A 57,671-nucleotide genomic window follows, 5' to 3' on the forward strand; every position below is an offset into this window, starting at 1 on the left:
ACTCCTGATGCTGAATGCGTTTACGCTGCCAGCGGGCGATTTTCGGCGGCGCGCTGTCCCATTCGCGCAGCGACCAGGACGCCGCTTCACGGGCAATTGCTTCCAGTTGAGCTGCCAGATGTTCCGCCAGCCAGGCCACTTGTGGCAGTTGTTGCCGTTCGACCGCGTGATGAAGCGCGGTCAGGTTGTCCCCAGCCTCAGCCAGACACGCCTGTAACGTCGTCGCGCGAGTCTGAAAAAGATGCCGGTCGAAACGGGCGCTTAGCGTGCCAAACTGCGCCACCGGGGCACAACGCTGGCGCAGCATGGCGAGCTGACCTTCCAGTTTTTCCAGCAGCAGGGTAGTTTTCACGATAAGACCTCAATGAAAATGATAATTGTTATGCTAAAGTAGCCACTCTGTAAGCTGACAACACTTAATATGCAACGAATCATTTTAATCATCATTGGCTGGCTGGCGGTAGTGCTGGGTACGCTGGGCGTGGTATTACCGGTATTACCGACGACGCCGTTTATCCTGCTGGCTGCCTGGTGTTTTGCTCGTTCTTCCCCGCGCTTTCATGCCTGGTTGCTGTACCGCTCATGGTTTGGTAGCTATTTACGCTTCTGGCAGAAATATCATGCAATGCCACGCGGTGCAAAGCCCAGAGCGATTTTACTGATCCTCGTAACCTTTGCGATTTCGTTGTGGTTTGTACATATGATGTGGGTACGCATCCTGCTATTGATCATCCTCGGTTGTTTGTTGATTTTTATGTGGCGAATCCCGGTGATTGATGAAAAGCAATAAAAACGGCGAAGCACAACAATCGCTGTTGCAATTATCGCCCACAGCCAGTACATTCTGGCGTTTTCGAGCACAGGCGCAGGCGGTCAAAGGTTAAACAAAAGTTACTTTTGATACGTTTAAAACGCGCCGTGAGTACCACCGTAACAAGCAGGCATACACTTATGACCGCGACTGCACAGCAGCTTGAGTATCTCAAAAATAGCATCAAAAGCATTCAGGACTACCCAAAACCCGGCATTCTGTTCCGTGATGTCACCAGCTTACTGGAAGACCCGAAAGCTTACGCTCTCAGCATCGACCTGCTGGTTGAGCGTTACAAAAATGCGGGTATTACCAAAGTTGTGGGCACCGAAGCACGTGGCTTCTTGTTTGGTGCTCCGGTAGCATTGGGCCTGGGCGTAGGTTTTGTACCGGTACGTAAACCGGGCAAATTGCCGCGCGAAACCATCAGTGAAACTTACGAACTGGAATATGGCACCGATAAACTGGAAATCCATGTTGATGCCATTAAACCAGGCGACAAAGTGTTGGTCGTAGACGATTTGCTGGCAACTGGCGGCACCATTGAGGCGACCGTGAAGCTGATCCGTCGTCTGGGTGGCGAAGTCACCGACGCTGCGTTCATCATTAATCTGTTCGATCTCGGCGGTGAACAGCGTCTCGAAAATCAAGGCATCACCTGTTATAGCCTTGTCCCGTTCCCGGGCCACTAATTTTTGCCAGCCCGCGTCGTGGGCAGTACAAGATGTACATTCAGCCTCGCCGTTCTGACGGGGCTGTGTTAGCATTACCCCTTCGTGAATCCACCTTCCAGCGTTTCAGAGCCTGCCAATGAGTTATCAGGTCTTAGCCCGAAAATGGCGCCCACAAACCTTTGCTGACGTCGTCGGCCAGGAACATGTGCTGACCGCACTGGCGAACGGCTTGTCGTTAGGGCGTATTCATCATGCTTATCTTTTTTCCGGCACCCGTGGCGTCGGAAAAACCTCTATCGCCCGACTGCTGGCGAAGGGGCTAAACTGCGAAACCGGCATTACCGCAACGCCGTGCGGCGTATGCGATAACTGCCGTGAAATCGAGCAGGGGCGCTTTGTCGATCTGATTGAGATCGACGCCGCCTCGCGCACCAAAGTCGAAGATACCCGCGACCTGCTGGATAACGTCCAGTACGCGCCAGCGCGTGGTCGTTTTAAAGTTTATCTGATCGACGAAGTGCATATGCTGTCGCGCCACAGCTTTAACGCACTGCTAAAAACCCTTGAAGAGCCACCGGAGCACGTCAAGTTCCTGCTGGCAACGACCGATCCGCAGAAATTGCCGGTGACGATTTTGTCACGCTGTCTGCAATTTCATCTCAAGGCGCTGGATGTCGAGCAAATTCGCCATCAGCTTGAGCACATCCTCAACGAAGAACATATCGCTCACGAGCCGCGGGCGTTGCAATTGCTGGCGCGCGCCGCTGAAGGCAGCTTGCGAGATGCCTTAAGTCTGACCGACCAGGCGATTGCCAGCGGTGACGGTCAGGTTTCAACCCAGGCGGTCAGTGCGATGCTGGGTACGCTTGACGACGATCAGGCGCTGTCGTTGGTTGAAGCGATGGTTGGGGCCAACGGCGAGCGTGTAATGACGCTGATTAACGATGCCGCAGCCCGTGGTATCGAGTGGGAAGCGTTGCTGGTGGAAATGCTCGGCCTGCTGCACCGCATTGCGATGGTCCAGCTTTCGCCTGCCGCGCTGGGTAACGACATGGCGGCCATCGAACTGCGGATGCGTGAACTGGCGCGCACCATACCGCCGACGGATATTCAGCTTTACTATCAGACGCTGTTGATTGGTCGCAAAGAATTACCGTATGCGCCGGACCGCCGCATGGGCGTTGAGATGACGTTGCTGCGCGCGCTGGCATTCCATCCGCGTATGCCGCTACCCGAACCGGAAGCGCCGCGCCAGTCCTTTGCGCCCGTCGCGCCAACGGCGGTAATGACGTCATCGCAAGTGCCGCCGCAGCCGCAATCAGCGCCGCAGCAGGTACCGACCGTACCGCTCTCAGAAACCACCAGCCAGGTGCTGGCGGCGCGTCAGCAACTGCAGCGCGCACAGGGAGCGACCAAAGCAAAAAAGAGTGAACCGGCAGCCGCTACCCGCGCGCGGCCGGTGAATAACGCTGCGCTGGAAAGACTGGCTTCGGTCACCGATCGCGTTCAGGCGCGTCCGGTGCCATCGGCACTGGAAAAAGCGCCAGTCAAAAAAGAAGCGTATCGCTGGAAGGCTACCACCCCGGTGATGCAGCAAAAAGAAGTGGTCGCCACACCGAAGGCGCTGAAAAAGGCGCTGGAGCATGAAAAAACGCCGGAACTGGCGGCAAAGCTGGCGGCAGAAGCCATTGAACGCGATCCGTGGGCCGCTCAGGTGAGCCAACTTTCGCTACCAAAACTGGTCGAACAGGTGGCATTAAATGCCTGGAAAGAGGAGAACGGCAACGCGGTATGTCTGCATTTGCGTTCCTCCCAGCGGCATCTGAATAACAACGGTGCACAGCAAAAACTGGCTGAAGCGTTGAGCACATTAAAGGGTTCAACGGTTGAACTGACTATCGTTGAAGATGATAATCCCGCGGTGCGCACGCCGCTGGAGTGGCGTCAGGCGATATACGAAGAAAAACTTGCGCAGGCGCGCGAGTCCATTATTGCGGATAATAATATTCAGACCCTGCGTCGATTCTTCGATGCGGAGCTGGATGAAGAAAGTATCCGCCCCATTTGATCGTAAGCACAGCTTATGATCGTCATCCTTAACGTGATTGAGAGAGAAACCTATGTTTGGTAAAGGCGGTCTGGGCAACCTGATGAAGCAGGCCCAGCAGATGCAAGAAAAAATGCAGCAGATGCAGGAAGAAATCGCGAAGCTGGAAGTGACCGGTGAATCCGGCGCAGGTCTGGTGAAAGTGACCATCAACGGCGCGCACAACTGCCGTCGTGTTGAGATCGATCCAAGCTTGCTGGAAGATGACAAAGAGATGTTGGAAGATCTGGTAGCTGCGGCATTCAACGACGCAGCACGTCGCATCGAAGAAACTCAGAAAGAAAAAATGGCCTCTGTTTCCTCCGGAATGCAGTTGCCACCAGGCTTTAAGATGCCGTTCTGATGCAAACCAGCCCGCTGTTAACACAGCTTATGGAAGCACTGCGCTGTCTGCCGGGCGTTGGCCCGAAGTCGGCGCAGCGTATGGCGTTCACGCTGCTTCAGCGCGATCGTAGCGGCGGGATGCGTCTGGCGCAGGCGCTCACCCGGGCGATGTCGGAAATCGGTCACTGCGCCGATTGTCGCACCTTTACCGAACAGGACGTGTGTAACATCTGTTCAAATCCGCGTCGTCAGGAAAATGGCCAAATCTGCGTGGTGGAGAGTCCGGCGGACATCTACGCCATTGAGCAGACCGGGCAGTTTTCAGGCCGCTATTTTGTGTTGATGGGGCACTTGTCACCGCTGGATGGCATTGGCCCGGATGATATCGGTCTCGATCGCCTGGAACAGCGTCTGGCAGAGGAAAAAATCACTGAAGTGATCCTCGCAACTAACCCGACGGTCGAAGGTGAAGCTACTGCTAACTATATTGCCGAGCTTTGCGCGCAATATGACGTTGAAGCCAGTCGAATTGCGCATGGCGTACCGGTTGGCGGCGAACTGGAAATGGTTGATGGCACCACGCTGTCACACTCCCTTGCCGGACGCCATAAGATTCGTTTTTAAGCAAACGAGAGCAGGATCACCTGCTCTCGCTTGAAATTATTCCCCCTTGTCCCCATCTCTCCCTCATCCCGTTTTTAACCTTAAAAATGGCATTATTGAGGTAGACCTACATGAAAGGACAAGAAACTCGTGGTTTTCAGTCAGAAGTGAAGCAGCTTCTGCATCTGATGATCCATTCTCTCTATTCCAATAAAGAAATTTTCCTGCGTGAGCTTATCTCTAACGCCTCCGATGCGGCGGACAAGTTGCGTTTCCGTGCGCTCTCTAATCCGGATCTGTACGAAGGTGATGGCGAACTGCGCGTTCGTGTCTCTTTCGATAAAGACAAGCGCACGCTGACCATCTCTGATAACGGCGTGGGGATGACCCGTGATGAAGTGATCGATCATCTGGGTACTATCGCTAAATCCGGCACCAAATCATTCCTCGAATCGCTGGGTTCCGACCAGGCAAAAGATAGCCAGTTGATCGGCCAGTTTGGTGTTGGTTTCTACTCTGCGTTTATCGTTGCCGATAAAGTGACCGTGCGCACCCGTGCGGCAGGCGAAAAACCAGAAAACGGCGTGTTCTGGGAATCTGCGGGCGAAGGTGAATACACCGTTGCCGACATCACCAAAGAAGATCGCGGTACTGAAATCACCCTGCATCTGCGTGAAGGTGAAGATGAGTTCCTTGATGACTGGCGCGTACGCTCCATTATCAGCAAATACTCTGACCATATCGCGCTGCCGGTAGAGATCGAAAAACGCGAAGAGAAAGACGGCGAAACCGTTATTTCCTGGGAGAAAATCAACAAAGCGCAGGCGCTGTGGACGCGTAACAAGTCGGAAATCACTGACGAAGAGTACAAAGAGTTCTACAAACATATCGCCCACGACTTTAACGATCCGCTGACCTGGAGCCACAACCGAGTCGAAGGTAAGCAGGAGTACACCAGCCTGCTGTACATCCCGTCGCAGGCACCGTGGGATATGTGGAACCGCGATCACAAACATGGCCTGAAACTGTACGTACAACGCGTGTTCATCATGGACGACGCAGAACAGTTTATGCCGAACTATCTGCGCTTCGTGCGTGGTCTGATTGACTCCAGCGATCTGCCGCTGAACGTTTCCCGTGAAATCCTTCAGGACAGCACGGTAACGCGTAACCTGCGCAATGCGCTGACCAAACGCGTTCTGCAAATGCTGGAAAAACTGGCGAAAGACGATGCGGAAAAATACCAGACCTTCTGGCAGCAGTTTGGCCTGGTGCTGAAAGAAGGTCCGGCAGAAGATTTCGCCAACCAGGAAGCGATTGCAAAACTGCTGCGTTTTGCTTCTACCCATACCGACTCTTCTGCGCAGACCGTGTCTCTGGAAGACTATGTTTCCCGCATGAAAGAAGGGCAGGAGAAAATCTACTACATCACCGCAGACAGCTATGCGGCAGCGAAAAGCAGCCCGCATCTGGAATTGCTGCGTAAGAAAGGCATCGAAGTCCTGCTGCTTTCCGACCGCATCGATGAGTGGATGATGAACTATCTGACAGAGTTCGACGGTAAACCGTTCCAGTCTGTGTCTAAAGTTGATGAGTCGCTGGAAAAATTGGCTGACGAAGTCGATGAAAGCACGAAAGAAGCAGAAAAAGCGTTGACGCCGTTTATCGATCGTGTGAAAGCCCTGCTGGGCGATCGTGTGAAAGATGTGCGTCTGACTCACCGTCTGACCGATACGCCAGCGATCGTTTCGACCGACGCCGACGAAATGAGCACCCAGATGGCGAAACTGTTCGCCGCGGCGGGTCAGAAAGTGCCGGAGGTGAAATATATCTTCGAACTGAACCCGGATCACGTGCTGGTGAAACGTGCGGCAGATACTGAAGATGACGCGAAGTTCAGCGAATGGGTAGAACTGCTGCTGGATCAGGCGCTGCTGGCAGAACGCGGTACGCTGGAAGATCCGAACCTGTTTATTCGTCGTATGAACCAGCTTCTGGTTTCCTGATGTAATACCGGATGTAACGCGATTGCGTTTCTCCGGCCTGAACGTTGAATACGATGCCGGATGACCTTAACGTCATCCGGCATTTTTTATCACCTTTCCTTAAATTATCCCCCCCTTAACCGTTTCAGCCCAAGGTGCCTTTCTTGAGGCAATCGCCTGTTGGTGGTATCGTTTATCGCTTTTTCAAAAAATTCGACACATTTTAAGGGGATTTTCGCAATGCGTATCATTCTGCTTGGCGCTCCGGGCGCGGGGAAAGGGACTCAGGCTCAGTTCATCATGGAGAAATATGGTATTCCGCAAATCTCCACTGGCGATATGCTGCGTGCCGCGGTCAAATCTGGCTCCGAGCTGGGTAAACAAGCAAAAGACATTATGGACGCTGGCAAACTGGTCACCGACGAACTGGTGATCGCGCTGGTTAAAGAGCGCATTGCTCAGGAAGACTGCCGTAACGGTTTCCTGTTGGACGGCTTCCCGCGTACCATTCCGCAGGCAGATGCGATGAAAGAAGCGGGTATCAATGTTGATTACGTTCTGGAATTTGACGTACCGGACGAACTGATCGTTGATCGTATCGTAGGTCGCCGCGTTCACGCGCCGTCTGGCCGTGTTTATCACGTTAAATTCAATCCGCCGAAAGTAGAAGGCAAAGACGACGTTACCGGTGAAGAGCTGACCACCCGTAAAGACGATCAGGAAGAAACCGTGCGTAAACGTCTGGTTGAATACCATCAGATGACTGCACCGCTGATCGGCTACTACTCCAAAGAAGCAGAAGCGGGCAACACCAAATACGCGAAAGTTGACGGCACCAAACCGGTTGCTGAAGTTCGCGCGGCTCTGGAAAAAATCCTCGGCTAATCTAAGTCACCATTGATTTGCACTCTGCCTGATAAGGCGTTCACGCCGCATCAGGCATGGTACATGTCAGCAGATCTACTTTCGGGCAGGTCTGCTTATCCTCCTCAGGCAATACCTCTCACAGCAATTAGTTCTTATTCCTCACTTTTCCGCTACAATTATCAACAAGTTGAATCGATAAGAGGCGGTAATGCGTCAGACAAAAACCGGTATCCTGCTGGCAAACCTGGGGACACCCGATGCCCCCACTCCTGAAGCGGTAAAACGTTACCTGAAACAATTTTTAAGCGACAAACGCGTAGTTGATACCTCACGGCTGTTGTGGTGGCCATTGCTGCGCGGCGTGATATTACCGCTGCGTTCGCCGCGCGTGGCGAAACTGTACGCTTCTGTCTGGATGGAAGGAGGCTCGCCGCTAATGGTTTACAGCCGTCAGCAACAGCAGGCGCTGGCACAACGCTTACCGGAAATACCGGTGGCACTGGGAATGAGCTATGGTTCGCCATCACTGGAAAGCGCGGTGGATGAACTGCTGGCGGAGCATGTCGATCATATCGTGGTGCTGCCGCTCTACCCGCAATACTCCTGTTCTACGGTCGGCGCGGTATGGGATGAACTGGCGCGCATTCTGGCGCGTAAACGCAGTATTCCGGGCATTTCGTTTATTCGCGATTATGCCGACGACCCCTCTTATATTAATGCTTTAGCGAATAGCGTTCGTGCATCATTCGCGCAACATGGCGAGCCGGATCTGCTATTGCTCTCCTATCACGGCATTCCGCAGCGTTATGCGGATGAAGGTGATGACTACCCGCAACGTTGCCGGACAACGACCCGTGAACTGGCTTCAGCACTGGGAATGGCACCGGAAAAAGTGATGATGACCTTTCAGTCACGCTTTGGTCGCGAACCCTGGCTAATGCCTTATACCGATGAAACGCTGAAAATGCTCGGAGAAAAAGGTGTAGGTCATATTCAGGTGATGTGTCCGGGCTTTGCTGCGGATTGTCTGGAGACGCTGGAAGAGATTGCTGAGCAAAACCGTGAAGTCTTCCTCGGTGCGGGCGGTAAAAAATATGAATATATTCCGGCGCTTAATGCTACACCGGAACATATCGAAATGATGGCTAATCTGGTTGCAACCTATTGCTAAAGAATCGAGCGCCGTCGCGTAGAGCATCGTCGGCGGTTTTCATCATCCGTGAATAATGCAAAAAGGCGTGCAGCGTACCGGAGTAGAGTTTGAACTCACAAGGTTGCTGGTGTGCCGCTAACGTCTGGTAAAGCAGGCGACTGTCATCCAGCAGCGGATCAAACTCTGCACCCGCGATAAAGCAGGGCGGCATATCGCGAGTGAGATCATTATTAAACAGGCAGTAATATGGCGACTCGCGGTCTGCTTTGTTACCTAAATAGGCCTCTTCATACATCAGCAAATCCTGTTGCGTTAAACCATCCCAGTCACCGCCCAACAGGCGGCGAGTTACGGAATCTCGTAATCCGTAAAGCCCATACCACAGCAAAACACCAACAACTTTACCGCAATCAATCTGCTTATCTCGTAGCCATAAAGCACTGGCGAGCGCCAGCATCGCGCCCGCGGAATCACCGGCAAAACCTATGCGTGACATATTGATTTGATAATCGCTTGCCTGTCGGTGGAAGTGACAACAGGACGCCACGATTTCCTCTATTGCTTGCGGAAAACGCGCTTCTGGTGAAAGGGTGTAATTGATACCAACCACCGTACACTGAGTGTAGTTCGCCAGCAGCCGCATAATGCGATCGTGGGTATCGAGATTGCCGAGAATAAAACCGCCGCCATGCAGATAAAACAGCGTCGCGGTGCTGTCTGCGTCCGGCGAGTAGAGCCGTGTTTCCACCTGGCCATAAGGCGTAGGGACTGCGTAAGCTCTGGTTGCCATTTCTGGAGCGTCAGCATTCCAGAATCGACGCTCAAGTGTGTAATGCTGCCGTTGCTCAGTAATCGTTCCCGCTGCGGGCCAGGGCGGTAAATCGGGCTGGAGAGTATTAACAACGGCCTTCATTTCAGGAGAAATAAGTTCCAGCACGGATAATTTGTTTTCCGTCTTCATTAAAAAACTCCTTTCAAATAACGCCATTGTAAGGAACCACTGCCATGAAAATGCGATCTCACCTGCTGATATTGAAACTGCCTGCGTCTCGCGCGTTCAGGCATGATTGTGTTAACATTCGCCGCTCAGTTAACCACCCGTAAAAACAACCATGAAATTTCCCGGTAAACGTAAATCCAAACATTACTTCCCTGTAAACGCACGCGATCCGCTGTTGCAGCAAATCCAACCAGAAAACGAAACCAGCGCCGCCTGGGTGGTGGGTATCGACCAGACGCTGGTGGATATTGAAGCGAAAGTGGATGATGAGTTCATTGAGCGTTATGGATTAAGCGCCGGGCATTCACTGGTGATTGAAGATGATGTTGCCGAAGTACTTTATCAGGAACTGAAACAGAACAACCTGATAACCCATCAGTTCGCGGGTGGCACCATTGGTAACACCATGCACAATTACTCCGTGCTGGCGGATGACCGTTCGGTGCTGCTGGGCGTAATGTGCAGCAATATTGAAATTGGCAGCTACGCCTACCGTTACTTGTGTAACACCTCCAGTCGAACCGATCTTAACTATCTGCAAGGGGTGGACGGCCCGATTGGTCGTTGCTTTACGCTGATTGGTGAGTCTGGCGAACGTACCTTTGCTATCAGCCCGGGTCATATGAACCAGCTACGTGCGGAAAGTATTCCGGAAGATGTCATTGCCGGAGCGTCGGCGCTGGTATTAACGTCCTATCTGGTGCGCTGCAAGCCGGGTGAACCGATGCCGGAAGCGACCATGAAAGCCATTGAATATGCCAAAAAATACAACGTGCCGGTGGTGCTGACGCTGGGAACCAAATTTGTTATTGCGGAGAACCCACAGTGGTGGCAGGCGTTCCTCAAAGAACACGTTTCTATTCTGGCGATGAACGAAGAGGAAGCGGAAGCGTTGACCGGAGAGAGCGATCCGCTGCTGGCATCTGATAAGGCACTGGACTGGGTAGATCTGGTGCTGTGCACCGCGGGGCCAATTGGTTTATATATGGCGGGCTTTACTGAAGATGAAGCGAAACGCAAAACCCAGCATCCGCTATTGCCGGGGGCCATACCCGAATTTAACCAGTATGAGTTTAGCCGCGCCATGCGGCACAAAGATTGCCAGAATCCGTTGCGTGTCTATTCGCACATTGCACCATATATGGGCGGGCCGGAAAAAATCATGAACACCAACGGAGCCGGAGATGGGGCGCTGGCAGCGTTGTTGCATGACATTACCGCCAATAGTTATCACCGCACCAACGTGCCAAATTCCAGTAAGCATAAATTCACCTGGTTAACCTATTCGTCGTTAGCGCAGGTGTGTAAATACGCTAACCGCGTCAGTTATCAGGTTTTGAACCAGCATTCACCACGCTTAACACGCGGGCTGCCGGAGCGTGAAGACAGTCTGGAAGAGTCTTACTGGGATCGTTAAACCAGCGAACTGATGACTGTCGGATGCGGCGTAAACGCCTTATCCAACCTACGGAAGATGGCACGCGTAGGCCGGATAAGATGCGTTAGCATCGCATCCGGCAATGATGTCAATATATTACCCCGTCACCACCTCACCAGCCGGTGGCGCTTCCAGCAGTTCCAGCATAGTACGGGCAATTTCGCGTTCACCCATCACAACCTGATTTGCTCCACGTTCGGAGATATACGCCACCTCATCGTCATAATGGGCACGGGCGATAATCTCAATATCCGGGTTTTGGGTGCGAGCAGAGGCCACAATCTCACCGGCTTCGTAACCGTTGGGAATGGTCAGAATCAGCCATTTCGCGCATTTCAGATGCGCCAGGTGCATTATCTCTTCGTTAGCAGCGTTGCCTAATACTGCGCGAACCCCGCGTTCACGCAACTCATCAACACGGGTTCGTGATGTTTCAATCACCACTAACGGAATATCAGACGCGAGCAATTTTTCTCCCAGCAGGCTGCCCACGCGACCATAGCCCACCAGTATCGCGTGGTTGCAAATATCCACCGGGATCTGTTTCTCTTCTTCGATAGCCTCTTCCAGCGTCTGCTCTTCCAGTGTTTCGGTCTTCGCCAGATATTTCTCCAGCAGCGCGAACAGCACCGGGTTGAGCATAATCGACAGGATCGCGCCTGCCAGCACCAGGTTTTGCCCTGCCTGCGGCAGCAGATTCAGCGCCATCCCCAGACCTGCCAGGATAAAGGCGAACTCACCAATCTGCGCCAGGCTGGCGGCAATGGTTAACGCTGTACGCTGGGAGTGACCAAACAGACGAACCAGGAAAAGCGCTGCCACTGATTTACCAAACAGAATAATCGCCAGCGTAGCCAGCACCGCCAGCGGTTGCTGAATCAGGATCAGTGGATCAAACAACATGCCTACAGAGACAAAGAACAGCACCGCAAACGCATCGCGCAACGGCAGCGTATCATGCGCTGCGCGGTGACTAAGTTCGGATTCGTTAAGCACCATTCCGGCAAAGAATGCGCCCAGCGCGAAGGAGACGTCAAACAGTTCTACTGCACCAAAAGCAATGCCTAATGCCAGCGCCAGCACCGATAAGGTAAACAATTCACGCGAACCGGTTGCAGCGCTCCGCGCCATAATCCACGGCACCAGACGGCGGCCCACCAGCATCATAATGGCGATAAATGCGACCACCTTGCCGATGGTGATCCCCATATCAACCGCCAGCGTGGCAAAGCCAACATCGCCTTGTTCCATCATCCCCGCTACCGCCGGCAACAATACCAGCGTAAGAACCATCACCAAATCTTCCACAATCAGCCAGCCAATGGCGATTTGCCCGCGCTGACTGTCTATCAATTGCCGTTCTTCAAGCGCGCGTAGCAGTACCACGGTACTGGCGGTGGAAAGGCACAGGCCGAACACGATGCCGGTCATCAACGACCAGCCGATCACGGCAGAGAGAGCCATGCCCAGCAACGTCGCCACGGCTATCTGGGCAATCGCGCCGGGAATGGCGATCGACTTTACCGCCATTAAATCCTTTAGCGAAAAATGCAGGCCGACGCCGAACATCAGCAGAATAACGCCCAGCTCCGCCAGTTCCGGTGCCAGTTTAGTATCAGCAACAAAACCTGGGGTAAAGGGGCCAGCCAGCACACCCGCTAACAGATATCCCACCAGAGGAGAAATACGCAGTTTATTGGCCAGCATGCCGAGGATAAAGGCAAGCACAAGGCCGCCAACAATTGTGGTGATAAGCGGGGTGGCGTGATGCATTCCGTCTCCTTTTCCTGGTGGTAGTTGTCCATATTTTGGCCGGGAAAACCAAAATTACAGGTAATAGTTTATGACAATTTCATTGATGATGTTTATGAATAATTGTTGAATTTTGCAGAAAAATGGAATTAGCCGCAAAAAAAGCACGGATCGGAAAAGTGATGAGGTGTATGAAGAGGAAAGGCTTATGGCTACTGCAAAATGAAGCAGCCAAAGTTTACCTTTGGCTGCCGGGAATTCAGGATTTATGCCGATTATCAGGTAAGAATATGGTCAACATTCCCAGAAGCGGCAGGAAAGCACAGATTTTATAAACTAACTCGATGCTGGTATGGTCAGCGAGAAGCCCCAGAACCGCTGCGCCAAGGCCTCCCATCCCGAAAGCAAAACCGAAAAAGAGTCCAGAAACCATGCCGATACGCCCCGGAAGTAGCTCCTGGGCGTAGACCAGAATGGCGGAAAACGCCGAGGCGAGGATAAATCCAATAATCACCGTTAAAATACCCGTCCAGTACAGGCTGGCGTAAGGTAAAATCAAGGTAAACGGCGCAACGCCGAGGATAGAACCCCAAATTACATATTTTCTACCAATTCTGTCCCCCACAGGCCCGCCAATGACGGTTCCCGCCGCGACGGCAAACAGGAAGGCAAACAGATGAAGTTGGGCATTCTGGATAGATAAACCGAACTTTTGCATCAAATAAAAGGTGTAATAGCTGCTGATGCTCGCCATATAGAAATATTTCGAGAAAATCAGGATTAACAAGATGCTGACTGCCAGTACCACTTTGTCGCGTGGCAGCGGGTTAACAATCACTTCTTTCGGTTTGCTTTTACTCATTTGGTGTTGCGCGGCGTACCAGCGGCTGATTTGCGCCAGTACTACGATAGCCAGCAGTGCCGCCAGTACAAACCATGCGACGTTGCCTTTGCCGTAAGGTGCGATGATCACCGCCGCCAGCAATGGCCCCAACGAACTACCAAAGTTACCGCCTACCTGGAAGATAGATTGTGCCAGGCCATGACGCCCCCCAGACGCCATACGCGCCACGCGGGAAGATTCCGGGTGAAAGACCGATGAACCTGTACCGACCAGCGCCGCCGCCAGCAGAACCGCACCAAAACTGTCCGCCAGCGCCAGAAGCACCAGGCCGCTCAGGGTAAAGCACATGCCAATCGGCAGCGACCACGGCATCGGGTATTTATCGGTCCAGTAGCCGACCACCGGTTGCAGCAGAGAGGAAGCGAGCTGGAACGTCAGGGTAATCATGCCAATCTGCATAAATGTCAGAGAAAATTCAGACTGGAGCAGAGGATAAATCGCCAGAATTAGCGATTGGATCATGTCGTTCAGCAGATGCGAGAGGCTGATTGCGCCTAAAATACCAAACGATGTGCGTGCCTTAGTGGTTGACGCAGCCGCGCCCGCCACAGGCTGGGTTTGTTCACTCATTGCCATAGGAAAGTCACTTTTTCAGGGTTGCGATGTAAAGAATTATCTTATTTGTGATTATTACCTGACTAACATACCTGCATGCGCTGTCTTAAGGAAGTCTCAATGCTTAATACAGAATTTCCATTTTTGTATGTAGATTTACCATCACCACACACAGATTTGTCTATTATGTCGCGTCATACTAATTTTCAACACGTTGATATCTGGTCAGGGAGAGAGAAATATGAAGTTTTTGCAGCGGGGTGTGGCATTAGCATTATTAGCCGCATTTACACTGGCGAGTGAAACCGCCCAGGCTTATGAGCAGGATAAAACCTACAAAATTACGGTGCTTCATACCAACGATCACCACGGTCATTTCTGGCGTAATGAATATGGCGAATATGGTCTGGCGGCGCAAAAAACGCTGGTGGATGGTATCCGCAAAGAAGTCGCTGCTGAAGGTGGTAGCGTGCTGTTACTTTCTGGTGGCGACATTAACACCGGTGTACCGGAATCCGACTTACAGGATGCTGAACCTGATTTTCGCGGCATGAATCTGGTGGGTTATGACGCGATGGCGATCGGTAATCATGAATTTGATAACCCGCTCGCCGTATTACGTCAGCAGGAAAAGTGGGCTAAGTTCCCGTTGCTGTCCGCCAATATCTATCAAAAAAGTACCGGCGAGCGCCTGTTTAAACCCTGGGCGTTGTTTAAGCGTCAGGATCTGAAAATCGCGGTTATTGGTCTGACGACCGATGACACGGCGAAAATTGGTAACCCGGAATATTTCACTGACATTGAGTTTCGTAAACCTGCCGACGAAGCGAAGCTGGTGATTCAGGAACTGCAACAGACAGAGAAGCCGGACATTATTATCGCCGCCACGCATATGGGGCATTACGACAATGGTGAGCACGGTTCAAATGCTCCGGGCGATGTAGAGATGGCGCGCAGCTTGCCTGCCGGATCGCTGGCGATGATCGTCGGTGGTCACTCGCAAGATCCGGTCTGTATGGCGGCGGAAAATAAAAAACAGGTCGATTATGTTCCTGGTACGCCTTGTAAACCGGATCAACAAAACGGCATCTGGATTGTGCAGGCGCATGAGTGGGGGAAATACGTGGGGCGGGCTGATTTTGAGTTCCGCAATGGCGAAATGAAAATGGTCAACTACCAGTTGATTCCGGTGAATCTGAAGAAGAAAGTGACCTGGGAAGACGGGAAAAGTGAACGTGTGCTTTACACCCCGGAAATCGCTGAGAACCAGCAAATGATCTCGCTGTTATCGCCGTTCCAGAACAAAGGCAAAGCGCAACTGGAAGTGAAAATTGGCGAAACCAATGGTCGCCTGGAAGGTGACCGCAGCAAAGTCCGTTTTGTGCAGACCAATATGGGACGATTAATTCTGGCGGCACAAATGGATCGCACAGGCGCTGACTTCGCGGTGATGAGCGGCGGCGGGGTCCGCGACTCCATTGAGGCTGGTAATATCAGCTACAAAAACGTGCTGAAAGTGCAGCCGTTCGGCAATGTGGTGGTGTATGTGGATATGACGGGTAAAGAGGTGATTGATTACCTGACCGCCGTCGCGCAAATGAAGCCGGATTCCGGTGCCTATCCGCAATTTGCCAACGTCAGCTTTGTGGCGAAAGACGGCAAACTGAACGACCTGAAAATCAAAGGCGAAGCAATCGATCCGGCGAAAACTTACCGTATGGCGACATTAAACTTCAATGCCACTGGTGGTGATGGTTATCCGCGCCTTGATAACAAACCGGGTTATGTGAATACCGGCTTTATTGATGCTGAAGTGCTGAAAGGCTATATCCAGAAAAACTCGCCGCTGGATGCGAGCGCATATGAGCCGAAAGGTGAGGTAAGCTGGCAGTAATCTGAAAGTGCCGGATGTGCGCATCCGGCACAATGCTTAATCGCGGCGAGCAATATCGGCAAATTTCGCATCGAGGATCTTCGCCAGATCGCCTGCTGCCAGTTCGATATCTAACCCGCGTTTACCACCAGAAACATAAATGGTGGCAAATTCTTGCGCGGGGGCGTCGATGATCGTCGGCAGACGTTTTTTCTGCCCCAGTGGGCTAATTCCCCCAACCAGATACCCCGTGGTGCGTTGTGCCACCATCGGATCGGCCATCTCCACTTTCTTGGCACCCAGCGCCTTTGCCACCTTTTTAAGATCCAGTTGACCTGCGACTGGCGTAACGGCTACCGCCAGATGTTTCATATCGCCGTTCACCGCGACAAGCAGCGTTTTGTAGACCTGATCCGCATTCAAACCTAATTTTTTGACCACTTCATCGCCAAAATTAGTTTCAGCCGGATCGTGATCGTAGGTATGAATCTGGAAAGAAATCTTGTTTTTTTCGAGTAATTTAACTGCGGGTGTCATCGTAATTTTCCTGCCTCAAACAAAAAACGGAGAAAGCATACGCCTGATGGCGGCCCAAAAAAAAGAGTCATCTTGCCTAAGAGTATTGGCAGGATGGTGAGATTGAGCGACAATCGACTTACACCGTCGCTTAAAGTGACGGCATAATAATAAAAATATGAAATTCCTCTTTGACGGGCCAATAGCGATATTGGCCATTTTTTTAGCGCAGCATCTGCGGCAAATTCCCTTCTCCATATAAGTGCAGTGCGCCAACCGCGACCACATAGCGCCCCGGCGGCATAGCGCGTAATTTATCCCGCCAGGCAAGATTGCGCTGGTGCATCAGCACATCGTACAGCGACTGACTGAATGTATTGGGCAGCGTTATTTCATTATCTTGCGGTGGCGTATTCAGCCACCAGCTCATCATTTGTTGCAACAACCGGGCGTTGGTATGCCAGTGGGTCAGAGTATCGTCCAGCAGTGCCAGTCCGTTGTCGGGAAGCTGGAGCAACATGGCAATCTGATTTTCTGCCCCTTCCAGTTCAATCACGGGCTTATGTTGTTGCTTCGCTACCTGCAATAACTGGTAATCGATACCATATTCTGCCCGCAGCCCCAGTTTTTGCGCCTGTGTCGCCTGAAGAACCATCGCGATTTGCCACAGCGGTTGAGTAGAAAACAGCGAGGGAGAAATGCCCATCTCCTGGCTAATGTGTTGCAGGTTTTGCATCTGTTCTTCGCTGATACGCTCTTCCAGCGCTTCGCAGGAAGGGAGATTGGCAAATGGGGTATCGCTGGTGGAAACATCCGCCTCGACGATAAGCGCATCGGCTTGTTTGAGTTTTTTGAGCAGCCGGACGGGCAGGGGAGCCATATCGTGGCTACCCATATGAATACTGCCAATGAGATGAAAATGACGATTACCGGAAAGAGAGATATCGATGGCAGGCCAGGTGTAATGATTACCGCGCAGCGCAGCCCAAAGTGTTTTTACCCGGTACAACAGATCCATACGACCTCCCTTTGTGAAATATCATGCTAGCGCGCGGGGAGGAATGGCGCAAATGGAGTTGATTGTTGCACTTGTGCACAGTGCTTTGTCCAGTAAACCGGACAAGGCGTTCACGCCGCATCCGGCAGTCGTGCGTTAATGCCAAATGCGCCGCCCTGAAGCAGCGCATCCGGCAATGACGTACTTACTCTTTCGGTTTAAACCGCAGCAACCGGTTGGCGTTGCTCACCACGGTAATCGACGAGAGTGCCATGGCTGCCCCGGCAACCACCGGGTTAAGCAAGGTTCCGGTGAACGGCCATAAAATACCGGCGGCGACGGGGATCCCAATGCTGTTATAGATAAACGCACCAAGCAGATTCTGCTTCATATTACGCAGCGTTGCGCGGGAGATGGCGAGCGCATCGGCAACGCCCATCAGACTATGGCGCATCAGAGTAATCGCTGCGGTTTCAATCGCAACATCACTCCCACCGCCCATTGCAATACCGACATCCGCCTGGGCCAGTGCTGGCGCGTCGTTAATACCGTCACCCACCATTGCGACCTGACGCCCCTCGCTTTGCAGACGTTTAATCGCTTCGGCTTTACCATCCGGCAATACACCCGCAATCACTTCATCAATCCCCGCTTCTTTGGCGATCGCATTGGCGGTCGTTGGGTTATCCCCGGTCAACATCACCAGACGATATCCCGCTTTATGCAGCCGTTGCAGCGCCGCCACGCTATCACTACGTAATGGATCGCGTACTGCCAGCAGGGCTACCGCTTTACCGTCAACCGCCAGCAGCACTGGCGTTGATCCTTGCGATGCCTGGGCGGTAATCTCCGCTTCGATAGCTTTCGTATCTACTTGCTGATCATTTAACAGCGCCTGATTCCCCAACAGCAGCGCATGGCCTTCAGCTTCACCGCTCACGCCCAGCCCGCGCAATGTGCGGAAGCCGTTGACTTGTGGCAGTTGCATATCGCCTGCTTTATCGAGGATTGCCCGCGCCAGTGGGTGGCTGGAACCTTGTTCCAGTGCCGCCGCCAGACGCAGCGCCTGCGCTTCGTCAACATCAGCAAAGGTTTTCACAGTGACAACCTGCGGCTTCCCTTCGGTCAGCGTCCCGGTTTTATCGAAAACTACGGTATCCAGCGTACTGGCACGTTGCAGTGCGTCGGCGTCACGCACCAGCACACCGAACTCTGCCGCGCGGCCGACACCAGAAATAATCGACATCGGCGTTGCCAGCCCCAGCGCACACGGGCAGGCGATAATCAGCACCGTGGTGGCAATCACCAGGGTATAAACAATTTGCGGTGCCGGACCAAAGAAATACCAGATTGCCGCACTGATCAGCGCAATCACCACCACTACCGGCACAAACACGGCAGAGATTTTATCCGCCAGTTGGCCGATTTCCGGCTTACTGCTCTGGGCCTGGCGCACCATGCGAATAATCCGCGACAAGGTAGTATGGCTGCCAACCGCACTGGCGCGAAACAGCACGCTGCCGTCCTGCACCACCGTCCCGGCATGGACACTATCGCCTTCGCCTTTTTGCTGCGGAATAGGTTCACCCGTCAGCATTGCTTCATCCAGCCACGCTTCGCCCTGGGTAATCTCACCATCTACCGGCACACGATCACCGGTCGTCAGGCGCAGCAACATACCTGGCTGCACTTCAGCCAGCGGCACACTTTTTTCACCATCTTCGGTGACCAGTCGTGCCGTGGGCGGGGTTAAATCGAGTAATTTCTCCAGCGCTTTAGAAGAGCGCTGACGTGCGCGCGCTTCCAGCATATGGCCGAGATTAATCAGACCGATAATCATCGCGCTGGCTTCGTAATAAAGATGTCGCGCTTCCATCGGGAACCACTGCGGCCACAGGTTGACGCTCATCGAATAGAGCCACGCCACGCCTGTACCCAGCGCTACCAGCGTATCCATCGTCGCCGCGCCGTTCAGCAGGCTTTTCCATGCGCTGCGGTAAAAATGCCCACCCGCGAAAACCATCACCGCCAGCGTAATCAGGCCGATAACCAACCACAGGTTGCGGTTGTCGGCAGTGACCATCATGTTCTCGCCAATCATCCCCCAGACCATCACCGGGATACCCACCGCCAGGGCGACAATCGCCTGCCAGCGGAAGCGTTTCATAGTCGCGACGGCGGTTTCCTGCTGGCGCTCGCGGCGTTTAGCATCATCTTCAATCGCCTCTGCGCCGTAGCCCGCTTTTTCCACCGCCTGCACTAAATCTTGTGGGGAGGCACTGCCCATCACCAGCGCAGTGCGCTCCGCCAGGTTTACCCGTGCCTGGGTGACGCCCGGTACGCTTTGCAGCGCGTTCTGCACCCGGGTGACACAACTGGCGCAGCTCATGCCGCTCAGCAGCAACTGCTGACTATCGTCTTCGGCGGTCGCTGCCGGAAGCTCATCAGGAACCGCTGTCAGTGCTTCCGACGGGATTGATGACTCCGCCAGCGGTTTAGCCTTTGGGTGGCTTACTGATGCGTCATAACCCGCTTGCTTGATAGTTTCGATAAGCTGTTCTGCGCTGGCAGTACCGGTAACGTGCGCTTCAGTGATAGACACGTCCGCCTGCTCAACGTCCGGGCGCTGCTCAAGACTCTCTTTTACGCGTTTAACGCAGTGACCGCAGGACAAGCCGTCCAGGGTCAGGTCGATTGTTTGAGACATAATTCACTCCTTTAAGACAGTGTTGACTGACTGAGATAAAGGGTAAACCTTCCAGCAAGGGGAAGGTCAAGAAATTAATTAATCACCTGGATAAAAGTCAGTGAAGATTAAAAAATTGGCTCAATTTCCATCAGAATCAGACAATTATCTCTTTGTTTTCCTGTAGTTAATTTGCGGGTGCTAAGTTAAATCAGGATGCCTGAAAATTGGCATCGGGGTGAGGAATAACCTCCCGCATCTATAAAAAGGAGTTAACAAAAGATGTCAGATGCAAAAAATTTACAGCAGGCAGTGGACCAGGCATATACCCAATATCATTCACTGAGCGGCGGACAAAATGCCGATTACATTCCCTTTCTGGCGAATGTCCCCAGCCAACTGGCGGCAGTGGCTATTGTGACTTGCGATGGTAGCGTCTATCGCGCGGGTGACAGTGATTACCGCTTTGCGCTGGAATCCATCTCGAAAGTCTGTACGTTAGCCCTCGCGCTGGAAGATGTCGGCTCGCAGGCGGTTCAGGACAAAATTGGCGCTGACCCGACCGGATTGCCTTTTAATTCAGTCATCGCCTTAGAACTTCATGGCGGCAAACCGTTGTCGCCACTGGTGAATGCAGGTGCTATCGCCACTACCAGTCTGATCAAAGCCGACAATGCCGAGCAACGCTGGCAGCGGATTTTACACATCCAACAACAACTGGCTGGGGAGCAGGTGGCGCTCTCTGATGAAGTGAATCAGTCAGAGCAGACCACCAACTTCCACAATCGCGCAATTGCCTGGCTACTGTATTCCTCCGGATACCTCTATTGCGATGCGATGGAAGCCTGCGACGTGTACACCCGTCAGTGCTCCACGCTTATCAATACCGTTGAACTGGCGACGCTTGGCGCGACGCTGGCGGCGGGCGGTGTTAATCCGCTAAGCCAAAAACGTATTCTTCAGGCCGATAATGTACCGTACATCCTGGCCGAAATGATGATGGAAGGACTGTATGGTCGCTCCGGTGACTGGGCGTATCGCGTGGGGTTGCCCGGAAAAAGCGGCGTTGGCGGCGGTATTCTGGCGGTCGTACCTGGCGTGATGGGTATTGCCGCGTTCTCGCCACCGCTGGATGAAGAAGGCAACAGTGTTCGCGGACAAAAAATGGTGGCATCGGTCGCTAAACAACTCGGCTATAACGTGTTTAAGGGCTGATCATGATGAACACGGAAGGTGATAACGATAACAAACCCCTCGGGCTATGGAATGTCGTTTCCATCGGCATTGGGGCGATGGTGGGGGCGGGGATCTTTGCCCTGCTGGGGCAGGCCGCGTTGTTAATGGAAGCCTCGACCTGGGTCGCCTTTGCCTTTGGCGGTATTGTGGCGATGTTTTCCGGTTATGCCTACGCGCGGCTTGGGGCGAGTTACCCCAGTAACGGCGGGATTATTGACTTCTTTCGTCGGGGATTAGGTAATGGCGTCTTTTCGCTGGCTCTATCGTTACTGTACCTGATGACGCTGGCGGTGAGTATCGCGATGGTGGCTCGTGCCTTTGGCGCTTATGCCGTGCAGTTTTTGCATGAAGGCAGCCAGGATGAGCATCTTATTTTGCTGTACGCACTGGCGATCATTGCGCTGATGACACTATTTAACTCCTTAAGCAATCATGCGGTAGGGCGGCTGGAAGTGATCCTCGTCGGCATCAAAATGATGATCCTGTTGTTGTTGATCGTCGCAGGCGTCTGGTCGCTACAACCAGCGCACATTTCTGTCTCTGCACCACCCAGCTCCGGCGCGTTCTTCTCCTGTATTGGGATAACCTTCCTTGCTTATGCGGGCTTTGGCATGATGGCAAACGCAGCGGATAAAGTGAAAGATCCGGCGGTCATTATGCCACGGGCGTTTCTGGTGGCGATTGGCGTTACCACGCTACTCTACATTGCGCTGGCGCTGGTGCTACTTAGCGATGTTTCGGCATTAGAGTTAGAAAAATATGCCGATACCGCCGTAGCGCAAGCCGCTTCTCCGTTGCTCGGACATGTGGGTTATGTGATTGTGGTCATCGGCGCTTTACTGGCGACGGCCTCAGCCATCAACGCCAACCTGTTTGCCGTGTTTAACATCATGGACAATATGGGCAGCGAGCGCGAACTGCCGAAATTAATGAATAAATCCCTGTGGCGGCAGAGTACCTGGGGCAACATCATCGTAGTGGTGTTGATTATGCTGATGACGGCGGCGCTGAATTTAGGCTCGCTCGCCAGCGTCGCCAGTGCCACTTTTTTGATCTGCTACCTGGCGGTGTTTATGGTCGCTATCCGCCTGCGTCATGATATTCACGCCTCGTTACCGATCCTTGTTGTTGGCACGCTGGTTATGTTGTTGGTGATCATCGGGTTTATTTACAGTCTGTGGTCACAGGGCAGCAGTGCGCTGATGTGGATTATTGGCGCACTATTACTAAGCCTTATTGTGGCAATGGTAATGAAACGGAATAAAACGGTATAAACTTTTCTGTGCGCGGTGCTTTCTGTACTGCGCTTTTATTTTTATCCTTAAATTAATCTCCTTTCTTATGCCTTTAATAAATAATTCACAAAAAAAAAGATATATAGACGATAAAACTGTGATTTCTATCACTTCCTGGTATGGATTATTCTTAACAAGGATGATGGTAATCTAAAAGTCGTAGTGTATTCTTAATAAATGACGTATAAGCTTTTCAACTGCATTTCTTTTAAAGGGGGAAGTAAAAACGAAAGAGATGCGCAAGTTATTACCCTTCTTAAATAAAATGATGCTGGTTATAAAGATCAGTTAAAATAATGACCTGGAAGGAAGTGACTTACCTATGGCGCGATTACAATTAAAAAACCGTAAAAATAAAGGTCTGATATTTTTAATAAGTTTTATTGTGATGGGAGGAGACGCGCTTGCTGCACCGTTACCACAATGGGCTAATGCCCCTGCGGTTACGCCGGTTGCCAGTTTATCCTTACAGGAAAGTATATTACGCGCATTTGCCCGCAATCCTGACGTCACCCAACAGGCGGCGCAGATAGGTATTGGCGAAGCGCAAATCGATGAAGCCAAAAGTGCCTGGTATCCGCACGTGGGTTTAACCGGCAACGCAGGCCCGTCGCGACAAACTGACTCCAGCGGCAGGCTGGATAACAACGTTTCTTATGGCATAACCCTGACGCAACTGGTGTATGACTTTGGTAAAACTAACAACAATATCAAACTGCAAACTGCCGCTCGTGATAGCTACCGCTTTAAATTAATGGCCACCCTGACCGATGTCGCAGAGAAAACGGCGACCGCCTATATGGAAGTTAGCCGTTATCAGGCTTTGTGTGACGCGGCGCAACGCAATATTCACTCGCTGGAAAATGTCTATAACATGGCGGCACTGCGCGCCAATGCCGGGCTGAACTCATCTTCTGATGAATTACAGGCCCAGACGCGTATTGCCGGAATGCGCTCGACGCTGGAGCAATATCAGGCACAGATGGCCAGCGCCAAAGCACAACTGGCGGTGCTGACCGGCGTACAGCCGGAGGCGATAGCCGCGCCGCTAGGCGAATTAGCCGAACAGCCAGTATCGCTAAAAAATATCGATTATCAGTCCATCCCACTGGTGCTGGCGGCAGAAAACTTACGCCAGTCGGCTCAGTACGGGGTAGAAAAAACCAAAGCGCAATACTGGCCCACGCTCAGTATTCAGGGGGGCAAAACGCGCTACCAGACCAGTGACCGTTCGTACTGGGACGACCAGTTACAGTTGAACGTCAATGCGCCGCTGTATCAGGGGGGCGCGGTTTCTGCTCAGGTGCAACAAGCCGAAGGGCAACAAAAAATCTCTGCCTCGCAGGTCGAACAGGCAAAACTGGATGTGCTGCAACGGGCGTCGGTGGCGTATGCCAACTGGACCGGTGCACGGGGTCGTGAAGAAGCAGGTTTAGCGCAATCCGAAAGCGCGCACAAAACGCGAGATGTGTACCAAAATGAATATAAATTAGGCAAACGCAGTCTGAATGATCTATTAACCGTCGAGCAAGATGTCTTTCAGGCGCAATCGGCTGAAATAAATGCCAATTATGATGGTTGGGTCGCAGCAGTTAATTATGCCGCTGCGGTTAATAACCTGATTCCATTAGCGGGAATTAAACAAGGCTTATACAACGACTTACCCGACTTGAAATAATCCTGCCATTATTAATAGTAGGGCTACATCGTTATTAAGTGATTTTACTCGTCATGCTTCAGGTTAGCATGAATTGCGGCTGCGTATCCTCTCGCTTGCCACCTTTCTGCAACTTGAATTATTTAGAGTAACCCTTTGTCTTATTAAGATAAATGGACTCGCTAAGGATGTGCGCCATTTATCAGGAATGCCATTATGAGCCTGATTATTGATGTTATTTCGCGTAAAACATCCGTCAAACAAACGCTGATTAATCCGGGCGACGTCACGGTTGTTATTTATGAGCCATCTGTGGTGCAGGTTCATGCTCAGGCATCTGCCGTCGCACGTTATGTTCGCGAAGGAAATGACCTGCTGATTTATATGCAGGATGGTACGGTTGTCCGCTGCAATGGCTATTTTTTGCAAGCGGCTAATTCAACTGAACAATCGGAGCTGGTCTTTGCCGATGGACAACAGCTTACACATGTCACTTTTGCTGATACTGCTGCGGGTGGTTTAGCCCCTGTGGAGCTGGTAGCCCATACTGCAGCCATTGAAAGTATTGCACCATTTCTTGATACCGTTGCTCAGACGAGCACCTTCCCGTGGGGATGGTTAGCGGGTGCAGCGGTAGGTGGCGGCGCGCTTGGCGCTTTGCTGGCAAGTGGTGGTGGTGGTGATTCGAAAACTGAAGTGGTTAATAACCCACCGCCAGCCGAACCAGGCAATGCTACCCCGTCATTTTTAGTGACCGATAATCAGGGCGACCAGCGCGGCATTCTCGCTACCAATGACATCACCGATGACACCACGCCAACCTTTAGCGGCAGCGGACAGGCGGGGGCGACCATCCAGATCAAAGACAGCAACGGCAACACCATCGCCAGTACACAGGTAGACAGCAACGGGCACTGGAGCGTTTCTTTACCTACACAAAGTGCCGGTGAACATACCTGGTCAGTCGTGCAAATTGTCGGCAACACCATCACCGATGCCGGTTCGATAACGTTAACTATCGACAACAGTCAGGCCGCCGTACAGGTTGCTACCACCGCAGGCGATAACATTATTAACGCCAGCGAGCAGGCTGGCGGATTTACACTTTCTGGCAGCAGTAGCCATCTGGCACAGGGAACAGAACTCACCGTCACGCTTAACGGCAAAACTTACACGACTACCGTCGGGGCTAACGGCGCGTGGAGCGTGCAGGTGCCGACTGCCGATGCGCAGGCGTTAGCTGAAGGGAACCAGGCAGTACTGGTTAGTGGTAAAGATGCCACGGGCAATACGGTCACTGGTGCGCAACTATTAACAGTCGATACCCAGCCGCCGACGCTTGCCATCAATGCTATCGCTCAGGACAACATTGTCAGCGCCGCGGAACATAACGCCGCGCTGGTGTTAAGTGGTACATCGAATGCTGAAGCTGGACAAACCGTTACCCTGACAGTAAACGGTAAAAGCCATACAGCAATCGTCGGTAGCGACGGCACATGGCAGGTGACGCTGCCTGCCGCAGAAGTGCAGGCACTGACGGAGGGTAACTACGCCGTAAATGCCAGCGTCAGCGACCGGGCAGGAAACGCCACCAGCAACAGCGCAAATTTCACGGTAGACACCAGTGCGCCTGTGGTCAGCGTTAACACCGTTGCGGGTGACGATGTTCTTAACACCGCTGAACAGATTGTGGCACAGATTATTTCCGGGCGGGTCAGTGGGGCTTCACCTGGCGACACGGTCACCGTCAAATTAGGTGCCACGGTTCTGACCGGTGTGGTGCTGGCAGACGGCACCTGGAATGTCGCTCTGGATCCAGCGGTAACCCGCACGCTGGCGCGTGGGCCTAACGACCTTATTGTCACGGTTACCGATGCTGCCGGAAATACCGGTACAGCGACTCATAACATCACCCTGGCGGGCGTCGCGCCGCAGGTGGCGATAGATCCCATCAGCGGTGATAACGTACTGAATGCGCTGGAGTCTCAGCAGCCGCTAACGTTAAGCGGGACCAGCAATTTGCCCGATGGCGGCACGGTTAACGTGACGCTGAATAATGTCACTTATAGTGCGCAGGTTAACGGCGGCGTGTGGTCATTGAGCGTGCCAGTAAGCGATGTCCTGAACCTGGCAAACACCAACTATATTGTTACCGCCAGCGCCACGGATGTGACCGGCAATACGGGAACCGCGCAAAGCAACTTACTGGTCGATACGGTGCTGCCGCAGGTGATTATCAACACCTTTGCGGGCGACAACGTGGTGAACAATGCCGAAGCGGCGGCAGATCAAACCCTGAGCGGGCGCGTAGTGGGCGCAGTGCAGGGCGATACTGTAACCATTGAGCTGGGTGGCAATACGTACACGGCGACGGTGGGGAGCAACCTCACCTGGAGTGTGAACGTTCCGGCGGCTGATTTACAGGCGCTGGGCGATGGCGCATTAACAATCAACGCCTCTGTGACGAACGGACACGGCAACACCGGTAATGGTGAACGTGATATCACCATCAGCGCCACGCTGCCGGGTCTGCGTATCAATACTATTTCCGGCGATGACGTTATTAACGCCCTCGAACAGCAGCAAGATCTGGTTATTTCTGGTAGCAGTAGTCATCTTCCCGCGGGCACCACCGTGACGGTAACGCTCGGCAACGAAACGTATCAAGGCGTGACCGACAGCAACGGCAACTGGCAGGTGGGCGTTCCGGCTGCGGACTTGCAGGCGCTCAGTGCAGGCACGGTCGTCGTGACGGCCAGTGCAACAGACCCGGCAGGTAACCCGGTCTCTATCGACCACAACGTGCTTGTTGATGCGGGTGAAGTGGCGATCGCTATCAACATCGTTTCCGGCGATGACATTATCAACGCCGCAGAAAAAGGCTCGCCGCTGACGCTGACTGGCACCACCCAGGGCGTCGAGGCCGGGCAAACTGTGGTGGTGAAATTCGCCGGGCAAACCCTGACGACCACAGTACAGAACGACGGTTCCTGGAGCCTGACCGTACCCGCCAGTACAGTCAGTAGCCTGTCAGATGGCGCAACGGAAATCACCGCAACTGTCACTAATACCAGCGGTAACACCGGCGACACCTCCCGCACGATTACCGTCGATAGCCAGGCTCCGGCCTTAAGCATCGATTCGCTGACCGCCGATAACATCATTAATGCCACTGAAAGCGGACAAGATTTGTCTATCACTGGCACCACCGACGCCCAGCCAGGGCAGACGGTAACGGTCACGCTGAATGGGCTGACCTATCAGGGCACCGTGCAGTCAGACGGCACCTGGAGTGTGACCGTTCCCGCCGCCAACGTTGACGCGCTGGCTGACGGCAACGCCATGGTCACCGCCAGCGTGAACGATGTCGCCGGTAACCCGACCAGCGTTTCACGCGTGGCACTGGTGGATGCCACGCCGCCGGTGGTGACCATTAATCCGGTGGCGACCGACAACGTCATCAACACGCCGGAACACACCCAGGCGCAAATCATCAGCGGCACGGTCACTGGCGCACAGGCGGGCGATATCGTCACCGTGACGCTGAATAATGAGAATTACACCACGGTGGTGGATGCTTCCGGCAACTGGAGTCTGGGCGTTCCGGCCTCGGTGGTCAGTGGGCTGGCGGACGGCAGTTATCCTGTCAGCGTCTCGGTAACCGACAAAGCCGGAAACACGGGCAGCCAGTCACTGACCGTCACGGTCGATACCGCCGCGCCGGTGATTGGTATTAACACCATTGCTGGCGACGATGTGATTAACGCCAGCGAAAAAGGAGCCGATGTTCAAATTACCGGCACCAGCGATCAGCCTGTTAATACCGCCATCACCGTGACATTGAACGGGCAAAATTATACGGCGACGACCGACGCCTCCGGCAACTGGAGCGTGACGGTTCCGGCATCGGCGGTAACCGCATTAGGCCAGGCCAACTATACGGTGACAGCAGCGGTGACCAGCGGTATCGGCAATAGCGCCACCGCCAGCCATAACCTCCTGGTCGACAGCGCGCTGCCCGGCGTGACCATTAATCCGGTAGCAACCGACGATATCATTAACGCCGCCGAAGCGGGCGTAGCGCAAACCATCAGCGGGCAGGTGACTGGAGCTGCCGTTGGCGACACGGTAACCGTTACGCTGGGTGGCAATACCTACACCACCACCGTACAGCCTGGATTAAGCTGGAGCGTGAGCGTTCCGGCGGCGGATATCCAGGCGCTGGGTAATGGTGATTTGACGGTGAGCGCCTCAGTCACCAATGAAAACGGCAACACCGGCAGCGGTACGCGGGATATCACCGTTGACGCCAATCTGCCTGGTCTACGGGTCGATACGGTGGCGGGTGATGATGTGGTCAATATCATCGAACACGGGCAGGCGCTGGTCATCACCGGCAGCAGCTCGGGGCTGGCAGAAGGCACGCCGCTTACCGTCACGATTAATAATGTGGAATACACCACTGCGGTGCAGGCCGATGGTAGCTGGAGCGTGGGCGTCACGGCGGCGCAGGTTAGCGCCTGGCCTGCGGGGACGGTGACGGTTGCCGTGTCCGGGGAAAGTAGTGCCGGAAATCCGGTGAGCATCACTCATCCAGTGACGGTCGATCTCACTCCGGCGGCTATTTCTATCAACACCATCGCCACGGACGACGTGATTAATGCCGCAGAAAAAGGCGCTGATTTAACCCTTTCCGGCACCACCACTAACGTAGAAGCCGGACAAACGGTCACCGTGACCTTTGGCGGGAAAAATTACACTGCCAGCGTGGCGAGCGATGGTAGCTGGACTGCCACCGTACCCGCCGCTGATTTAGCGTCATTAACTGATGGTGCCGCCACCGTGCAGGCCAGCGTCAGCAACGTCAACGGCAATAGCGCCTCGGCGGTGCATAACTACAGCGTCGACAGCAGTGCGCCAACCATCATTATTAATACCGTTGCCAGCGACAATATCGTCAATGGCAGCGAAGCCGATGCGGGCGTGACGGTGAGCGGTAGTACCACCGCCGAAGCGGGGCAGATTGTTACGGTAACGCTCAATAGCCCAACCGTGCAGACATATCAGGCAACGGTACAGGCCGATGGCACCTGGAGCATCAATATTCCGGCGGCAGATCTCGCAGCGTTGACGGATGGCAGCCATACCCTGACGGCGACGGTCAATGACAAAGCGGGCAACCCGGCGAGCACCACGCATAATCTGGCGGTGGATCTCACCGTTCCGGTACTTACCATCAACACCATTGCCGACGATGACATTATTAACGCCGCCGAACACGGGCAGGCGCTGGTGATTTCTGGTTCCAGCACCGGTGGAGAAGCGGGGGATGTCGTCACCGTTACGCTAAACAGTAAAACCTACACCACGACGCTTGATGCCTCCGGCAACTGGAGCGTCGGCGTTCCGGCGGCGGACGTCACCGCGCTGGGCAGCGGTTCACAGACCGTAACGGCGAGCGTTACCGATGCGGCAGGCAACAGCGACAGCGAGACGCACACGGTTACCGTTAACCTTACCGCGCCGACTATTGGCATTAACACCATCGCCACCGATGACGTCATTAACGCCAGCGAAAAAGGCGCGGATCTGCAAATATCTGGCACCAGTAATCAGCCCGCAGGCACCACAATTACGCTGACGCTTAACGGGCAAAATTACACCGCGACGACAGACGCCGCAGGCAACTGGAGTACCACAGTGCCAGCCTCTGCTGTCGGCGCGCTGGGCGAAGCCAGCTACACGGTGACGGCGAACGTCACCGACAGCGCGGGTAACAGCAATTCCGCCAGTCATAATGTGCAGGTCAATACCGCGCTGCCTGGCGTCACCCTTAATCCGGTGGCGACCGACGATATTATTAACGCGACGGAATCGGGTTCCGCCCAGACTATCAGCGGCCAGGTGACGGGCGCAGCGGCGGGCGATACCGTCACCGTAACGCTTGGCGGGAAAACCTATACCGCCACCGTGCAGGGCAATTTAAGCTGGAGCGTGGACGTTCCGGCAGCGGATATTCAGGCCATCGGTAATGGCGACCTGACGGTTAACGCCTCGGTGACCAACAGCGTGGGCAATACCGGCAGCGGTTCGCGAGATATTACTATCGACGCCAATTTGCCTGGTCTGCGCGTCGATACCGTGGCGGGCGATGATGTGGTCAATAGCATCGAGCACGCTCAGGCGCTGGTGATAACCGGTAGCAGCAGCGGGCTGGCTGCGGGCGCGGCGCTGACGGTGGTGATTAACACGGTCACTTACGCTGCGACAGTATTAGCCGATGGCACGTGGAGCGTCGGTGTTCCGGCGGCAGATGTGGGCAACTGGCCTGCGGGGACGGTGAATATTACGGTTTCAGGCGCCAGTAGTGCCGGAAACCCGGTCACCATCACCCATCCGGTCACCGTCGATCTGGCGGCGGTGGCGATTTCCATTAACACCGTTTCCGGCGACGATGTGATTAACGCTGCTGAAAAAGGGGCAGATTTAACCCTTTCTGGCAGCACCTCCGGCGTGGAAGCGGGGCAAACCGTCACCGTCACCTTTGGCGGCAAAACTTATACCGCCACTGTAGCGGGCGATGGTAGCTGGACAACCAGCGTACCCGCCGCCGATCTCAACGCGTTACGCGACGGTGACGCTACGGTGCAGGCCAGCGTCAGCAACGTTAACGGCAACACGGCTTCGGCAACCCACGCCTACAGCGTCGATGCCACGGCACCCACGCTTTCCATCAATACCATTGCCACCGACGATATTCTTAACGCCGCTGAGGCGGGCAATCCGTTAACCATCAACGGCACCAGTAGCGCCGAAGCGGGTCAGACGGTAACCGTCACGCTTAATGGCGTCAGCTATACCGGCACCGTTCAGGCGGACGGAAGCTGGAGCGTCAGCGTACCGACAACAGATCTCAGCAATCTGACCGCCAGCCCGTACACCGTCAGCGCCTCGGTAAACGACAAGGCGGGTAACCCGGCGACCGCAATTCACGGTCTGGCGGTGGATCTCACTGTTCCGGTATTAACGATCAACACCGTCTCCGGCGATGACATTATTAACGCCTCCGAACACGGACAGGCGCTGGTGATCTCCGGTTCCAGCACCGGCGGGGAAGCGGGCGATGTCATCACCGTCACGTTAAACAGTAAAACCTACACCACGACGCTGGACGCTTCCGGCAACTGGAGCGTCGGCGTTCCGGCGGCAGATGTCACTGCGCTGGGCAGCGGTGCGCAAACCATCACCGCGACCATTACCGACGCGGCAGGCAACATCGATGACGCCAGCCGCACGGTTACCGTGAATCTGACCTCGCCAACCATTGGCATCAACACCATTGCTACGGATGACGTGATTAACGCCACGGAAAAAGGCGCGGATCTGCAAATCACCGGTACCAGTAATCAGCCTGCTGGCACCACAATTACGGTGACGCTGAACGGGCAAAATTACACTGCCACCACAGATAGCAATGGTAACTGGAGCGCCACGGTGCCAGCATCAGCGGTTAGCGCGCTGGGTGAAGCTAACTACACAGTAACCGCGAACGTCACCGATACGGCAGGCAACAGCAACTCCGCCAGCCATAGCGTGCTGGTCAACAGCGCCTTGCCTGCTGTCACCATTAACGCGGTGGCGACCGACGATATTATTAACGCTGCTGAATCCGGTAACGCGCAAACCATCAGCGGTCAGGTGACGGGCGCAGCGGCGGGCAATACGGTCACCGTGACGCTGGGCGGCAACACCTACACCGCCACGGTGCAGGCTAATTTAAGCTGGAGTGTCAGCGTTCCGGCGGCAGATATTCAGGCCATCGGCAACGGTTCTATCACCGTAAACGCCTCGGTGACTAACGGCGTCGGCAACACCGGCAGCGGTTCGCGAGACATCACTATCGATGCCAATCTGCCTGGCTTACGCGTCGATACGGTGGCGGGCGATGACGTCATAAACAGCATTGAGCACAATCAGGCGCTGGTGGTAACCGGTAGCAGCACCGGGCTGACGGCGGGAACGGCGTTAACGGTCGTGATTAATAGCGTCACCTATGGCGCGACGGTGTTAGCAGACGGCACATGGAGCCTCGGCGTTCCGGCGGCGGATGTCAGCAACTGGCCTGCGGGTACGGTGGATATTACGGTAAGCGGCACCAACAGCGCCGGAACAACCTCCACCATTACCCATCCGGTCACCGTCGATCTGGCGGCGGTTGCCATCACCATTAACACCCTTTCCGGCGATGATGTGATCAACGCTGTCGAAAAAGGCGAAACGCTGGTCGTAAGCGGCAGCACCAGCGGCGTGGAAGCCGGGCAAACGGTGACCGTGACCTTTGGCGGCAAAAATTACACCACCACCGTGGAAGCCAACGGTAGCTGGACGGTGAATGTGCCGCCTGCCGATCTCGCTTCACTGCCCGACGGTGCGGGCAACGTGCAGGCGAGCGTCAGCAACATTAACGGCAACAGCGCCCAGGCCGATCGCGCGTACAGCGTCGATGCCACCGCACCGCTTGTGACCATCAATACCATCGCCAGCGACGATATTCTCAACGTGAGCGAAGCGGGCGCGGGTATCACCATCAGTGGCACCACCACGGCGCAGGCCGGGCAGACGCTGACCGTCACGCTCAATAACAATACTTACCAGACCACTGTCCAGGCCGATGGCACCTGGAGCGTGAACGTTCCGGCAACGGACTTAAGCGGATTAACCGCCAGCAGTTATACCGTGACTGCGACCGTGAGCGACAAAGCGGGTAACCCGGCAAGTGCCGACCATGCGCTGGCGGTAGACGTTACCGCACCTGATCTCACCATTAACACCGTTGCGGGCGATGACATCATCAACGCCATCGAACACGGGCAGGCGCTGGTCGTCAGCGGAACCAGCACGGGCGCGGCGGCGGGCGATGTGGTCACGGTTAACCTGAACGGTAAAAACTACACCACCACGCTGGACGCCTCCGGTAACTGGAGCGTCGGCATTCCGGCGGCAGATGTCACGGCGCTGGCCACCGGCAGCCAGACTATCACCGCCAGCCTGAGCGATCGCGCGGGCAACAGCGACAGCACGACTCACGATGTGACCGTTGATCTCAGTGGCCCGACGCTGACCATCAACACCGTCTCCGGCGATGACATCATTAACAATACCGAGAAAACCCAGAATCTGATCATCAGCGGCGGCTCCAGCGGTCTGGCGACCGGCACCACGGTCACTGTGATGTTGAACGGCCTGGCGTACAGCGCCACCACCGATGGTTCCGGTAACTGGAGCGTTACCGTGCCAGCTTCGGCGGTCGGTGCGCTGGGCGAGGCGGTTTATTCGATTAGCGCCACCGCCACCGACAGCGCGGGCAACAGCGGCAGCACAACGCATACGGTGAATGTCGAATCGCTGCTGCCTGGGGTGATCATTAATACCGTAGCAGGCGATGACATTATCAACGCCGCTGAAATCGCCGTTAACCAGACCATCAGCGGGCAGGTAACGGGAACGGCAGAAGCGGGGAATACGGTGACGGTCACGCTTGGTGGCAACCAATACACTGCCACCGTGCAGCCAGATTTAAGCTGGAGCGTCAGCGTACCGGCGGCAGATTTGCAGGCGCTGGGCAACGGTGAACTGACCATCAGCGCCTCGGTGACCAACACCACAGGCAATACCGGCACCGCAACGCACGACATTGTGATAGACGCTAACCTGCCTGGTCTGCGCGTCGATACCGTGGCAGGCGATGATGTGGTTAATATTATCGAACACGGTCAGGCACTGGTGGTCACCGGCAGCAGCACCGGACTGGCGGCGGGAACGCCACTGACAGTGGAAATCAACGGCGTCACCTACGGCGCAACGGTATTAGCCGACGGCACCTGGAGCGTGGGCGTTCCGGTTGGGGATGTCGCTAACTGGCCTGCGGGGACGGTCGATATTACGGTTACAGGCACCAACACCGCCGGAACGACAACCAGCATTAGCCATCCGGTCACCGTCGATCTCGCCGCCGTCGCTATCACCATCAATATACTTTCCGGCGACGATGTGATTAACGCCGCCGAAAAAGGCAGTGATTTGCAGCTCTCCGGCACCACCTCCGGCGTGGAAGCGGGGCAGACCATTACCGTTATTTTCGGCGGCAAAAGCTACACCACCACCGTGGCAACGGGCGGTAGCTGGGGCTTGACAGTTCCGGCGGCGGATCTCGCAACCTTGCCAGATGGCGCAGCAAACGTACAAGCCAGCGTCAGCAACGTAGCTGGTAACAACGCCCAGGCAACGCATGTTTATAGTGTCGATGCCACCGCGCCCTCTGTCACCATCAATACCATCGCCACGGACGATATTCTTAACGCCGCTGAAGCGGGATCGGCGCTGACTATCAGCGGCACCAGTACGGCAGAAGCCGGGCAGACGGTGACCGTGACGCTAAACGGCGTCGATTACAGCGGCAATGTACAGGCAGACGGTAGCTGGAGCGTCAGCGTACCGACTGGCGATTTAGTTAACCTCACCGCCAATTCGTATACGGTCAGTGCATCGGTTAGCGACAAAGCAGGCAACCCGGCCTCGGCAACGCATAACCTGACGGTGGATCTTGCCGCTCCGGTTGTCACCATCAACACGGTGGCGGGCGATGACGTGATTAATGCCACAGAACACGCCCAGGCACAGGTTATCAGCGGCTCGGCAACGGGCGCGACCACCGGTAACACGGTTTCCGTGACGATTGGCACGACCACCTACACCACCGTGCTGGACGCCAACGGCAACTGGAGCATCGGCGTGCCTGCCAGCGTAATTTCCGCACTGGCGCAGGGCGATGTAACCATTACCACCACGGTCACCGACTCCGCAGGCAACAGCGGCACGGCTTCGCACATCGTCAACGTGGCGCTTGGCACGCCGGTGCTCGGCATTAACACGATTGCCGTCGACGACATTATCAACGCCACGGAGAAAGGCGCGGATCTGGCGATTTCCGGCACCAGCAACCAGCCTGCGGGCACGCAGGTAACCGTCACGTTCAATGGGCAAAATTACACCACCACAGCCGATTCTTCCGGGAACTGGAGCGTGACCGTTCCGGCGTCTGCGGTGGGTTCGCTTGGTGAAGCGACTTATACGGTGACCGCCACCGCAACCGATGTTGATGGCAACAGCGGTTCCGCCAGCCATAACGTACAGGTCAATACCGCGCTGCCAGGCGTCACCATTAACGTTGTGGCAACGGACGATATTATTAACGCCGCCGAAGCCGGGGCAGATCAAACCATCAGCGGTCAGGTGACGGGCGCGGCGGCGGGCGACACCGTGACCGTCACGCTCGGCGGAGCGACTTACACCGCCACGGTGCAGGCGAATTTAAGCTGGAGTATTAATATTCCGGCAGCCGCTTTACAGGCATTGGGCAACGGCGAGCTGACCATTTCAGCCACGGTGACGAACAGCGTAGGCAATACCGGTAACGGCACGCGTGAAATCACCATAGATGCGAATCTCCCCGGTCTGCGGGTCGATACTGTCGCGGGCGATGATGTGGTTAATATCATCGAGCACGGGCAGGCGCTGGTGATTACCGGCAGCAGTTCCGGTCTGGCTGCGGGTGCGGTACTCACGGTTTCGATTAATAACCAGACCTATAGCGCAACGGTTTTAGCCGATGGTTCATGGAGCGTCGGTGTTCCGGCGGCGGATGTCAGCGCCTGGCCTGCGGGGACGGTCACGATTACGGCGAGCGGTAGCACCACTGCCGGAAATCCGGTCAGCGTCACGCATCCGGTCACCGTCGATCTCACGGCGATTGCCGTCAGCATCAACGCCATTACCGCCGATGATGTGATTAACGCCGCCGAAAAAGGCGCGGCGTTAACGCTCTCCGGCAGCACGTCCGGCGTGGAAGCCGGGCAAACGGTCACCGTCACCTTTGGCGGCAAAACCTACAGCGCCACGGTGGCTGCGAATGGTTCGTGGAGTACCACGGTTCCGGCGGCGGATATGGCCGCCCTGCGTGATGGCGATGCCAGCGCGCAGGCCAGCGTCAGCAACGTTAACGGCAACAGCGCCACCACTACCCACGCTTACAGCGTCGATGCCAGCGCGCCAACGGTGACCATCAACACTATTGCGGGCGACGATATTCTTAATGCCGCCGAAGCCGGTACGGCGCTGACCATCACCGGCAGCAGTACGGCGGAAGTGGGGCAAACGGTGACCGTCACGCTCAATGGCGCAAATTATACCGGCACGGTACAAACGGACGGTAGCTGGAGCGTCAGCGTGCCGCCAGCAGCGTTAAGCGCCCTGACCGCCAGTAACTACACCGTCAGCGCGGCGGTGAGCGACAAAGCCGGAAACCCGGCCTCCGTTAACCACAATCTGACCGTTGATACTTCCGTTCCGCTCGTCACCATCAACACTGTAGCGGGCGATGATGTCATCAATGCCACAGAACACGCCCAGGCGCAGATTATCAGCGGCTCCGCCACTGGCGCGGCAACCGGTAGCACCGTGACGGTGACTATCGGCACAAATACCTTTACCACGGTGCTGGATGCCAGCGGTAACTGGAGCGTCGGCGTACCGGCAAGCGTCGTCTCGGCGCTGGCGAATGGTACGGTCACCATTAACGCCAGTGTCACCGATGCCGCCGGAAACAGCGGCAGCGCCACCCATCAGGTGACGGTCAATACCGGTCTGCCATCAATTACCTTTAACGCCATCAGCGGCGATAACGTTTTGAACGCCGATGAAAAAGGCCAGCCGTTGACCATCAGCGGCAGCAGCTCCGGGCTGGCGACCGGCGCACAGGTGACCGTCACGCTTAACGGTCATAACTACAGTGCCACCACCGACGCAGCAGGCAACTGGACGTTAACCGTACCGGCGAGCGATCTGGCAGCCTTAGGTCAGGCCAACTATACCGTCAGCGCCAGCGCCACCAGTGCAGTGGGCAACACGGTCAGCAGCCAGGCAAATTTACTGGTCGACAGCGGCCTGCCGGGCGTCACCATCAACACCGTGGCGGGCGACGATATTATCAACGCCGCTGAAGCGGGCGCCGATCAAACTATCAGTGGGGCGGTGACCCGCGCCGCCGCAGGCGATACGGTTACTGTCACGCTGGGTGGCAATACTTATACTGCACAAGTTCAGGCCGATTTAAGCTGGAGCGTCAGCGTTCCGGCAGCCGATCTCCAGGCACTGGGCAATGGCGATTTGACCATTAACGCTTCGGTCACCAACGCCAGTGGCAACACCGGCAGCGGCACGCGGGATATCACCATTGATGCCAATCTACCGGGGTTGCGCGTCGATACCGTGGCGGGCGATGATATCGTCAACAGCATCGAACACGGGCAGGCGCTGGTGATCACCGGCGGCAGTAGCGGCCTGAATACCGGCGCAGCGCTGACGGTCACCATCAACGGCGTGGCCTATGCCGCCACGGTACAGGCGGACGGTAGCTGGAGCGTAGGCATTCCGGCGGCGAACGTCAGCACCTGGCCTGCGGGGCCGTTAACCGTTGAAGTCGTCGGCCAGAGCAGCGCCGGAAATCCGGTCAACGTCAGCCATCCGTTCACCGTCGATTTAACGGCGGTAGCTATCAGCATCAACACCGTTGCCAGCGATGATGTGATTAACGCCGCCGAAAAAGGCACCGACCTGACCCTTTCCGGCAGCACCAGCGGGATTGCAAGCGGGCAAACCGTTACCGTCACCTTTGGCGGCAAAACTTACACCGCAAGCGTCGCCGCTAACGGGAGCTGGAGCGTAACTGTTCCGGCGGCAGATCTTACAACCCTGCCAGACGGCGCGGCGAACGTGCAGGCCAGCGTGAGCAGCGCGAGTGGCAATAACGCCTCGGCAACCCATGCGTACAGTGTTGATGCCAGCGCGCCGACGCTCACCATTAACACCATCGCCAGCGACGATATCCTTAACGCCACGGAGGCGGGAAGCCCGCTCACCCTCAGCGGCACCAGCACCGCCGAAACCGGGCAGACGGTCACCGTCACCCTCAACGGCGCAACCTACACCGGGAATGTACAGGCGGACGGTAGCTGGAGCGTCAGCGTCCCTACTTCAGCCTTAGGCGCGCTGACCGCAAGCAATTACACCGTCAGCGCCACGGTCAACGACAAAGCGGGCAACCCCGGTAACGCCAGCCATAATCTGGCGGTAGACACCACCGCGCCGGTTCTCACCATTAACACCGTGGCGGGCGATGACATCATCAACGATGCTGAACACGCGCAGGCGCTGGTGATTTCCGGCACCAGCACTGGCGGAGAAGCGGGCGACGTGGTGAGCGTTGTGCTCAACGGCAAAACGTATACCACCACGCTGGACGCCTCCGGTAACTGGAGCGTCGGTGTACCGGCGGCGGATGTGACGGCGCTGGGTAGCGGTGCACAGACCATCACCGCCAGCGTCAGCGATCGGGCGGGCAACAGCGACGACGCCAGTCGCACCGTGACCGTCAGCCTCAGCGCGCCAGTGATTGGCATCAACACCATCGCGGGCGATGACGTGATCAACGCCACTGAAAAAGGATCGAATCTGGCGCTTTCCGGCACCAGCGATCAACCTGCGGGCACGGCGATCACCGTTACGCTGAATGGACAAAACTACAGCGCCACCACCGATGCCTCCGGCAACTGGAGCGTTACCGTGCCCGCCTCGGCGGTCAGTGCGCTGGGCGAAGCCACCTACAGCGTCACGGCGAGCGTCACCAACGCCCAGGGCAACAGCAGCACCGCCAGCCATAACGTGCAGGTCAATACCGCGCTGCCGGGCGTAACCATTAATCCGGTGGCAACGGACGACATTATCAACGCCGCTGAAGCAGGCAGTGCACAAACTATCAGCGGCCAGGTAACCGGTGCGGCGGCGGGCAGCACCGTCACCGTTACGCTGGGCGGCAAAACCTACAGCGTCACCGTCCAGCCAGATTTAAGCTGGAACGTGAGCGTGCCTGCCGCCGACTGGCAGGCGCTGGGTAACGGTGAGTTAACCGTTAACGCCTCGGTCACCAACGCTGTTGGCAACACCGGCAGCGGCACGCGCGATATCACCATTGACGCCAGTCTGCCAGGTCTGCGAGTCGACACCGTTGCAGGCGATGATGTGGTCAATATCATCGAACATGGTCAGGCGCAGGTGATTTCCGGCAGCAGCTCCGGCTTTGCCGCAGGCACGGCGCTGACGGTGGTGATTAATAATCAAACTTACGCTACAACGGTGCTGGCGAACGGCAACTGGAGCGTCGGCGTTCCGGCGGCGGATGTCAGCAACTGGCCTGCGGGAGCGCTGAACATTAGCGTTAGCGGCGCGAACAGTGCCGGAACCCAGACCAGCATTACCCATCCGGTCACCGTTGATCTCACCGCCGTTGCCATCAGCATTAACGCCATCACCAGCGATGATGTGATTAACGCCGCCGAAAAAGGCGCGGCGTTAACGCTCTCCGGCAGCACCTCCGGCGTCGAAGCGGGGCAAATCGTTACCGTTACCTTTGGCGGCAAAACTTACAGCGCCACGGTGGCGGCAAACGGTAGCTGGAGCACCACCGTTCCGGCCGCGGATATGGCGGCTCTGCGTGATGGCGATGCCAGCGCCCTGGTGCGGGTGACTAACGTCAACGGCAACAGCGCCACGGCAACGCATGAATACAGCGTCGATAGCGCCGTGCCAACGGTGACCATCAACACCATTGCCAGCGATAACATCATCAATGCCAGCGAAGCGGCGGCGGGCGTAACGGTTTCCGGCACCAGTACGGCGGAAGCGGGGCAAACGTTGACCGTCACGCTTAACGGCACTACCTACCAGACCACGGTGCAGGCGGATGGTAGCTGGAGCTTAACGCTGCCTGCCAGCGCCTTAACCACGCTTGCTAATAATGGTTACACCCTGACTGCCACGGCCAGCGATCTGGCGGGTAATCCTGGCAGCGCCAGCAAAGGCGTAACCGTCGATACCACCGCGCCGGTGATTAGCTTTAATACCGTGGCGGGCGATGATGTGATTAACAACGTTGAACACACTCAGGCGCAGATTATCAGCGGCACCGCTACGGGCGCGGTAGCGGGCGACCGCCTGGTGGTGACCATCGCCGGGCAGCAGTATGTCACCAGCACCGATGCCAGTGGCAACTGGAGCGTCGGCGTGCCTGCCAGCGTGATTTCCGGCCTTGCGGACGGCACGGTAACCATCAGCGCCACCATCACCGACAGCGCAGGCAACAGCAGCACCCAGACGCACAACGTGCAGGTGAATACGGCGGCGGTGTCACTTTCGGTCAGTACCATCAGCGGCGATAACCTCATTAACGCCGCCGAAGCAGGCAGTGCGCTGACCCTGAGTGGCACCGGAACGAACTTTGCCACTGGCACCGTAGTCACCGTGTTGCTTAACGGCAAAGGTTATAGCGCCACCATTCAAAGCAACGGGAGCTGGAGCGTGAATGTGCCTGCGGCAGACGTCGCCGCACTAGCCGATGGCACCAGCTACACGGTCAGTGCCTCCGCCCAGGACAGCGCCGGAAACAGCGCTACGGCTTCGCGCAGCGTGGCGGTAGATCTCACCGCGCCGGTGATCAGCATTAATACCGTTTCGACGGACGACCGACTCAACGCCGCTGAACAGCAGCAGCCGTTAACCCTTAACGGCTCGACCAGCGCGGAAGTGGGGCAGACGGTCACCGTGACCTTTGGCGGTAAAACCTACACCGCCACGGTTGCCGCCAATGGCACTTGGGCGCTGAACGTGCCAGCGGCAGATCTGGCAACACTTGGGCAGGGCGCACAGACCATTACCGCCAGCGTGAACGACCGCGCCGGTAACCCCGGACAGATCACGCACGCACTGACTGTCGACACCGTTGCGCCGACGATCACCATCGCCACGGTGGCGGGCGACGATATTATCAACAACGCCGAGCAGCTTGCAGGACAAACCATCAGCGGCACCACCACCGCCGAAGTCGGTCAGACGGTGACTGTCACTTTTAACGGGCAAACCTGGACCGCAACGGTTGGTAGCGGAGGAAGCTGGTCGGTATTTATTCCGGCTCAGCAGTTTGTCGGATTAAGCGACGGCAGCTACACCGTCAGCGCGACGGTCAGCGATCAGGCCGGAAACTCCGGCAGCGCCAGCCGTGGCGTCACGTTGAACGGCGACGTCCCCACGGTCACCATCAACACTTTCGCGGGTGATGATGTGGTGAATGCGGCGGAACACGGCTCATCGCTGGTGATCAGCGGCACCACCACCGCGCCGGTCGGTCAGACGCTGACCCTGACTTTAAACGGCAAAACCTACACCACCACGGTGCAGACCGGTGGTAGCTGGAGCTACACCCTCGGCAGCGCCGATGTCACCGCGCTGGCAGATGGCAACGCCTACGTGATTAACGCCTCGGTGAGCAACGCCATTGGCAACACTGGCAGCAACAATCACACCATTACCGTTGATCTCAGCGCTCCGGCGATGGCCATTAATATCGATTCCCTGCAAGCCGACACCGGCCTTAGCGCCAGCGACTTTATCACCAGCGTCAGCCCGGTGGTGGTCAACGGCTCGCTGACCGCTGCGCTTGCCAGTAACGAGACGGCGCAAATCAGTATCGACGGCGGGGTAACCTGGAGCACGCTCACCGTGACCGGCACGACCTGGCGCTACAACGACAGCCGCACGCTGACCGATGGTAACTATCTCTATCAGGTGCGGGTCATTGATGCGGCGGGCAATGTCGGCGCGACCGACAGCCAGAACGTGGTGATCGATACCATCGCGCCAGATCCAGCGGTGAAAACCATCGCCATTAGTGCGATCACCACCGATACCGGCCTGATCACTAACGATTTTGTCACCAGCGACACGACGCTTGCGGTGAGCGGCACGCTGGGGGCGACGCTTTCTGCCGGTGAGTTCGCACAAATCAGCATCGACGGCGGCACCACCTGGCAGAACCTGTCGGTAAGCGGTTTGACCTGGACGTACCTTGACGGGCGCACGCTGACCGACGGCAACTACAACTACCAGGTGCGGGTTATCGACACCGCCGGAAATATCGGCGCGACCGCCAGCCAGATAGTCACCGTGGACACCAGCGCGCCGCTGGCGAGCAAAACCATCACCATTGCGGGCATTAGCGATGACACCGGTTTAAGCAGCAGCGATTTTGTTACCCGCGACACCACACTGACCGTGCGCGGGACGCTCGGCGCAACGCTTGCCGCCGATGAACGGGCGCAAATCAGCCTCGACGGCGGCGTTACCTGGGCCACTTTAACCGTTATCGGCACCAACTGGAGCTATGCCGATGGTCGCACACTGACCGACGGCACCTGGAACTACACGGTGCGGGTGGTGGATCTGGCGGGGAACGTCGGGCAGACCGCGACGCAAAACGTGGTGGTTGACACCACCAGCCCGGAAGCGGCAAAAAGCATCACCATTACCGGCATCAGCGATGACACCGGAGCCAGCAGCAGCGATTTTATTACCAGCGACACCACGCTTACCGTGCGCGGCGTACTGGGCGCGGCGCTCGGTGCTAACGAGTTCGCGCAAATCAGCACCGACAACGGCGCAACCTGGGTGAACGTGATCGTTGCCGCAGACGGCCTTAACTGGAGTTACGTTGACGGGCGCACGCTGACCAACGGCACCACCACCTGGCAGGTGCGGGTGGTCGATCTGGCAGGCAACGTCGGCGCAACGGGCAGCCAGACGGCGCAGATCGACACCGTTAATCCGGCGCAGGTGTTGACCATCGCCAGCATCAGCACCGACACGGGGAGTTCGGCCACCGACTTTATCACCAGTGATACCACGCTCACGCTGACCGGTTCGCTGGGGGCGGGGCTTGCCAGCGGCGAAGTGGCGCAGATTAGCCTCGACGGCGGCGCGACCTGGACCACGCTCACCACCAACGGCACGCAGTGGACTTACACCGACAGCCGCACGCTGACCGATGGCAGCTACGTTTATCAGGTGCGGGTGCTGGATCTGGCGGGGAATACCGGCTCGGTGGTGTCGAAAACGGTGGTGGTCGATACGATTAACCCCACCGCCACGCCGACTATTGTGTCGTATACCGATGATGTCGGGCAGCGTCAGGGGACGTTAAGCAGTTCGCAGGCCACCGACGACACCACGCCGCTGCTGAACGGCGTGCTCTCCGGCCCGCTGGCCAGCGGCGAAGTGGTTTATCTCTACCGCAATGGCCTGCTGTTAGGCGCGGTGACGATGGTCGGCGCACTGAACTGGACTTACAGCGACAGCGGTCTGGTCAGTGGCGCGTACACCTACAGTGCGCGAGTGGTGGATCTGGCAGGGAATATCACCTCCTCCAGTGATTTTGTTCTGACGGTGGATACCTCTATTCCGACCACGCTGGCGCAAATCACCAACCAAACCACGCGTGACACCACGCCGATTATCAGCGGCGTAATCACCGCTGCGCTTGCCAGTGGACAGTACGTCGAAGTGGTGATCAACGGCAAAACCTACACCTCGCAGCCGGGCGGTGCGGTGGTAGTCGACCCGGCACACAATACCTGGTATGTGCAACTGCCGGATACCGATGCACTGGCAGCGTCCGCAACCGCTTATAACGTCACCGCGCAGGTGAAAAGCTCGGCGGGCAACGGCAACACCGCTAACGTCAGCAACGGCACGGTGACGGTCAACGCGGCGATTGATTACACGCCTGCCTGGACGACCGCCAATAAAACGACCGCTTGGGGGCTGACCTACGGCCTCGACAACCACGGGATGTGGACGGTGCTGGCGAACCAGCAAATTATGCAATCAACCGATCCGCTCACCTGGTCGAAGACCGCACTGACGCTGGTGCAAAGCGGCAACAACTACGCCACCAGTTCCATTGCCGATTACGACCGCAACGGCACGGGCGATCTGTTTATTACCCGCGATGACTACGGTACGGGCTATATCAACGGCTTTACCAATAACGGCGACGGCACCTTTTCCAGCGCGATTCAGGTGAACGTTGGCACGCTGACGTGGTATGGCTCGATTGTGGCGTTTGATAAAGAGGGTGACGGCTATCTCGATTTCTGGATTGGCGACGCAGGCGGGCCGGACTCTAATACCTTCCTGTGGAATAACGCAGGCACTCTGGTAGGGAACTCCACCACCGCCAACAACGGAGGGAGCGCCACGGTCGGCGGGGTAGTAAACGGCTATCTTTCCCTTAACGAAGGTTCCGGCGTCGATCTTAATAATGACGGCAGGATTGACCTCGTTCAGCATACCTTCAACCTGAATAACTACTACACGTTGTCCTCACTCATCAGCCAGGGCAACGGCACGTTTGTCTGGGGGCAGAACACCATCAACACCTTCCTCAGCGTTGCAGGCAGCGGCGGCAACTCGACGTCTGTGTCCATGACCTGGGCAGATTTCGATGGTGACGGCGATATGGATCTGTTCCTGCCCGCCAGCCAGGGAAGAGCTAACTACGGCTCGCTGTTATTCAATACCAACGGCGTGTTGGGGAATCCGGTGGCGGTGGGGGCAACGGGTACAACCTATGCCAGCCAGTTCAGCGTGGCAGTGGACTGGGATCATGACGGGTTAATGGATATTGCGCGTATCGCTCAGACCGGGCAGTCGTATCTCTATACTAACGTCAGTAATGCCAGTAACTGGACACAATCTACCCTCGGCGGTAGCCAGAGCGGCATCACCAGCGGCGTGGCGGCGATGGATTACGACTGGGACGGCGCGGTTGATGTGCTGGTGACCAAACAGTCGGGCAGTGTGTTCCTGATCCGTAACACCAACACGGTGAGCTACGGCACTTCGCTGCACCTGCGCATCACCGATCCCAACGGCATTAACGTCTATTACGGTAATACCGTAAAACTCTACAACTCGGCGGGAGTGCTGGTCGCCACGCAAATCATCAACCCGCAGTCGGGGATGGGGGTTAACGACACCTCGGCGCTGGTCAATTTCTACGGGCTGAATGCCGGGGAAACTTACAACGCGGTGCTGATCAAATCCACCGGCACCACTGCCAGCAATATCGACCAGACGGTGAATACCAGTTGGGGCGGTTTACATGCCACTGATGCTACCCACGCTTACGATCTCAGCGCCGAAGCAGGCACGGCGAGCAACAACGGTAAGTTCGTTGGTACCGGCTATAACGATACCTTCTTCGCTACCGCAGGTACCGACACCTACGACGGTTCCGGCGGCTGGGTGTACAGCTCCGGCACCGGAACCTGGCTGGCGAACGGCGGGATGGACGTGGTCGATTTCCGCCTCTCCACAGTGGGGATCACCGCCAACTTAAGCACCACCACTGCCCAGGCGACCGGCTTTAACACCTCGACATTTACCAATATCGAAGGCATTTCCGGCTCCAACTTTAACGACACCCTGACGGGCAGCAGCGGCGATAACCAACTGGAAGGGCGCGGCGGTAACGACACGCTCAACATCGGCAACGGCGGTCACGACACCTTGCTCTATAAACTGCTCAACGCCAGCGACGCCACTGGCGGCAACGGCTCGGACGTGGTGAATGGTTTTACGGTAGGGACATGGGAAGGCACCGCCGACACCGATCGCATTGATATCCGTGAACTGTTGCAGGGCAGCGGCTACACCGGAAACGGCAAAGCCAGCTACGTCAACGGCGTGGCAACGCTGGATGCGCAGGCCGGAAACATCAGTGATTTTGTCAAAGTTACCCAGAGCGGCAGCGACACCATCGTGCAGATCGACCGCGACGGCACGGGCGGCACTTTTGCGGCAACTAACGTGGTCACGCTGACGGGCGTGCATACCGACCTCGCCACTTTGCTGGCGAATCATCAGTTGATGGTGGTGTAGATAATGAAAAAAAATGCCCAGTCCGTGGAAGCCTGGCTGGAGGCGATGATCGCCGTGGCGCGCTATTATCGGCTCGATTTTTCTCAGGAGAACGTGCGTGCAACCGTCAACTGGGAGCGCGACAGTAAGCGGGAGGAGTTACTCACCGACATGGCGCGGCAGTTGGGAATGGGGCTGCGGCTGGTCGAGTTCTCCGCCGATTCGCTTAACCCGTGGCGGTTGCCGTTGATCGCGGTATTTGATAATCAGCAGATTGGCGTGATCACCCGCCGCGACAATCACGACAATATCAGCGTTCAGTTCAGCGGTGACGAAGGGCTGGAAACCACGCTTAACGTCGCGGATATCGAAGACAACATCGTCGAACTGGCGTTACTTCGCCCGCTCAGTGCCATCCCTGATGCGCGGGTAGATGACTATATTCGCCCGTATCAGGCGAACTGGTTCTGGAATCTGTCGCTGAAAGACTGGCGGCGCTACGGCGATATTATGCTGGCGTCACTGGTGGCGAACGTGCTGGCGCTGGCGGCGATGATTTTCTCGATGCAGGTTTACGACCGCGTGGTTCCGGCGCAGTCGTACCCGACGCTATGGGTGCTGTTCGCCGGGGTGATGATGGCGATCCTGTTTGAGTTTTGTATGCGCATGGTGCGCACACATCTTTCCGATGTGATTGGCAAGCGGGCGGATCTGCGTATTTCGGATCGCGTTTTTGGCCACGCATTACGGCTGAAAAATAACGTGCGTTCGAAATCCACCGGCTCGTTTATCTCGCAGATCCGTGAACTGGAATCGGTGCGGGAGCTTATTACTTCCACCACCATCGGCGCGGTGGCAGACCTGCCGTTCTTCCTGCTGTTTGTCTTTATTCTGTGGATGATTGGCGGCTGGCTGGTGCTGGTGGTTTTGTTGGCGCTGCCGTTGCTGGTGATCCCCGGCCTGCTGGTACAACGCCCGTTAGCGCGGCTGGCGAACGAAGGGATGCGCGAATCGGCGGTACGCAACGCGACGCTGGTGGAAGCCGTGCAGTCGATTGAAGACATTAAACTGTTGCGCGCCGAACAGCGTTTCCAGAATCAGTGGAACCACACCAACGACGTGGCCTCGTCCATCAGCATGAAGCAACGCTTTCTCACCGGGTTGCTGCTTACCTGGACTCAGGAAGTGCAGTCCATCGTTTACGTGGTGGTGCTGTTGGTGGGCTGCTTTATGGTGATGAACGGCGACATGACCACCGGCGCACTGGTCGGGACGACGATCCTGGCTTCGCGCACCATTGCGCCGCTGTCGCAGATTTCCGGCGTGCTGTCGCGCTGGCAGCAGGCGAAAGTGGCGCGTAACGGCCTCGATGAACTGATGAAGCGCCCGGTGGATCAGCCGGAACACGGCAAACTGGTGCATAAAGCGGTGCTGCACGGTAATTATCAGTTCAGCAACGCGGTGTTTTATTACGACGAAGAAGAGAAGATTGCCGATGTGGCAATCGGCAAACTCAACATTCAGGCCGGAGAGAAAATCGCCATTCTCGGGCGCAACGGCGCGGGTAAATCGACGCTGCTGCAAATGCTCGCCGGAATGCGTATCGCCCAGCAGGGGCAGGTGCTGCTGGATAACATCAGCATCGGGCAGCTTGATCCGGCGGATTTGCGTCGCGACATGGGGCTACTCAGCCAGACCGGGCGACTGTTCTTCGGCTCGCTGCGGGAAAACCTCACCATGGGGATGCCAGAGGCCAGCGATGAAGATATCGAACGCGCGTTAATCCTCAGCGGGGCGCTGCCTTTTGTGCAGAAGCAGAAAAACGGACTCAACTACATGATTCAGGAAGGGGGATTTGGCCTTTCTGGCGGTCAGCGGCAAACGCTGCTGCTGGCGCGGCTCCTCATCTCTCAACCCAATATTGTCCTGCTCGACGAACCCAGCGCCTCGCTGGATGAAATGGCGGAAGCGCACTTAATCGAACAACTGAAACAGTGGATTGGCCATCGCACGCTGGTCATCGCCACTCACCGCACGGCGATGCTGCAACTGGTGGACAGGATAATCGTGATGGATCAGGGGCGGATTGTCATGGACGGTGCGAAAGAGGCCATTTTGCGTGAGCAGGGCGAACCCACGGCGCGACGCGTGGTGTTACAGGAGAAGAATAAGGGGTCTGCCGCATGAACGGACAAATGCAATACAACCGTGGCCTTAATGAACCGCATCTGCCGCGATCGGCGCTGGCAGTTCGCGTTACCGCAGTGATGCTGCTCTGTTTTCTCGGCTGGGCGTGGTATTTCCAGCTTGATGAAGTGACTACCGGCAGCGGCACCGTAGAACCTTCCGGGCGCGAACAGGTGGTGCAGTCGCTGGAAGGCGGCATTTTGTATCATCTCGACGTGAAGGTGGGCGATATTGTCGAACAGGGTCAGCCACTGGCGCAGCTTAACCGCACCAAAACTGAATCCGACGTACAGGAAGCGATGTCGCGGCTGTACGCAGCGCTGGCAACCTCGGCGCGGTTGCGGGCGGAAGTCAGCAATAAACCGCTGGTGTTCCCTGACGAACTGAATAAATTTCCCGAACTTATCGAATCCGAAACGGCGTTATACAACACCCGCCGTGAAGGGTTAAGCAAAGCCACCACCGGACTGACGCAAGGGATTAGTCTGGTCAATCGTGAACTGGCAATGACCCAGCCGCTGGTGAAACAAGGGGCGGCGAGCAACGTGGAAGTGCTGCGTTTACAGCGCCAGGCTAATGAACTGGAAAATAAACTTAACGACGTGCGTACACAGTATTACGTTCAGGCGCGGGAAGAGTTAGCAAAAGCCAATGCGGAAGTGGAAACCCAGCGCTCGGTGATCCGTGGGCGGGAAGATTCTCTCACCAGGCTCAACTTTACCGCGCCGGTACGTGGCATTGTCCAGGACATTGACGTTACCACAGTTGGCGGCGTCATCGCCCCCGGTGGTAAACTGATGACTATCGTGCCGCTGGATGAGCAACTGCTGATTGAGGCAAAAATCTCCCCGCGCGATGTGGCATTTATCCATCCGGGGCAAAAATCGCTGGTGAAAATAACCGCTTACGATTACTCCATCTACGGCGGCTTGCCAGGAGAAGTGGCGGTGATCTCACCGGACACCATTCAGGATGAAGTGCGGCGCGATGTTTATTACTATCGGGTGTACATTCGCACCTTCAGCAACCATCTGGAAAATAAACATAAACAACAGTTTCCGATATTCCCAGGTATGGTCGCGACAGTAGATATCCGCACGGGCAAGAAGAGCGTGCTGGATTATCTGTTGAAACCCTTTAACAAAGCACAGGAGGCGTTGCGCGAACGATGAACATTAGCGATGTGGCAAAAATTACCGGCCTGACCAGCAAAGCCATCCGCTTCTATGAAGAGAAGGGATTGGTGACACCGCCAATGCGCAGCGAAAACGGCTATCGCACCTACACGCAGCAACATCTCAACGAACTGACGTTACTGCGCCAGGCGCGCCAGGTGGGCTTTAACCTGGAAGAGAGCGGAGAGCTGGTGAACCTGTTTAACGATCCGCAGCGACACAGCGCCGACGTAAAACGGCGCACGCTGGAGAAAGTGGCGGAGATCGAACGGCATATTGAGGAATTGCAAGCCATGCGCGACCAGTTGCTGGCGCTGGCAAACGCCTGCCCCGGCGATGACAGCGCCGATTGCCCGATTATCGAAAATCTCTCCGGCTGCTGCCATCATCGGGCGGGGTGAAAAATCAGTTAATCCCCGTTTGCACAGAAAGAATATGCTGCAAACTTTCTACCATAATGCGTCCCGACTGAAATAAACCTTCCTGGATTGCGTTGCTGGCATTAACAGCGTGAACCAGGGAGGCTAATAAAACAACTTGTAAGAACGCAAAGATAAATGCACCAATAATCATAATATGCATCAGAGTTGGTTTTTTTTCATTCTTCATTTTAAATAGCCCACAAACTGGCCTTCCTTCATTAATGCGACTTTCCCTGTATGGTGATAAACAATCACGTTATAAAGACCAGACTGGTATACGGTGGCATCTTTATTATCTTCATCAATCGCGCATAATGAATCATTGAGATAAGCAAAGTTTTTACTGCTCATTCTAAAGGTAAGACCAAAACCTTTATAAATGGATTTTTTAGCGGCCTGGGCGTGTTGTGCGGCTTCTGCGTTCTTATAAGCCTGCGCCTCGGATGCACTTAAAATAGCCGCCTGGCGCTGCTGTTCTGCAAGATAACAGGTGTCATGGCTGACGCCCTGCGCCTGGCAATCTGCGATACGGGAAGTGGGGGAGCTACAGCCAGCCAGTAAGATAATAGTCAGCAGAGAAAACGATTTAATGGTGCTATTCATCATTATTAACCTTAAAGAATTGAGAAATATTGCGAATAAGAAATCGCTATAAAATTTAGAAAGAATATCCCACGCCGACACCCGCGCCGAAATCAGATTGTGTGTCTGCAGAGACACCCGCTTTAATTACTGTATGAATTCCAGCGTTAAACGAAGCACCGACAGATACCGCAGATTCATTATTAAATGTACCCGCTCCGGCAGACACCATCATAAAATCACCTGTCTTAACCTGAGGCTGTGAAGCAATAGCGACGGCTGACGCGATACCTGCATTAGCTTCTTTACGGTTATCTTCCACCTCATGTTTCAACGAACTGAAATTGTTATTGAGTGAATTGATTTGTTGGCTGTTATCTGCGACACGTTTTTGGGTATTTGTTAACTGCTGATGCGTTTGGGTTACGTCTTGTGTCAGGCTGTCAATTTGTTCATGTGTTTGGGTTGAATCTTGTGCCAGACGCTGAATTTGCTCCCCGTATTGCACGCTGTCGATATGCTGCTGCGTTGCCTGGTTGGTTGTGAGGGTATCTATTCTTTGTTTTTGTTCTGCTGTGGTACGTGTATTAGCGTCATTTTGTGCGGCCAGCCTGGCGTTAACCATTTCCTGATAATGTGCGCTGGTGCGGGCATCGCCAAGTGCGGAAACCGTTTTTTGTGTAGTGTCGAGTTGTTGCTGCTGTGCATCGGTAGCGGCTGTCTGTCTGGCGTCGATCATGCTCTGATAACGGGCGGTAGTCTGTACATCGCCAGTGGCGGCAACGGTTTTCTGGGTTTCGTCGAGTTGTTGCTGCTGAACGGCAATATCGTTACGGTTCTGCTCAATATTGTTTTTGTTTTCAGTCACGGCACCAGAAAGTTTGACGCCGTTCATCAGTGCGGTGTTGGCGTTAATGTTGGCATGGTCAGCCGCTGACTGAGCATGTACGACATCGCCTTTCAAGGTGCTGACATCTGACTGCACGACCGAGACATCATTGCGGGTGTCAGCAATGGCGACTTTATTAGCATCAATATCCGTCTGCGCCACCATAATGGCATGATGTGCGTCATCGGCTTTCAGCGATGCCCAGTTGGCTGTGTGCTGCGCGTTCTGAATGGCGGTATCCTGCCCGTTGTCGCGGTCGAGCTGCGCTTGATTGGTTATCGGGTTCAGCGTACTGGTGGGCTGTACGGGAGAGGCGGCTGTATCATCGGCTTTCTGAGGCGTTGTAGTTTTGTAATTATGTGCAATTAGATAATTTTGTGTAGCAGCACTGTTCCCTGTCCTTTCTAAAAATCGACCAATTTTCTGATCAATTTCCATTTGCGACATTCCTGGCTGGATTGCCGCTAATTCTGTCGCTGCTGCCTCAACAGTATCACCCGCAAACGCAGATGGACTTACCGCGGTAGCAACAACAACAGCCAGTAAAGACAACTTTACAGATTTCATGCATTTTTTCTCTATCAAAGTAAGTCACGTTTATTGTTCTAAAGAAAACAAATATTGTTTCTATAAGAAATAATATGCGTTGCAATTTGAACGAAATCTACGCCGCCATTTGTGTGATGTAAAGCGCGTTTTTATGCGATGTAAGCGTAAACACTAGCCAAAAGAAACATGGGTTGTTTCTTATATAAATAATTATGAAGTTCATTTCGTGCTATTTCCTTGTAAAAAAGAGTAACGACTTGTTTTTATAAGCGAAATAAATTCCGTTTCTGGGCTAAACGTGAAGAGGTTCCTGATGTGTGCTAGAATGCGTTTCTTTGATAAATCTCAATTTTTAAGAGGTTTACGCCAGGCAGGGAAATTAAATGAATGAATTTGAGAAGATTTTTAATGAAATGAATCTGGACAGGGCGCTACTCCCCATCCTTTTTCGTTCGAATCGTTCCACGGTGTGGAAGTATTTAAGCGGCGATAGTACGGCTCCTGCCTCTGCTATGTCGCTGATCATGCTGTTGCAGTTGATCCAGAAGAGAAACCCCGATCTGTTAGCCGAATGGTTAACGCTTTCTGATTTTACCATTCCGCCAGAAGTGTACCTGGACCAGCCTGATTACTGGAAAGGGTGGGTGTATACCCAACATAAGGTCAATAAAAACGTCCTGGAATATCTAAAAAAACACTATCCGGATGAAGACCAAAAAAGTATGAGTAAAGGCCGGGAAGAGTAATTTTGCCTCTACTCGGCTATATGCCGGATGCGGCGTAAACGCCTTATCCGGCCTACGATTTAGGCACAGATTTGTAGGCATGATAAGACGCGTCAGCGTCGCATCAGGCGTCGGTGCACGACTGCCGGATGCGGCGAAAGCGCCTTATCCGGCCTACGATTCGGGCATATTTTTGTAGGCCTGATAAGACGCGTCAGCGCCGCATCAGGCGATGACCGCACGGATGATCAACGTTATCCCTTCAATCGCAATCACCTCAACATGCGTGCCCGCACCTAAATCTTCGCTGGCGCTGACCGGCCATGAACTGTCGCCAACGCGCATATGGCCACGCCCGTTGACCAGCGGCGTTTCCAGCACAAAACGACGACCAATTAACTGTTGTCCGCGTTGGTTTAGATGACTATCGCTGTGCTTTTGTTCGTGTACCCGCTGCGACAGCCATTTCCACCACAGCCAGGCGGCGAGTAACGTCAGAACAGCAAACATCACCCCTTGCCATTCCCAACCCAGCGGCAGTAGCCAGACCACCAGACCAGTAATCACCGCCGCGACACCGCTCCACAGCAGATAACCATTGCCGCCCAGCATCTCGGCCGCCAGCAGCAAACCACCGAGACTCAGCCAGAAAATATGCGGGTGGACTACCAGCAACGCGATCATGATTTAGCCCGCTCGCTGGCGCTGTCTTTCACCAGTTCGGCAATCCCGGCAATCGACCCCATCAGACTACTGGCGTCTAATGGCATCATTACCACTTTGCTGTTACTGGACGACCCGATCTGCTGTAACGCTTCGGTGTATTTCTGCGCCACGAAGTAGTTCACCGCCTGAATATCGCCAGAGGCAATGGCTTCAGACACCATTTGGGTGGCGCGGGCTTCCGCTTCGGCGGAACGTTCACGCGCTTCGGCCTGTAAAAAAGCCGACTGACGTTCGCCTTCCGCTTTCAGGATTTGCGATTGTTTTTCACCTTCCGCTTTGAGAATTTCCGCCTGGCGTATCCCTTCCGCTTCAAGGATGTAAGCGCGTTTGGTACGTTCCGCTTTCATCTGCGCGTTCATCGAAGAGATCAGCTCTGCCGGTGGGCGTACATCACGAATTTCGATGCGGGTGACTTTTATCCCCCACGGGTTAGTGGCTTCATCGACAATATGCAGCAGGCGCGAGTTAATGCTATCGCGCTGGGAGAGCATTTCATCCAGTTCCATCGAACCCAGTACGGTACGGATGTTGGTCATGGTCAGGTTAATGATTGCCAGCTCCAGATTGCTGACCTCATAAGCTGCGCGTGGGGCATCAATCACCTGAATAAAACAGACTGCGTCGATAGTCACGTTGGCGTTATCTTTCGAGATAACTTCCTGGGAAGGAATGTCGAGCACTTGTTCCATCATATTGATCTTGCGACCAATGCGATCCATAAACGGCACCACCAGGCTTAGCCCCGGTTGCAATGTTTTGGTATAGCGGCCAAAACGTTCCACCGTCCACTGATAGCCCTGCGGCACGATTTTGACGCCTGCGCCAACAATCACCAGCGCGACAAAAATAAGAATCGGGATAAAGATAAGCATCGGAAAAACCTCCTGTTGTACCGTCCATAATGAGCAAAGTTGCTGCTTGATTAAACAAATTATACCTGATTACTGAAAGGGAGTTCCCCCTTATTACTGTGGAGGATAAACTGTTTTTAGTAAAAATCAGAAAAAGGGATGGGTAATGCCGGAAAATAGTCTTTTGCTTCAGTTACACAACGTCGGATATCTGGCGGGTGATACGAAGATTCTTAATAACATTAATTTTTCGCTGCGAGCTGGCGAATTTAAGTTAATTACCGGCCCTTCCGGTTGCGGCAAAAGTACGCTGCTAAAAATAGTTGCTTCATTAATCAGTCCGACCAGCGGAACGTTACTGTTTGAAGGCGAGGATGTCAGCACACTAAAGCCGGAAATCTACCGCCAACAAGTTTCTTACTGTGCCCAGACGCCAACTCTGTTTGGCGACACAGTATACGATAACCTGATTTTTCCCTGGCAGATCCGTAACCAGCAGCCTGATCCGGCCATTTTTCTCGATTTTTTCGAACGCTTTGCTTTGCCGGATACCATCCTGACTAAAAATGTCTCCGAGCTTTCCGGTGGTGAAAAACAGCGCATCTCGTTGATTCGCAATCTGCAATTTATGCCGAAAGTATTATTACTCGACGAAATTACCAGTGCGCTGGACGAAAGCAACAAACGTAACGTCAATGAGATGATCCACCGTTATGTACGCGAGCAAAATATTGCTGTGCTGTGGGTGACACACGACAAAGATGAAATTAATCATGCGGATAAGGTAATTATGCTGCAACCGAATGCCGGAGAAATGCAGGAAGAACGCTATGAACACGCATAATATTACTAACGAGTCGTTGGCGCTGGCATTAATGCTGGTGGTGGTGGCAATCTTAATTAGCCATAAAGAAAAACTGGCGCTGGAGAAAGATATTCTCTGGAGCGTCGGGCGGGCGATAATCCAACTGTTCATCGTTGGCTATGTACTGAAATATATATTCAGTGTTGATGATGCCAGCCTGACATTATTGATGGTGTTATTTATCTGCTTTAATGCGGCGTGGAATGCGCAAAAACGGAGCAAATATATTACTAAAGCCTTTGTTTCGTCGTTTATTGCCATTACGGTGGGGGCGGGAATTACTCTGGCGGTGCTGATTTTATCGGGTTCGATTGAGTTTATCCCGATGCAGGTGATCCCTATCGCCGGGATGATTGCTGGTAATGCGATGGTTGCTGTGGGGCTGTGTTATAACAATCTCGGGCAGCGGTTTATCAGCGAACAGCAGCAAATCCAGGAAAAATTGAGTCTTGGTGCGACGCCGAAGCAGGCGTCTGCAATATTAATACGCGACAGTATTCGCGCGGCTTTAATTCCGACGGTCGATTCAGCAAAAACGGTTGGCTTAGTGAGTTTGCCGGGAATGATGTCCGGGTTGATATTTGCCGGGATTGATCCGGTGAAGGCGATTAAATATCAGATTATGGTGACTTTTATGTTGCTCTCGACCGCCAGTCTGTCGACCATTATTGCCTGCTATTTAACTTATCGTAAGTTTTATAATTCGCGCCACCAGTTGGTGTTGGCGCAATTGAAGAATAAATAATGCGATGCCTGATGCGACGTTGGCGCGTCTTATCAGGCCTACATGGCTCCTGCAATTTATTGCAGTTGCACGATTTGGTAGGCCGGATAAGGCGTTTACGCCGCATCCGGCGGTTATGGGCGGATGGCTGATGCGACGCTGGCGCGTCTTATCATGCCTACAAATCCGGGCAAGCGTCGCATCTCAACGAAATATCAATACAACAACGCATACAACTGACGGCGATATTTCGACGCCAGCGCATCACCTGTACCTAGTGCGGCGAGGATCTCCTGGAACGTCTTACGTGTCTGACCGTCTGCGGCGGTTAAATCTTTACGCAGATGCCCAAACAGTAACTCCAGCGCCTCTTCATTGCGCCCAACCTGATGCAGTTGCAGCGCCAGTTGCGTCGCCAGTGCAGCATCTTCTGGATTCTCTGCCACCTGTTGTTGCAACTGTTGAATTTCCGGCGTATCAGCCGCCTGCTTCAGCAGTTCGATTTGCGCCACCAGCCCCTGGTAGCGGGTGTCCTGATCCTGCAACGGGATGGTTTTCAGCACCGCTTCTGCATCTTCTGAACGGTTCAGTGCAATCAGCGTTTCTGCCAGTAGCAGACCGATTTCCCCGTTCTGATTCGACAACTGCCAGGCGTCTTTCAGCAGCGGCAGTGCGTCGGTGTAATTTCCTTCCTGCATCAGTTGCATCGCCTGCTGCGCTTTCAGTTCTTCTTCGCGCGGCAGCACTTTATCCAGCAGGGCGCGGATCGCTTCTTCCGGCTGCGGCCCCTGGAAGCCGTCTACCGGCTGACCGTTCTGGAACAGATACACGGTCGGAATAGCGCGCAGACCAAACTGGGAAGCAATCATCTGCTCCGCGTCACAATCCAGCTTCGCCAGAATAAATTGCCCGTTGTACTGCGCCGCGAGGCTTTCCAGAATCGGGGTTAACTGCAAACAGTGCTGGCTACGTTCAGACCAAAAATAGAACAGTACCGGCGTGGTCATCGACTGTTCAAGAACCTGTTGCAGGTTAGATTCGTTAATGTTGACAATATTTTGTACGGACATGGAGTCACTCTCTGTTGTCGATATTTTCTTTGACATGGGGGCTTAAGCGCGCGCTTCAACTCACCCCTGCAATATTTTGTCCATCACGCGCCCCGGCAGCAGGCGTTTAAGCACCATTACCGCCCAGGTAACCAGCGTCACCGGATAGCGCATTTTGGGCTTCTCGCTGATAAAAGCATGGCGCACTTTAGCCACAACTGCTTCCGGCCCCAATGTAAAACGGGCGGCAATGCCGGGGTTTTCGACCGGTTGATCGCTTTGCGTCTGGTTGACGTTGTTGGTGAAACGAGTACGAATAGGGCCTGGTTCAATCAGGCTGACCTTGATTCCGCTGTGGCGCAGTTCCATGCGCAGCGCGTCTGACCACGCCTCCAGCGCATATTTGCTGGCCGCATAAGCGCCGCGACCCGGCGTGGAGATTAATCCCATCACCGATGAGGTCATGACAATACGCCCTTCACCATGCGGCAACATGGCGGGTAACAGACGCATGGTGAGCTGATGTGCGCCGAAAAAGTTGGCGGAAAACTGCTGTTCCATCTGCGTGCGGCTGATGGTGGAAAGGGGGCCATACACGCCGAATCCGGCATTGTTAAAGATCCCATACAG

Annotated in this window: 34 protein-coding genes and 1 other annotated feature (2 of these 35 cut by a window edge); of the genes, 20 read left to right on the forward strand and 14 right to left on the reverse strand. The window is 55.0% G+C overall.

Annotated elements, in window-relative coordinates:
• Positions 1-352: the 5' portion of a primosomal replication protein N'' gene (gene priC, locus A9587_RS05100; protein ID WP_000858960.1), read on the reverse strand. Its footprint begins 176 nt before the window's first position; 352 of the gene's 528 nt are visible here — the first part of the coding sequence; it begins with the start codon at positions 350-352; its stop codon lies off the left edge, out of view.
• A 69-nt stretch (positions 353-421) separates the two neighbouring features.
• On the opposite strand from priC, the gene A9587_RS05105 reads away from it, so the two are divergent.
• From A9587_RS05105 to hemH, 8 genes are all read left to right on the forward strand, one after another.
• Complete coding sequence (locus A9587_RS05105) at positions 422-790, forward strand: DUF454 family protein (protein ID WP_001188908.1); 369 nt, start codon at positions 422-424, stop codon at positions 788-790.
• A 161-nt stretch (positions 791-951) separates the two neighbouring features.
• A complete protein-coding gene (gene apt, locus A9587_RS05115) occupies positions 952-1,503 on the forward strand; it encodes an adenine phosphoribosyltransferase (protein ID WP_001515901.1) in 552 nt (183 codons plus the stop codon).
• Between the two features lie 118 nt (positions 1,504-1,621).
• Positions 1,622-3,553 carry a DNA polymerase III subunit gamma/tau gene (gene dnaX, locus A9587_RS05120; protein WP_105263329.1) on the forward strand — a complete coding sequence of 644 codons (1,932 nt, stop codon included), beginning with the start codon at positions 1,622-1,624 and terminating at the stop codon, positions 3,551-3,553.
• Positions 2,886-2,950: a sequence feature (DnaX frameshifting element), on the forward strand. It overlaps the preceding gene by 65 nt.
• Positions 3,554-3,605: 52 nt before the next feature.
• Entirely contained in the window at positions 3,606-3,935 is a 330-nt protein-coding gene (locus A9587_RS05125) for a YbaB/EbfC family nucleoid-associated protein (RefSeq protein WP_001515903.1), read from the forward strand.
• Positions 3,935-4,540 (forward strand): recombination mediator RecR, encoded by a 606-nt coding sequence (gene recR / locus A9587_RS05130; RefSeq protein WP_001195021.1) that lies wholly within the window; start codon positions 3,935-3,937, stop codon positions 4,538-4,540. Before A9587_RS05125 ends, recR begins: the two co-directional genes overlap by 1 nt.
• A 110-nt stretch (positions 4,541-4,650) precedes the next feature.
• On the forward strand, positions 4,651-6,525 hold the full coding sequence (gene htpG / locus A9587_RS05135; protein ID WP_000678206.1) for a molecular chaperone HtpG: 1,875 nt from the start codon (positions 4,651-4,653) through the stop codon (positions 6,523-6,525).
• A gap of 219 nt (positions 6,526-6,744) precedes the next feature.
• Positions 6,745-7,389 carry an adenylate kinase gene (gene adk, locus A9587_RS05145; RefSeq protein ID WP_001313630.1) on the forward strand — a complete coding sequence of 215 codons (645 nt, stop codon included), beginning with the start codon at positions 6,745-6,747 and terminating at the stop codon, positions 7,387-7,389.
• A 190-nt stretch (positions 7,390-7,579) separates the two neighbouring features.
• Positions 7,580-8,542, forward strand: coding sequence for a ferrochelatase (gene hemH / locus A9587_RS05150; protein WP_016248423.1), 963 nt, complete (start codon positions 7,580-7,582; stop codon positions 8,540-8,542).
• Here hemH and aes read toward each other — a convergent pair.
• Positions 8,517-9,485 (reverse strand): acetyl esterase, encoded by a 969-nt coding sequence (gene aes / locus A9587_RS05155; protein WP_016263004.1) that lies wholly within the window; start codon positions 9,483-9,485, stop codon positions 8,517-8,519. The genes hemH and aes overlap by 26 nt on opposite strands.
• Before the next feature lie 151 nt (positions 9,486-9,636).
• Here aes and gsk point away from each other — a divergent pair, with 151 nt between their 5' ends.
• Positions 9,637-10,941 (forward strand): inosine/guanosine kinase, encoded by a 1,305-nt coding sequence (gsk, locus tag A9587_RS05160; protein ID WP_000671588.1) that lies wholly within the window; start codon positions 9,637-9,639, stop codon positions 10,939-10,941.
• 117 nt (positions 10,942-11,058) lie between these two features.
• On the opposite strand, the gene ybaL is transcribed toward gsk, so the two are convergent.
• Together ybaL and fsr are read right to left on the reverse strand one after the other, a co-directional pair.
• The gene (ybaL, locus tag A9587_RS05165; protein ID WP_000546244.1) at positions 11,059-12,735 is read right to left on the reverse strand and encodes a YbaL family putative K(+) efflux transporter; all 1,677 of its coding nucleotides are present in this window, start codon (positions 12,733-12,735) and stop codon (positions 11,059-11,061) included.
• A gap of 238 nt (positions 12,736-12,973) precedes the next feature.
• Positions 12,974-14,194 (reverse strand): fosmidomycin MFS transporter, encoded by a 1,221-nt coding sequence (fsr, locus tag A9587_RS05170; RefSeq protein ID WP_001251628.1) that lies wholly within the window; start codon positions 14,192-14,194, stop codon positions 12,974-12,976.
• A 220-nt stretch (positions 14,195-14,414) separates the two neighbouring features.
• Between fsr and ushA the strand changes: the two genes are divergently transcribed.
• The gene (gene ushA / locus A9587_RS05180) at positions 14,415-16,067 is read left to right on the forward strand and encodes a bifunctional UDP-sugar hydrolase/5'-nucleotidase (protein ID WP_000670590.1); all 1,653 of its coding nucleotides are present in this window, start codon (positions 14,415-14,417) and stop codon (positions 16,065-16,067) included.
• 36 nt (positions 16,068-16,103) lie between these two features.
• Here ushA and ybaK read toward each other — a convergent pair whose 3' ends face one another.
• From ybaK to copA, 3 genes are all read right to left on the reverse strand, one after another.
• Complete coding sequence (ybaK, locus tag A9587_RS05185; protein ID WP_000186624.1) at positions 16,104-16,583, reverse strand: Cys-tRNA(Pro)/Cys-tRNA(Cys) deacylase YbaK; 480 nt, start codon at positions 16,581-16,583, stop codon at positions 16,104-16,106.
• A 202-nt stretch (positions 16,584-16,785) separates the two neighbouring features.
• Complete coding sequence (locus tag A9587_RS05195) at positions 16,786-17,580, reverse strand: TraB/GumN family protein (protein ID WP_105263328.1); 795 nt, start codon at positions 17,578-17,580, stop codon at positions 16,786-16,788.
• A 184-nt stretch (positions 17,581-17,764) separates the two neighbouring features.
• The gene (copA, locus tag A9587_RS05200; RefSeq protein WP_000083928.1) at positions 17,765-20,266 is read right to left on the reverse strand and encodes a copper-exporting P-type ATPase CopA; all 2,502 of its coding nucleotides are present in this window, start codon (positions 20,264-20,266) and stop codon (positions 17,765-17,767) included.
• Between the two features lie 261 nt (positions 20,267-20,527).
• Between copA and glsA the strand changes: the two genes are divergently transcribed.
• The 7 genes from glsA (at position 20,528) to cueR (ending at position 50,060) form a co-directional block, all read left to right on the forward strand.
• Positions 20,528-21,460, forward strand: coding sequence for a glutaminase A (glsA, locus tag A9587_RS05205; RefSeq protein WP_001278189.1), 933 nt, complete (start codon positions 20,528-20,530; stop codon positions 21,458-21,460).
• A 2-nt stretch (positions 21,461-21,462) separates the two neighbouring features.
• Positions 21,463-22,755: an APC family permease gene (locus A9587_RS05210; RefSeq protein WP_000982141.1), complete on the forward strand. Its 1,293-nt coding sequence runs from the start codon at positions 21,463-21,465 to the stop codon at positions 22,753-22,755.
• A 343-nt stretch (positions 22,756-23,098) separates the two neighbouring features.
• A complete protein-coding gene (locus A9587_RS05215) occupies positions 23,099-24,454 on the forward strand; it encodes a TolC family outer membrane protein (RefSeq protein WP_105263327.1) in 1,356 nt (451 codons plus the stop codon).
• Positions 24,455-24,649: 195 nt separating this feature from the next.
• Positions 24,650-46,318: a BapA-related adhesin SiiEA gene (gene siiEA, locus A9587_RS05220; RefSeq protein ID WP_105263326.1), complete on the forward strand. Its 21,669-nt coding sequence runs from the start codon at positions 24,650-24,652 to the stop codon at positions 46,316-46,318.
• Between the two features lie 3 nt (positions 46,319-46,321).
• Entirely contained in the window at positions 46,322-48,484 is a 2,163-nt protein-coding gene (locus A9587_RS05225) for a type I secretion system permease/ATPase (RefSeq protein WP_105263325.1), read from the forward strand.
• On the forward strand, positions 48,481-49,656 hold the full coding sequence (locus tag A9587_RS05230) for an HlyD family type I secretion periplasmic adaptor subunit (protein ID WP_001014334.1): 1,176 nt from the start codon (positions 48,481-48,483) through the stop codon (positions 49,654-49,656). The genes A9587_RS05225 and A9587_RS05230 overlap by 4 nt, the downstream gene beginning before the upstream one ends.
• Complete coding sequence (gene cueR, locus A9587_RS05235) at positions 49,653-50,060, forward strand: Cu(I)-responsive transcriptional regulator (protein WP_001026744.1); 408 nt, start codon at positions 49,653-49,655, stop codon at positions 50,058-50,060. The genes A9587_RS05230 and cueR overlap by 4 nt, the downstream gene beginning before the upstream one ends.
• 4 nt (positions 50,061-50,064) lie before the next feature.
• Here cueR and A9587_RS05240 read toward each other — a convergent pair whose 3' ends face one another.
• From A9587_RS05240 to A9587_RS05250, 3 genes are read right to left on the reverse strand one after another with little or no spacing between them, the layout of a single operon-like run.
• A complete protein-coding gene (locus tag A9587_RS05240; protein ID WP_000787079.1) occupies positions 50,065-50,268 on the reverse strand; it encodes a hypothetical protein in 204 nt (67 codons plus the stop codon).
• Positions 50,265-50,687, reverse strand: coding sequence for a hypothetical protein (locus tag A9587_RS05245; protein ID WP_001515911.1), 423 nt, complete (start codon positions 50,685-50,687; stop codon positions 50,265-50,267). The genes A9587_RS05240 and A9587_RS05245 overlap by 4 nt, the downstream gene beginning before the upstream one ends.
• 52 nt (positions 50,688-50,739) lie before the next feature.
• Complete coding sequence (locus A9587_RS05250; protein WP_233476861.1) at positions 50,740-51,999, reverse strand: YadA C-terminal domain-containing protein; 1,260 nt, start codon at positions 51,997-51,999, stop codon at positions 50,740-50,742.
• 485 nt (positions 52,000-52,484) lie between these two features.
• On the opposite strand from A9587_RS05250, the gene A9587_RS05255 reads away from it, so the two are divergent.
• Positions 52,485-52,847, forward strand: coding sequence for a hypothetical protein (locus A9587_RS05255; protein WP_001001646.1), 363 nt, complete (start codon positions 52,485-52,487; stop codon positions 52,845-52,847).
• Positions 52,848-53,051: 204 nt separating this feature from the next.
• Here A9587_RS05255 and A9587_RS05260 read toward each other — a convergent pair whose 3' ends face one another.
• Together A9587_RS05260 and A9587_RS05265 are read right to left on the reverse strand one after the other, a co-directional pair.
• A complete protein-coding gene (locus A9587_RS05260; protein ID WP_105263323.1) occupies positions 53,052-53,510 on the reverse strand; it encodes an NfeD family protein in 459 nt (152 codons plus the stop codon).
• Positions 53,507-54,424, reverse strand: coding sequence for an SPFH domain-containing protein (locus A9587_RS05265; RefSeq protein WP_000904499.1), 918 nt, complete (start codon positions 54,422-54,424; stop codon positions 53,507-53,509). The genes A9587_RS05260 and A9587_RS05265 overlap by 4 nt, the downstream gene beginning before the upstream one ends.
• 145 nt (positions 54,425-54,569) lie before the next feature.
• Between A9587_RS05265 and fetA the strand changes: the two genes are divergently transcribed.
• On the forward strand, positions 54,570-55,247 hold the full coding sequence (gene fetA, locus A9587_RS05270) for an iron efflux ABC transporter ATP-binding subunit FetA (protein ID WP_001114841.1): 678 nt from the start codon (positions 54,570-54,572) through the stop codon (positions 55,245-55,247).
• Entirely contained in the window at positions 55,234-56,013 is a 780-nt protein-coding gene (fetB, locus tag A9587_RS05275; RefSeq protein WP_105263322.1) for an iron efflux ABC transporter permease subunit FetB, read from the forward strand. Before fetA ends, fetB begins: the two co-directional genes overlap by 14 nt.
• Positions 56,014-56,207: 194 nt before the next feature.
• Here fetB and cnoX read toward each other — a convergent pair whose 3' ends face one another.
• Together cnoX and ybbO are read right to left on the reverse strand one after the other, a co-directional pair.
• A complete protein-coding gene (cnoX, locus tag A9587_RS05280) occupies positions 56,208-57,062 on the reverse strand; it encodes a chaperedoxin (RefSeq protein WP_001515914.1) in 855 nt (284 codons plus the stop codon).
• A 60-nt stretch (positions 57,063-57,122) separates the two neighbouring features.
• Positions 57,123-57,671, reverse strand: partial view of an NADP(+)-dependent aldehyde reductase gene (gene ybbO, locus A9587_RS05285; RefSeq protein WP_105263321.1) — the 3' portion only. It continues 261 nt past the right edge of the window; the window shows 549 of its 810 coding nt (coding positions 262-810); its start codon lies beyond the right edge, outside the window — the gene reads right to left on this strand; its stop codon occupies positions 57,123-57,125.

The organism is Escherichia sp. MOD1-EC6162, assembly GCF_002965125.1.
Lineage (GTDB): Bacteria > Pseudomonadota > Gammaproteobacteria > Enterobacterales > Enterobacteriaceae > Escherichia > Escherichia marmotae.

Excerpts from the sequence above, each read along its gene's own strand:
- A9587_RS05260 (WP_105263323.1), bottom strand. The coding sequence starts at position 53,510 with ATGATCGCGTTGCTGGTAGTCCACCCGCATATTTTCTGGCTGAGTCTC.
- cnoX (WP_001515914.1), bottom strand. The coding sequence starts at position 57,062 with ATGTCCGTACAAAATATTGTCAACATTAACGAATCTAACCTGCAACAG.
- A9587_RS05125 (WP_001515903.1), top strand. The coding sequence starts at position 3,606 with ATGTTTGGTAAAGGCGGTCTGGGCAACCTGATGAAGCAGGCCCAGCAG.
- A9587_RS05230 (WP_001014334.1), top strand. The coding sequence starts at position 48,481 with ATGAACGGACAAATGCAATACAACCGTGGCCTTAATGAACCGCATCTG.
- dnaX (WP_105263329.1), top strand. The coding sequence starts at position 1,622 with ATGAGTTATCAGGTCTTAGCCCGAAAATGGCGCCCACAAACCTTTGCT.
- A9587_RS05210 (WP_000982141.1), top strand. The coding sequence starts at position 21,463 with ATGATGAACACGGAAGGTGATAACGATAACAAACCCCTCGGGCTATGG.
- ybaL (WP_000546244.1), bottom strand. The coding sequence starts at position 12,735 with ATGCATCACGCCACCCCGCTTATCACCACAATTGTTGGCGGCCTTGTG.
- apt (WP_001515901.1), top strand. The coding sequence starts at position 952 with ATGACCGCGACTGCACAGCAGCTTGAGTATCTCAAAAATAGCATCAAA.
- A9587_RS05245 (WP_001515911.1), bottom strand. The coding sequence starts at position 50,687 with ATGATGAATAGCACCATTAAATCGTTTTCTCTGCTGACTATTATCTTA.
- copA (WP_000083928.1), bottom strand. The coding sequence starts at position 20,266 with ATGTCTCAAACAATCGACCTGACCCTGGACGGCTTGTCCTGCGGTCAC.
- A9587_RS05240 (WP_000787079.1), bottom strand. The coding sequence starts at position 50,268 with ATGAAGAATGAAAAAAAACCAACTCTGATGCATATTATGATTATTGGT.
- aes (WP_016263004.1), bottom strand. The coding sequence starts at position 9,485 with ATGAAGACGGAAAACAAATTATCCGTGCTGGAACTTATTTCTCCTGAA.
- recR (WP_001195021.1), top strand. The coding sequence starts at position 3,935 with ATGCAAACCAGCCCGCTGTTAACACAGCTTATGGAAGCACTGCGCTGT.
- glsA (WP_001278189.1), top strand. The coding sequence starts at position 20,528 with ATGTCAGATGCAAAAAATTTACAGCAGGCAGTGGACCAGGCATATACC.
- A9587_RS05255 (WP_001001646.1), top strand. The coding sequence starts at position 52,485 with ATGAATGAATTTGAGAAGATTTTTAATGAAATGAATCTGGACAGGGCG.
- ybaK (WP_000186624.1), bottom strand. The coding sequence starts at position 16,583 with ATGACACCCGCAGTTAAATTACTCGAAAAAAACAAGATTTCTTTCCAG.
- gsk (WP_000671588.1), top strand. The coding sequence starts at position 9,637 with ATGAAATTTCCCGGTAAACGTAAATCCAAACATTACTTCCCTGTAAAC.
- A9587_RS05195 (WP_105263328.1), bottom strand. The coding sequence starts at position 17,580 with ATGGATCTGTTGTACCGGGTAAAAACACTTTGGGCTGCGCTGCGCGGT.
- A9587_RS05215 (WP_105263327.1), top strand. The coding sequence starts at position 23,099 with ATGGCGCGATTACAATTAAAAAACCGTAAAAATAAAGGTCTGATATTT.
- adk (WP_001313630.1), top strand. The coding sequence starts at position 6,745 with ATGCGTATCATTCTGCTTGGCGCTCCGGGCGCGGGGAAAGGGACTCAG.
- A9587_RS05225 (WP_105263325.1), top strand. The coding sequence starts at position 46,322 with ATGAAAAAAAATGCCCAGTCCGTGGAAGCCTGGCTGGAGGCGATGATC.
- A9587_RS05105 (WP_001188908.1), top strand. The coding sequence starts at position 422 with ATGCAACGAATCATTTTAATCATCATTGGCTGGCTGGCGGTAGTGCTG.
- A9587_RS05265 (WP_000904499.1), bottom strand. The coding sequence starts at position 54,424 with ATGCTTATCTTTATCCCGATTCTTATTTTTGTCGCGCTGGTGATTGTT.
- ushA (WP_000670590.1), top strand. The coding sequence starts at position 14,415 with ATGAAGTTTTTGCAGCGGGGTGTGGCATTAGCATTATTAGCCGCATTT.
- A9587_RS05250 (WP_233476861.1), bottom strand. The coding sequence starts at position 51,999 with ATGTCGCAAATGGAAATTGATCAGAAAATTGGTCGATTTTTAGAAAGG.
- fetB (WP_105263322.1), top strand. The coding sequence starts at position 55,234 with ATGAACACGCATAATATTACTAACGAGTCGTTGGCGCTGGCATTAATG.
- fsr (WP_001251628.1), bottom strand. The coding sequence starts at position 14,194 with ATGGCAATGAGTGAACAAACCCAGCCTGTGGCGGGCGCGGCTGCGTCA.
- htpG (WP_000678206.1), top strand. The coding sequence starts at position 4,651 with ATGAAAGGACAAGAAACTCGTGGTTTTCAGTCAGAAGTGAAGCAGCTT.
- hemH (WP_016248423.1), top strand. The coding sequence starts at position 7,580 with ATGCGTCAGACAAAAACCGGTATCCTGCTGGCAAACCTGGGGACACCC.
- siiEA (WP_105263326.1), top strand. The coding sequence starts at position 24,650 with ATGAGCCTGATTATTGATGTTATTTCGCGTAAAACATCCGTCAAACAA.
- cueR (WP_001026744.1), top strand. The coding sequence starts at position 49,653 with ATGAACATTAGCGATGTGGCAAAAATTACCGGCCTGACCAGCAAAGCC.
- fetA (WP_001114841.1), top strand. The coding sequence starts at position 54,570 with ATGCCGGAAAATAGTCTTTTGCTTCAGTTACACAACGTCGGATATCTG.